Origin of the sequence: Massilia sp. MS-15 (assembly GCF_020176695.1) — a bacterium.
Lineage (GTDB): Bacteria > Pseudomonadota > Gammaproteobacteria > Burkholderiales > Burkholderiaceae_D > Telluria > Telluria hydrophila.
On sequence record NZ_JAIWIA010000036.1, the window covers coordinates 1 to 54,326 of the forward strand.

Genomic DNA, 54,326 nt, shown 5'->3' on the forward strand with positions numbered 1-54,326 from the left:
ATGCCGCCGGCTGGGAATACCGCACCAGCAGCAGTGGCAGCTGGACCGCGGGCAGCGGCAGCAGCTTCACGCTGGCGCCCGGCAGCTATGCCGCCGGACAGGTGCAGGTGCGCCAGATTGACCTGGCCGGCAACACCAGCGTGGCCGCCAGCAACGGCGCCGCGATCAGCATCGACCAGTCGGTCGCCGCGCCTTCCCTGGCGCTGGCCCACGACACCGGATCCAGCGCCAGCGATGGCCTGAGCAGCGACGGCACGGTGAATGTCGGCCTGTCCCTTGATGTCGCCAGCTGGGAATACCGCACCAGCGGCAATGGCAGCTGGACCGCGGGCTCAGGCAGCAGCTTCACGCTGGCACCGGGCAGCTACGCCGCCGGCGAGGTCCAGGTGCGCCAGACCGACCTGGCCGGCAACACCAGCGCGGCTGGCCTGAACGCTGCCGGGCTGGCGATCCTGACGGCGCCCGCGGCGCCCGGCATGGCGCTCGCCAGCGATACCGGCGCCAGCACCAGCGACGGCGTGAGCGCGACCGGCACGGTCGACGTCATGCTCGCGCCCGGCGCGCGCTGGGAATACCGCAGCAGCGCCAGCGGCGCCTGGACCGCGGGCAGCGGCAGCAGCTTCACGCTGGCACCGGGCAGCTACGCCGCCGGGCAGGTCCAGGTGCGCCAGATTGACATCGCGGGCAATACCAGCGCGGTCACCGCGAATGGCACCGCGATCACGATCGACCGCGCGGCGCCCACGGTCGCCACCATCCTGCGTCCGGCCCTGGAAAACCCGGCGTCCAACCAGTCCTTCGTCATCGAGGTCCGCTATGCCGACGCCGGCGCCGGCATCGACGCCGCCAGCATCGGCACGGCGGACCTGCTGATAAGCGCCGTGGGTGCGCCTGCCGCACTGGCGGTCTCCGCCGCCAGCTGGGATGCCGCCAGCGGCATCGCACGCTACACGGTGGACGCGCCGGCCGGCGGCTGGAACGCCAGCCATGGCGGCACCTGGATCGTCAGCCTGCCAGCGGGCGGTGTGCTCGACCTGGCGGGCAACGCACTGTCCAGCACCACTTCGCAGTTCTTCAGCATCGGCTTCAATAGCGCGCCTGTCATCACCAGCAATGGCGGCGGTGACAGTGCCAGCATCGACATCGTCGAAGGCCACAAGGCGGTGACCACGGTGAAGGCGGCCGACACCGACGCCGGCGACACACTCAGCTACAGCATCAGCGGCGCCGACGCCGCACTGTTCACGATCGACGCCGCCAGCGGTGCCCTGTCGCTGCGCGACGCCCGCAACGCCGGCAGCTACCAGGTGGACGTGACCGTGAGCGACATGCGCGGCGCCAGCGACACCCAGTCGCTGACCGTCAACCTGCTGCGCGACGCCGACCGCGACGGCGCCCCCGATGTCGACGACCCCGACCTCGACGGCGACGGCCGCCTGAACTCGGCCGAGGACCCGGTGCCGAGCGCGCACGGCGGCGCGCGCGGCGACGGCAACGGCGACGGCATCGCCGACAGCACCCAGGTCAACGTCGCCTCGCTGGCGACGGTCGGCACGGTCGGCGCCGACAAGCGCTACGCGACCATCGAGGTCGCCGAGGGCCTGAGCCTGACGAACGTCAGCAACAGCGCCGCGCCGGCCGGCCTGCCGCGCAATGCCAAGATGCCGCTCGGCCAGTTCGACTTCGATATCAAGGGACTGGCGGTGGGCGCCACCGTCCAGATCCAGATGTATGTCGACAAGTCGCTCGGGGTCAACGGCTATTACAAGCAAACCGCGAACGGCTGGGTCAACCTGGCGACGGCGAGCATCGTCGGTGACAAGACCATGCTCAGCTTCAGCCTGACCGATGGCGGCGAGTTCGACGCCGACGGCATCGCCAACGGCGTCATCGTCGATCCGGGCGGCGCGGCGATCATCGTGCCGCGCATCGTCAGCGGCGGCGGCGAAGCGCTGGCCACGGTCGCGGTCGAGGAAAACACGCTGGCCGTGACCACGGTGCGGGCCGAGGCGGCGGGCGCGGTAAGCTATGCGATCACCGGCGGCGCCGATGCCGCGCGCTTCACGATCGATGCGGCGACCGGCGCCCTGCGCTTCGTCACCGCCCCGGACTTCGAGCAGCCGCTGGACCTGGGCGACGGCGCGGCCGACAACACCTACCTGGTCGAGGTCAGCGCCGTCGACGCCAGCGGCAGCGCCAGCCAGCTGCTGACGGTACGTGTGCAGGATGTCGACGAGACCCCGAACGATGGCGACGCGGTTCCCGGTGCCGTCGAGCTACTGGTGCCTTCCCTGCCGGGCGCTGGCAGCGCGCGCGGCGACGGCAATGGCGACGGCCGGGCCGACAGTACCCAGGCCAACGTCGGCTCCCTGCCCTTCCTGCTGACCGGCAAGGCGCAGACCGATCCTGGCAACGCCGCGCCGGTGTACCTGTCCCTGGTCGCCGACTCGGTCGAGGGCAAGGCGCCGGCCGGTGCGGCCGCCACCATCTTCACGGAGATCCGGCAGCTCGACGCCCCTACCACCCCGGACGGCCTGACGCTGCCGCTGGGCCAGCTCGGCTTCAAGGCGGCGCTGGCGCAGGCCGGTGCGGCCGGGCACTTCAGCCTCTATCTCGATGGCGCCATTCCGGTGAACGGCTACTGGCAGCGGGACGCCGGCGGCAACTGGGCCAACCTGGCCAGCGCCGCCCACGGCGGCAAGCTGGTGAGCGAAGGCGGACGCACGCGCCTGGACTTCACCATTGTCGATGGCGGCGCCTTCGATGCCGACGGCAAGGCCGACGGCATCATCAGCGGCCTGGCAGCGCCAGGCATGCGCGCCACCCCGCTCGGACCGGACAGCGACGGCGACCAGTTCCCGGATGCGCTCGAAGCGGCGCATGGCCTGAGCGTCGGCGTCAAGGACAACGACGTCTTCGGCAACAACAAGCTGTTCGTGATGGAGCTGTACCGCGACCTGCTGTTCCGCGAAGCGCAGGCCGCCGAGTGGGGCTGGTGGCAGGGGCTGCTCGACAGCGGCATGATGGACAAGGCACAGCTGGTGTCGACCTTCCTCGACTCGGCCGAGTTCCAGGGCGGCACCGCCGCCCTGGCGCGGCTCTACCTCGCCGCCTTCGAGCGCCTGCCGGATGGCGCTGGCCTGGCCTACTGGACGGGGCAGGTTGGCAGTGGCGCATCGCTGGCGACCGTGGCCCAGGACCTGGCGACGAGCGCCGAGTTCATGGCCAGCTATGGCCGTCTGGACGATGCCGGATTCATGCGCCAGCTGTACCAGAATGTCCTCGGGCGCGAGGGCGACAGCGCCGGCCTCGGTTTCTGGACCGCGCAGCTGGCGGGCGGACTGGCGCGGGGCGAAGTGCTGCTGGGCTTTGCCCAGTCGGCCGAGTACCGGGCGGCCACCGACCACGGCGTGACCGCCGCGCTGGGCTACCTGGGCCTGCTCGACCGCGATCCGACCAGCGCCGAGATCGACTACTGGACCGGCAAGCTGGACGCCGGCGTGCCGGAAGTCGTCGTCATCGGACAGTTCCTGTCGGTGCCGGAGTACCACGACCGCTTCCTGCCCTGACAGCGGTCCGACGCGGGGCCCGGCGCTCGCCGGGCCCCGCAGGCAGAAGGCGGGACAGCGCGCGCGCCGTCCCGCCCGGCAGACCTCTCCCGTTTTTTGTATCATTGTCCACTATGGACAGCATCGACCTCGACGTACTCAAGACCTGCAACGCGTGGCTTGCCGCCGGCCGCCGCTGCCAGCTGGTCACCGTGATCAAGACCTGGGGCTCGAGCCCGCGTCCGGTCGGCGCCACGCTCGCCATCTGCGAGGACGGCAGCGTGGCCGGCTCGGTCTCCGGCGGCTGCATCGAGGACGACCTGATCGCGCGCGTGCGCGAGCACGGCATCGCGGCGCGCCTGCCCGAGATCCTGAGCTACGGCATCAGCGCCGACGAGGCGCACCGCTTCGGCCTGCCCTGCGGCGGCACCATCGAGCTGGCGCTCGAGACCTTGACCCCGGACAGCCGCATCGGCGAGCTCCTGGCCCGCCTGCAGGCGGGCGAACTGGTGGAGCGGCGCCTGGCGCTGGCCAGCGGCGCGGTCAGCCTGGCGCGCGCCGCCGCCGGCGCCGTGCAGCGCATCGAGCCGGAACACGGCGGCGTGCTGGCGACCATCCACGGCCCGCGCTGGCGCCTGTTCATCATCGGCGCCGGGCCGCTGTCGCGCTTCCTGGCGCAGGTGGCGAGCGGCATGGACTACCGCGTCACCGTGTGCGACCCGCGCGAGGAATACCGCAGCGGCTGGAACCTGGCGGGCGTGGAACTGGTACACGCCATGCCGGACGACCTGGTGATCGAGGCGCGCCTCGACCCGCGCAGCGCGGTCGTCGCCCTCACCCACGACCCCAAGCTGGACGACCTGGCGCTGATGGAGGCGCTCAAGTCCGACGCCTTCTACGTCGGCGCGATTGGCTCGCGCCTGAACAACGAACGGCGCCGCGAACGCCTCAGGCTGTTCGACCTCGGCGAGGCCGAGCTGGCGCGCCTGCATGCGCCGATCGGCATCTACATCGGCAGCCGCACGCCGGCCGAGATCGCGATTTCCATCATGGCCGAGATGACGGCCGTGAAGAACGGGGTGCCGGCGCGCCTGCTGGTGCCGCATGCCGCCGCCCCGCACGCCGCCAGTACCGCAGCCTGCCCCCTCCCGGTCCAGGGTGCGGCTGCATGCGCCACCTGAATGCCCGCGCAAAAAACGCAGCAAAAAACGGATGGCGCGCCGCGCGCCGCGGCCCCAGCATGCTTACTTTTTCCCTGGCAGTCCCACGATGAACACCATTAACATGCTGCGCCTGGTGGCGCTGGCCGCCATCTGGGGCGGCTCCTTCCTGTTCATGCGCATCGCCGCGCCCGTGCTCGGCCCGGCCGTGCTGATCGAGTACCGGGTGCTGTTCGCGGCCCTGTTCCTGGCCGCCGTCGCCTGGCTCATGCGCCGCCGCAAAGGCGGCGCCGGCGCCGCGCCGCTCGACCTGCGCCAGCACTGGAAGCACTACCTGATGCTGGGCTTCTTCAATTCCGCGCTGCCCTTCCTGCTGTTCGCGTTTGCCGCGCGCACCCTGTCGGCCTCGGTGCTGTCGGTGCTGAACGCCACCGCCCCGATGTTCGGCGCGCTGGTCGGTGCGGTGTGGGCACGCCAGGGGGTGTCGGCGCGCACCGGCCTCGGCCTGGTACTGGGCACGGCCGGCGTGGCCCTGCTGGTCGGCTTCGACCATGTGTCGGAACGCCCGGGCGCGGCCCTCGCGATCGGCGCGGCGCTGGTCGCGGCCTTCTGCTACAGCATCGCCAGCCAGTACGCCAGGTCGGCCGGGGCGGTGCCGCCCTTCGCCAATGCGCACGGCTCGATGTGGGCGGCGACCCTGTTCGTGATCCCGGCCCTGCCCTTCTTTCCGGCGCCGGGCGAGCCAACGGCCGGGATCTGGGCCGCCGTGCTGGCGCTGGGCGTGCTCTGCAGCGGCATCGCCTACATCCTCTATTTCAAGCTGATCGAGGAAGTCGGCACGACGTCGGCGCTCACGGTGACCTTCCTGAACCCGATGTTCGGCATCCTGTGGGGCGCCATCTTCCTGCATGAGGTGATCGGCTGGCACACCCTGCTCGGATCCGGCATCGTGCTGGTCGGGACCGCGCTGGTGACCGGCTTCGTGCCTTCCTTCCTGCGCGCGCCGGCGGCGCGCGCCAAGTAGATGCGGTCCGACCTGGTCCTCGCGCTGCCGCGGGGCTACCGCACCGCGGACGTGCTCGCCTTCCACGGACGGGATGCGGAAGGCATCGCGGAACAGGTGAGCCCGGAGGGCTTGCGCAAGGGCGTGCTGCTGAGCGGCACGCCGGTCGTGCTGGAAGCGCGCTTCGGCGACCAGGCGGCCCGCTGCAGCGTGGACGCGGAGGGCGACGCGGGTCCGGCACTGCTGGCCCAGGCACGCGAAGCCCTGCTGAACATCCTCGGCCTGCGCATCGACCCGGCCGACTTCCTCGCCCTGGTACGCGACGATCCCGTCCTCGGCCCGGTGGCGGCGCGCCACCCCGGCCTGCGCATCGTGCAGTCGGCCACCATCTTCGAAGCGCTGACCTGGGCCATCATCGGCCAGCAGATCAACCTGCCCTTTGCCATCTCCCTGCGCCGCAGCTTCATCGTCCTGGCCGGGCGCCGGCATCCGTGCGGCCTGTGGTGCTACCCGGAGGCGGCCGACGTGGCCCGGCTTGCATTGGAAGATCTGACGAGCAGAAAATTTTCTCGGGCCAAGGCGGACACCCTGCTGCGCCTGGCACGCCTGGTCGCCGACGGCAGCCTGGTGCTCGCGCCCCAGCGCCCGGTGGACGAACTGGTGCGCGAACTGCTGGCCATCAAGGGCATCGGGCCATGGACGGTGAATTACACGCTGCTGCGTGGCTATGGCTATCCGGACTGTTCGCTGGAAGGGGACGTGGCGGTGCGCACGGCCCTGCACCGGCTGCACGGAGGCCCGGCCCGGCCGGACATCCCGACCGCGCAGCGCCTGCTGGCCGCCTATGCGCCGCAGCGCACGATGGCGGCGGCCTACCTGTGGGCCAGCCTGGCCGACGCCTGAGGCATCAGTGCCGGCGCGGCGCGATCCCGAGCTGGCGCGCGCCGTCACCGGAGAAGCGGATCAGTGCCGGCAGCGGCGCGGTGGCCAGGTTGTCGCGCCGGTAGCGCCCGCCGAGCGCGCTGGGAATCCTGAGGCAGTAGCTGCGCCCGTGCGGCAGCGGACCGAGGATGGCTTCGGCCAGGCGCACGACTTCCGGCATGTACCAGTCGTTCAGGAAGGCCTGGTCATAGGCCAGGGCATCGAAGGCGGCGCGGCTGGCGGCCACCGGTTCGCAGCACAGGTCCTGCGGACGCAGGCGCCAGTAAGATCCTCCGTCGTCGCGCAGGATCAGGTTGCCGAAAGGGTTCGCACCCAGGACCTCGACCGCGTACAGGCCGGCCCAGCCCCATGCCTCGTTGATGTAGTCGATGTCGATCATGGATCCGCCCCCATGCCGTGGCTGTGGCTGCGGCTGCGCCGGCCATCATCCCTGGGACCGGCGTGGCGCGGCAGGATTCCATGCGGATGCGGCGGGCTTGCGCTGGCTCGCGCTGGCTCCTTACCGCGCAAACGAAAAAGCCGCTGATCCTGCTGGATCAACGGCTTCGTATTTGGTTGCGGGGACAGGATTTGAACCTGTGACCTTCGGGTTATGAGCCCGACGAGCTGCCAGACTGCTCCACCCCGCGTCTGATGGAATGAATTATACGCGCAAACGCCTCATCAGGCAAATCCAATCCTTCCTGAGCGGGCGATTGCAGAAAGGCCTGGCCCATCGGCGACCGCATGGGGCATGCGCGGCGGACGGCATGGGGCGGGAAATTCAGTGTAAAGTAAGCACAATCTCAATCTGCTGCTGACCTATGAAATTCTGTTCCGAGTGCGCCCATCCGGTCGCCCTGGCGGTTCCCGAAGGCGACAACCGGCCGCGCTACGTCTGCCCGCACTGCCACACCATCCACTACCAGAACCCGAAACTGGTGATCGGCTCGATTCCCGTCTGGGAGCATGACGGCAAGCTGCAGGTGCTGCTGTGCAAGCGCGCGATCGAGCCGCGCCATGGCTACTGGACGCTGCCGGCCGGCTTCATGGAAAACGAGGAAACCACCGAGCAGGCCGCCGTGCGCGAAACGGAAGAAGAAGCCGGCGCCGACGTCGAACTGGGCAAGCTGTTCACCCTGCTGAACGTGGCCCATGTGCACCAGGTTCATTTGTTCTACCTGGCCCGCCTGCGCAGCCTCGACTTCGCCCCGGGCGAGGAAAGCCTGGACGTGCAGCTGTTCACCCAGGACAGCATTCCCTGGGACGAGCTGGCCTTCCCCACCGTGCGCACCACGCTGGAACTGTTCTTCGCCGACCGCGCCAGGGTGCGCGAGGGCGGCAGCTATGGCTTCCATAGCCGCGACATCGTGCGCCCGATGCTGGCGCCGCGCGAACCGGACTGACGCCTACGCCACCATGATTCCCTGGCTCGAGCCGACTTCGCCCTTTCCCGACGTGTCCGAGGCGCTGACGGCCGACGCGCCCGGCCTGCTCGCGGCCGGCGCCGACCTGTCGCCGCAGCGCCTGCTGCTGGCTTACCAGAACGGCATCTTTCCCTGGTTTTCCGAAGGCCAGCCCATCCTGTGGTGGAGCACCGACCCGCGCATGGTGCTCGAGACCGCGCACTTCAAGCTCAGCAACAGCCTGCGCAAGACGCTGCGCCGCGTCGAGCGCAGCCGGCACGAGGGCGGCCCGTGGGAAGTGCGCTTCGACAGCGCCTTCGAGGACGTGATGCGGGCCTGCGCGGCGCCGCGCCGCGATGGGCCGGGCACCTGGATCTCGGAAGACATCATCGCCGGCTACACCGGCCTGCACGCGATGGGCTATGCCCATTCGTCCGAACTGTGGCACGACGGCGAACTGGTGGGCGGCGCCTATGGCGTGTGCATCGGCCGCATGTTCTACGGCGAGTCGATGTTCGCGCGGGTGGCGGACGCATCCAAGGTGGCGCTGGCCTACCTGGTGGCCTTCCTGCGCAGCCATGGGGTACGCATGATCGACTGCCAGCAGGAGACCGGGCACCTGGCATCGCTGGGCGCCGCCCCGATCCCGCGCAGCGCCTTCCTGGCGCACCTGCGCCAGGCCATCCGCGAGCCGGCCATTACCCGTTGGGAACCGGTGGCGCCGCTGGCCTGACACGGTTGGCTGGCTAACGGTGGCGCGCATCCGAATTCGCTAAAATAGGTTCACCACGTCGTCTCGAGAGTCCTTGCATGACGCACTTAAATGACCTGCCCTTCGCAACGCTGCAGTTCTACACGACGGCGCCCTACCCTTGCAGCTACCTCGACGCGCGCCAGGCCAGGTCGCAGGTCGCCACGCCTTCGCACCTGATCAATGCGGACGTGTATTCCGAACTGGTGCGCAGCGGCTTTCGCCGTAGCGGCATCTTCACCTACCGCCCGTATTGCGACGGCTGCCAGGCCTGCATCCCGGTGCGGGTGAAATGCGAGGATTTCGCGCCCAACCGTACCCAGCGCCGCGCCTGGAAGCGCCATGGCAGCCTGGTGGCGATGGTGGCCAACCTGGCCTTCTCGGACGAGCACTACGCGCTCTACCTGCGCTACCAGACCACCCGCCACGTGGGCGGCGGCATGGACCAGGACAGCCGCGACCAGTATGCCCAGTTCCTGCTGCAGAGCCGGGTAAACACCCGCCTGGTCGAGTTCCGCGAACCCGACGGCACCCTGCGCATGGTGTCGATCATCGACGTACTGTCCGACGGCCTGTCCTCGGTCTACACCTTCTTCGACCCGGACCTGCCCGGCGCCTCGTTCGGCACCTACAACGTGATGTGGCAGGTGGGCCAGGCGCGCGAGCTCGGCCTGCAGTACGTCTACCTCGGCTACTGGATCGCGCAGAGCCCGAAGATGGCCTACAAGATCAATTTCCGTCCGCTGGAAGCGCGCATCAAGGGCGTCTGGAGCGTGCTGGAGGCGTGAAGGCCAGGCCGGGGCCCGTCTTCGACTCTGTTGCCCGACCCTGTAGAATGGCGGGAATCACCACCATGAGTCCCCCATGTCCGACATCCTGTATTCCCTTGCCCGTCCGCTGCTGTTCTCGCTCGATGCCGAGCAGGCGCACAACCTGACCCTGCCGCTGCTGCGCCGTGCCGCGGCACTCGGCCTGACCAGACTCGCCGGCAAGCCGGCGCCGGACCCGCGCACGGTCATGGGCATTCGCTTCCCCAACCCGGTCGGCCTGGCCGCCGGCCTGGACAAGGACGGCGCCTATATCGACGGCCTGGCTTCGCTAGGCTTCGGCTCGATCGAGATCGGCACCGTGACCCCGCGCCCGCAGGGCGGCAATCCGAAGCCGCGCATCTTCCGCCTGCCGCAGGCGCAGGGCATCATCAACCGCATGGGTTTCAACAATGGCGGCGTGGACGCGTTTGTGGGCAACGTGCAGGCTTCCCGCTTCTACCAGGAGAAAGCGGGCGTGCTCGGCCTGAACATCGGCAAGAACGCCGACACCCCGATCGAGCGCGCCGCCGACGACTACCTGCACTGCCTGCGCAAGGTCTACCCTTACGCCAGCTACGTGACGGTCAACATCTCCTCGCCCAACACCAAGAACCTGCGCCAGTTGCAGGGCGAATCCGAACTCGATGCCCTGCTGTCGCAGCTGAAGGACGCGCAGCTGCGGCTGGCGGACCAGCACAAGCGCTATGTGCCGGTGGCGCTGAAGATCGCCCCCGACATCGACGCCGAGCAGGTGCGCAACATCGCCGGCGCCCTGCTGCGCCACAAGATCGACGGCGTGATCGCGACCAATACCACGCTCAGCCGCACAGCGGTACAGGGCATGCGCCATGGCGAGGAAGCCGGCGGCCTGTCGGGCGCGCCGGTGTTCGAACTGTCGAACACGGTGATCCGTTTATTGAAGAGCGAGCTGGGCGATGCGCTGCCGATCATCGGCGTGGGCGGCATCATGCGCGGCGAGGATGCGCGTGCCAAGATCGCGGCCGGGGCGCAGCTGGTGCAGCTCTACACCGGCTTCATCTACGCCGGCCCGGCGCTGGTGCGCGACTGCGCGGCCGCGCTGCGGCAAGCCTGAAAACGGGAGAACGGGAGAACGGCATGGAACGCAGGCAGCTGGGACAAACCGACCTGATGGTGTCGCCGATCTGCCTCGGCACCATGACCTTCGGCGAGCAGAACACCGAAGCGCAGGCCCACAGCCAGCTCGACTACGCACTCGAGCGCGGCATCAACTTCGTCGATACCGCCGAGATGTATCCGGTGATGGCGCGTCCCGACACCCAGGGCCTGACCGAGCGCTACATCGGCAGCTGGCTCAGGAAGACCGGACGGCGCCACGACATCGTGCTGGCGACCAAGATCGCGGGACCGAACAAGATGATGCCGTGGATCCGCGGGGCCAACCACAACCTCGACGCGGTGAACATCCGCGCCGCCGTCGAGGACAGCCTGCGCCGCCTGCACACCGACTACATCGACCTGTACCAGGTCCACTGGCCGAGCCGCAACCTGCCCATTTTCGGGGCCAACCGCTTCGATCCGGATGCCGAGCGGCCGGCGGTGCCGATTGCGGAAACCCTGGGCGCGCTGGACGAGCTGGTGCGGGCAGGCACGATCCGCCACATCGGCGTGTCGAACGAAAGCACGTGGGGACTGTGCCAGTACATCAAGCGTTCCGAGCAGCATGGACTGCCGCGCATCGCCACCGTGCAGAACCTGTACAACCTGACGGCGCGCCTGTTCGAGACCAGCCTGATGGACGAGGCTTGCTACCGCGAAGGCATCAGCCTGCTGGCCTACAGCCCGCTGGCCTTCGGCCAGCTCAGCGCCAAGTACCTGGACGACCCGCAGGCACGCGGACGGCTGACGGTCTTTCCGAAGAACTGGAGTCCGCGCTATGTGCGGCCCGCCGTGCTGGCCGCCACCGCCGAGTACGCGGCGCTGGCGCGCGCGCATGGATTGACACCGGCGCAGATGGCGCTGGCCTGGTGCTACGCGCGCCCCTTCGTGGCCTCGACCATCATCGGCGCGACCAGCATGGCGCAGCTGGAGGAAAACATCGACGCCAGCGAGCTGGTGCTGCCGCCTGCCGTACTGGCCGGGATCGACGAGATCCACGCCCGCTACACCAACGTCGGGCAGTGAAGCGCCTTTACTGCTCGGCCTGCAGTGCCCGTTCGATGTCCGCCCGCGTGTAACCCTGAGCGAAGCGCTCGATGAAGTGGTAGGCGTAGGCGCGCAGGTAGGCGCCGCGCCGCACCGCCAGGCGTGTCACGTTGGGCGCGAACAGGTGCGAGGCCTCGATCGCCCGCATGCCCTTGTCGCGGCCGTGGTCGAAGGCCATCGAGGCCACGATGCCCACCCCCATCCCGAGCGCGACGTACTGCTTGATCACGTCCGAGTCCATCGCCGTGAGCACGATGTCGGGTGCCAGCCCCGCCTCCACAAAGGCCGCATCGATGTGGCTGCGCCCCGTGAAGCCGACGTCGTAGGTGATCAGGGGATGCTCGGCCAGGTCGTCCAGGCGCAGCGGCTGGCGTAACGAGAAGATCGGATGCCCTTCCGGTGCCACCACCAGGTGGCTCCAGCGGTAGCAGGGAAAGGACACCAGGTCGGGAAAGGCCGACAGGCCTTCGGTCGCGATGCCGATGTCGGCCCTGCCCGACAAGACCCACTCCGCGATGTGTTCCGGCGCGCTTTGCTGCAGGGCGATGCGCACGCCGGGGAAGGCGTTGCGGAAGGACTGCACCACCTGCGGCAGGGCGTAGCGCGCCTGGGTGTGGGTCACGGCCACCGTGAGCGTGCCGCTGTCCTGGGCCGCGAATTCGGCGCTGGCCTGCTGCAGGTTCTCGGCTTCCACCAGCAGCTTCTCGACGATCCTGAGGATGTCCTTGCCGGGCGGCGTCAGGCCGGTCAGGCGCTTGCCGTTGCGCTCGAAGATCACGACCCCGAGTTCGTCCTCGAGTTCGCGGATCTGGCGCGACACTCCCGGCTGCGAGGTGAACAGGGCGTTGGCCACCTCGGTCAGGCTGAAGTCGCGGCGCGCCGTCTCGCGCACCGAGCGCAGCTGCTGGAAGTTCATATGCCTTCGCCCGCGTCGACGAAGACGTCGATGCGGCGCGGCTTGAGCACCAGGGTGTCGCCTTCGCGGAAACCGTAGCGCGCGAACAGCTCGTTCGGCATCACCGCCTCGACCAGCTGCTGGTTGTCGGCCCGCTCCAGGTCGAGCTGGGCCAGCGGGCCGATCGCATGGGCGCGGCGCAGCCTGGCCACCACGCCGCCCTGCCCGCCCGCACCCGGCACGTAGCGCTCGACGTCGAGCTCGTGCGGACGCACGTAGCCGATGCCTTCGCCGTTGCGCACGCCGCTGTGCTGGGGCGCCTGGAAGCGCACGTCGCCACTGGCCAGCACGCCTTCGTGCACGCGGCCGTGGAACAGGTTGACGTTGCCCAGGAAGCCGTAGACAAACGGCGACGCCGGCTTGTTGTACACCTCGCCTGGCGCGCCGAGCTGCTCGACGCGGCCCTTGTTCATCAGGACCACCTGGTCGGCCACTTCCAGCGCCTCTTCCTGGTCATGGGTGACGAAGATCGAGGTCACGTGCAGCTCGTCGTGCAGGCGGCGCAGCCAGCGCCGCAGTTCCTTGCGCACCTTGGCGTCCAGCGCGCCGAAGGGTTCGTCGAGCAGCAGCACGCGCGGCTCGACGGCCAGCGCGCGCGCCAGGGCGATCCGCTGGCGCTGGCCGCCCGACAGCTGCGGCGGATAGCGGTCGGCGATCCAGTCGAGCTGCACCAGCTCGAGCAGCTGGCGCACCTTGTCGCGGATCTGCTGTTCGGACGGGCGTTCGCGGCGCGGCTTCACGCGCAGGCCGAAGGCCACGTTCTCGAACACGGTCATGTGCTTGAACAGGGCGTAGTGCTGGAACACGAAGCCGACCTGGCGCTCGCGCACGTGGCGGTGCGACGCATCCTCGCCGTCGAGCAGGACGGCGCCCGAATCGGGGTGTTCCAGGCCGGCGATCACGCGCAGCAGGGTGGTCTTGCCGCAGCCGGAAGGTCCCAGCAGCGCGGTCAGCTGGCCGTCGGGGAACTGCAGCGAGACGTCGTCGAGCGCGGTGAACTGGCCGAACTGCTTGCGGATGTGTTGGACTTCGATCGTCATGGTCAGGCTTCCTTCTGTCGTTCTTCGGCGGCCGCCCTGCGTACCTGGTGCAGGCGCCATTCGATCAGGCTCTTCACCGCCAGCGTCACCAGCGCGAGCAGCGCCAGCAGCGATGCGATCGCGAACGCGGCCGTGAAGTTGTATTCGTTATAGAGGATCTCGACCTGCAGCGGCATGGTATTGGTTTCGCCGCGAATATGGCCCGAGACCACCGACACCGCGCCGAACTCGCCCATCGCACGCGCATTGCACAGGATGACGCCGTACAGCAGGCCCCACTTGATGTTCGGGAGCGTCACCCGGAAGAAGGTGGACCAGCCGGACGCGCCCAGCACCAGCGCCGCCTCTTCCTCCTCGGTGCCCTGCTGCTGCATCAGCGGGATCAGCTCGCGCGCCACGAAGGGGAAGGTAATGAAGACGGTGGCCAGCACGATGCCCGGCACGGCGAACAGGATCTTGATGTCGTGCTCGGCGAGCCAGGCGCCGAACCAGCCCTGGGCGCCGAACAGCAGCACGTAGATCAGGCCGGCGATCACGGGCGAGACCGAGAACGGCAGGTCGATCAGGGTCAGCAGGATACTCTTGCCGCGGAACTCGAACTTGGCGATGGCCCAGGCGGCGGCGACGCCGAACACGAGGTTGAGCGGCACCGAGATGCCGGCCGCGATCAGGGTCAGCCTGATGGCGGACAGCGCATCCGGGTCGCGGATCGATTCCAGGTAGGTGTCCCAGCCCTTCTTCAGCGCCTCGGCGAACACGGCCGCCAGCGGCACGAACAGGAACAGGGCCAGGAAGCCGAGCGCGGTCGCGATGAGCAGGTAGCGCACCCAGTCCGGCTCGAGCACATTGGTGCGCGGGCGGCGGGCGGGCGCGGAGGCGCGCGGCGCGGGCTGGATGTGGTCGAGGACGGCGCTCATGCCTTGCGTCCTCCCTTGCCGGCCCGCTTGCGGGTCCAGGCCTGCAGCAGGTTGATGGTCAGCAGCAGGATGAAGGAAATGATCAGCATTACCACCGCGATCGCCGTGGCGCCCGCGTAGTCGTATTGTTCCAGCTTGGTGATGATGAAGAGCGGCGTGATCTCGGACACCATCGGCAGGTTGCCGGCGATGAAGATGACGGAGCCGTATTCGCCGGTCGCGCGCGCGAAGGCCAGCGCGAAGCCGGTCAGGAGGGCCGGCACGATGGCCGGCAGCACCACCCGCCAGAAGGTCTGCAGCGGCGAGGCGCCCAGGCTGGCGGCGGCTTCTTCCAGTTCGCGCTCGGCTTCTTCCAGCACCGGCTGCACCGTGCGCACGACAAAGGGCAGGCCGATGAAGGTCAGGGCCACCAGCACCCCCAGCGGGGTGAAGGCCACCTTGATGCCGAGCTTGGCCAGTTGCTCGCCGATCAGGCCGTTGTGCGAATACAGGGCGGTGAGCGTGATGCCGGCCACCGCCGTGGGCAGGGCGAAGGGCAGGTCGACCAGGGCGTCGACGATGCGCTTGCCGGGGAAGTTGTAGCGCACCAGCACCCAGGCCACGATGCCGCCGAAGATCACGTTGACGAAGGCGGCCAGCAGCGAGGCGCCGAAGCTGAGCTTGTAGGATGCGACCACGCGCTCGGACGTGACGGCGGTCCAGAACGCGTCCCAGCTCATCGTGAAGGTCTTCAGGAAGACCGCCGACAGCGGAATCAGCACGATCAGCGCAAGGTAGAAAATCGTGAAGCCGAGCGAGATCCCGAAACCTGGGATGACGCGGCCGGGAGAGGTCTGCATGGGCGCCCTTATTACAAATTCTTCTAACGGGCTGCCATGTTCTCACGCAGTTCGTATATTACAAACGAAGCATTCCTCATTTGCATAGACACGAACCGCTATTAAGCGGACGCAATCAGAGCACCAGCTTGGCCGCCACCCCGGTCAGCGTGGTGGCCAGCAAGCCCCGCAGCAAGCGCTCCGGCACCTTGCGCGCCGCCATCGCGCCGAGCGTGATGCCGGGCACCGAACCGATGAGCAGGGTCAGCAGCAATGCCGGGTCGATCGAGCCCAGCCACCAGTGGCCCAGCGCGGCGATTGCCGTCAGCGGCACGGCATAGGCGATGTCGGTGCCCGCCACCTCGGCCGCGCTCAGGTGGGGATACAGCAGCACCAGCAGCGTGGCGCCGATCGCGCCGGCCCCGATCGAGGACACCGTGACGAGCAGGCCAAGTACCGCCCCCGCGGCGACGGTGGCGGCGGCAAGCGCCCTGCCCCGCAGCTGGCGCGCCGGATGCGCGCCGATCCAGGCCAGCAGGCGGCCCCGGAACAGCAGCGCGAGCACGGTCAGCATCACGGACACGGCGATCGAATAGCGGATCAGCCCCCCGATCTCCTCGTCCAGGCCGCCGACATACTTCAAGGCCAGCGTTGCCGCCAGCGCGGCTGGCAAGGCGCCCAGGCACAGGCGGCCGACGATCGGCCATTGCACGGTGCGGTTGAAGCGGTGGGTGATGGTACCGGCGCCCTTGGTGATGGAAGCGAAGGCCAGGTCGGTGCCGACCGCCACCGCGGGGGAGACGCCGAACAGCAAGGTCAGCAGCGGCGTCATCAGCGAGCCGCCGCCGACCCCGGTCATGCCGACCAGCAGACCGACCGCGAAACCCGCGAAGATATACGTTGTGGACATGCCCTCCCCCCCTGGTTGATGGCACAGGGTAAGGGGGCTCGGCAGCCAGGCAAACAACCCGTTTCTTATTTGCTTATGCGGATGCCGGAACAGAGCGCGGCTGGACGGCGCAAGCGTCCAGCCGCGGGACGCAAGCCAGGCTTACTTGTTCGGCTGCGGGGTCAGGCGCAGGTAGGGACGCGGGGCCTGGTAGCCCTTCGGGTACTTCTGCGCGATCACGGCCGGGTCCTGCACCGTGAGCGGGATGATGACGTCGTCGCCGTCCTTCCAGTTGCCGGGCGTGGCCACGGTGTAGCCGTCGGTCAGCTGCAGGGCGTCGATCACGCGCAGCACTTCGTCGAAGTTGCGGCCGGTGCTCATCGGGTAGGTGATCATCAGGCGCACCTTCTTGGCCGGGTCGATCACGAACAGCGAGCGCACGGTGGCGGTGGCCGACGCTTCCGGATGGATCATGTCGTACAGCGTGGAGACCGATTTGTCGGCGTCGGCAATGATCGGGAAGCCGACCACGGTCTGCTGGGTTTCCTCGATGTCCTTGATCCATTCACGATGCTGGTCGGCCGGGTCGACCGACAGCGCGATCGCCTTGACATTGCGCTTGTCGAATTCGGGCTTGAGCTTGGCGGTCAGGCCCAGTTCGGTCGTGCAGACCGGGGTGAAGTCGGCCGGGTGCGAGAACAGCACCACCCACGAGTCGCCCGCCCACTCGTGGAAGCGGATCTTGCCGATGCTGGAGTCCTGCTCGAAGTCGGGGGCGGTATCGCCGAGGCGTAAGCTCATTGTCATTTCTCCATGGTGATCGAAAGAAGACATAGTCTACGAGAGAGCGGCGGCCACACCAAGGACAGCTTTGTTATTTACTTCTACAACAATGGCGATGAAGCGTGGCCGTCAAAAGAAACGGTTGTACAGCACCACAGCCCAGGTTGCCAGGGCCAGCAGCAGGCTCAGGGCGACGGCCGCACTGCCCATGTCCTTGGCTACCTTGGACAGCGGATGGCGCTCCAGCGAAATACGGTCGACCACGGCTTCGATCGCGGAATTGACGATCTCCACGATCAGCACCAGCACCAGCACGCCGACCAGGACCAGTTTCTGGAAGCTCGACACCGGCAACAGCAGCGCCACCACCGTGGCGATGGCAATGCCGACGACCTCCTGCCGGAACGCGGCTTCGCTGCGCCAGGCCCAGGCCAGGCCATCACGGGTATTGCGGCAGGCCGCCAGGAGGCGGGCGATGCCGCGCTTGGTCTTGAACTCGCTGATCGGGTCTTGCATGGCATTGGGCGAAATTGAGATAACCAATTATGCCTGTCTGACAAGACCTTGCACACCATAAAACCTTCGGATTGCACGCGCGTTTCACATCATGGTATAAAGATGGAGATACTGCACCGCACCAAACACATCATGAAAATGGAAACCCCAGCATTGGCAGCACCTGCGCCCGCCAAGACCTCGATCCAGGTGATCGAACGCATGATGGCGCTGCTCGACGCCCTGGCCAATTATGCCGATCCGGTCAGCCTGAAGGAATTGTCCAGGGTATCGGGCCTGCATCCGTCCACCGCCCACCGCATCCTGAACGACATGGTGGCCACGCGTTTCGTCGACCGGGTCGAACCGGGCACCTACCGTCTCGGCATGCGCCTGCTGGAACTGGGCAATGTGGTGAAGAGCCGGCTGTCGGTGCGCGAAGCGGCGCTCGACTTCATGCGCGCGCTGCACCGCAAGACCCAGCAGACGGTGAACCTGTCGGTGCGCCAGGGCGACGAGATCGTCTACATCGACCGCGCCTATTCCGAACGTTCGGGGATGCAGGTGGTGCGCGCGATCGGGGGGCGGGCGCCGCTGCACCTGACCTCGACCGGCAAGCTGTTCCTGTCGATCGACGACAGCAAGGCGATCCGCGCCTACGCCACCCGTACCGGCCTGGCCGGCCACAACAAGAATTCGATCACCGACCTGGCGCGCTTCGAGCGCGAGCTGAGCCTGGTGCGCGCGCGCGGCTATGCGCGCGACAACGAAGAGCTGGAACTGGGCGTGCGCTGCATGGCCGCCGGCATCTTCGACGACAGCGGCAAACTGGTGGCCGGCCTGTCGATCTCGGCCCCGGCCGACCGCCTGCAGGAAGAATGGCTGGAAGACCTGGTGCAGACCGCCGCCAGCATCTCGGCGACGCTGGGCTATCGCCCTGCTCCGGCGGCCTGAGCCGCACCGCCGCGGTCAATGCAGCGCAGGCACCGTGGCGCTGGCGCTGTTCAGGGTCGGCAGCTCGCGGGCGCCGACGGAACCCGGCGCCAGCACATCGAACCTGCCCGGCGCGAGCGCTTCGAGGAAGCGGCGCACCCGGCCGGCGTCAGCAGTGCGCGACATCTTCCCTTTTGAATCCAGGAACACCATGATCACGTTGCGGCCGTGGATGGCCGCCTGCATCACGAGGCAGCGCCCCGCTTCGTTGATGAAGCCGGTCTTCTGCAGGCCGATGTTCCAGTCCGGCAGCGCCACCAGGTAGTTGGTGTTCGCATAGCGCATCGGCCGGCCGCTCGCCTTCACCACCGAATTCGGGGTGGTGGAATATTCGCGCAGCAGCGGCTCGCGGTAGGCCACGGCGACCAGGCGCGCCAGGTCGCGCGCGCTCGACACGTTGCGGCTCGACAGGCCGCTCGAATCGACGTAACGGGTATCGCGCATGCCCAGTTCCTGGGCCTTGGCGTTCATCGCGGCGACAAAGGCGCCGATCCCGCCCGGGTAGTTGCGCCCGAGGGCGGATGCCGCGCGGTTTTCCGAACTCATCAGGGCGATGTGCAGCAGTTCGCGCCGCGTCATGCGGGCGCCTACCGGCAGGCGCGAACTCGAATACTTGTGGCGGTCGACATCGGCATCGGTGATGCGCAGGACTTCATCCAGGTCCTGCCCTGCCTGCACGACCACCAGGCCGGTCATGAGCTTGGTGATCGAGGCGATCGGCAGCGGGATGCTGGAATTTTTTTCAAACAGTACTTCAGAGCTGTTCTGGTCGAGCACGAAGGCCACGTTCGAGCGCAGCGACAGCGGATCGGGGGTGCGGCGCAGGCCGGCCACATCGCCCAGGCTGCGCGGATCGGCGAGCGCGGCGGCGGCCGGGGCCGCGCGCCGCACGACCTGGTAGGTGACCTTGCGCTTGCCACGCACGATTTCAACCCGGCGCACGATGCGCTGGCGCTGGTCCCTGGCGCTGGCCTGGTCCTGGCGCTTGGCACGCGCCGCCTTGCGCGCCTTGCCCGGCGTGGCCCGGCGCTGCACCTTCCTGACGGCTTTCTTCTTGCCCGTCTTGGCTTCGGCACCGGCGCCCATGCCTGTACCGGCGCCAGCGCCGGCGCCGGCCGCCGGGGCCGGCGGGAGCGCGAGCGACAGCGCAACGATGGCAGCCAATACAAGTTTGAACATCTGTAAACCCTTCGACGCAAACTGATGAGGTACAGATGCAGTTTAGCGGAACAACGTCTGATGGCAAGCAAAAGTTCGATTCCGTGCGCATCCCCCGTACGGGAAGAAATCCTTGCCAATCAAGTGTTTACTGACCAATTTATTCTCTGAAATACGCGAAATTGCCAACCGGTTCGCGCTCGGTCAGCAGCGTATTCTCGACCTTGCCAGGATCGGCCCAGCCGAGCGCCATGCCGCATACCACCATCTCATTTTCCGGCAATGCAAGCTGGCTCGCAATCACGCGATGGTATTGTGTGAAAGCGGCCTGCGGACAGGTGTCGAGCCCGCGCGCGCGTGCAGCGACCATGATGTTCTGCAGGAACATGCCATAGTCGAGCCAGGAGCCCTGCTCCAGGATGCGGTCGATGGTGAAGATCAGGCCGACCGGCGCATCGAAGAAACGGTAGTTGCGCGCGTGCTGGGCCGCCATGCCGGCCTTGTTCTCGCGCGTCAGGCCCAGCAACGCGTACAGGTCCCAGCCCACCTTGCGGCGCCGGTCGACGAAGGGAGATACCCACTCGCGCGGGTAATACGCGTATTCCTCGGTATGCTGGCGCGCCTGCTCCGGGTCGGCATTCACCGCCAGGATCGCCGCGCTCAGGTCCTCGCGCGCCTGTCCCGTCAGTACATAAACTTTCCACGGCTGGGTATTGGTGCCGGACGGCGCCCGGGCGGCCACCTCGAGGATGCGCTCGATGTCCTCGCGCGCGACCGGCTGTGGCAGGAAAGCACGGATCGAGCGGCGCGACACGATGGCCGCATCGACGGCTTCTTGCTGGGGGCTGGTGATCATGGATTCTCCTTGATGCGTGATGTTTGATCTGGCTTGGCGAAAAGGCAAGCGGCTAGTCTAGCATGGCCGGCTGCTGCTCCCTCCCGCCAAGGGGATACCTGAATTTCTTGCAATCAATGCATTCAAGAAATTTATGCACACTCCATGGTGCATCGCATCAAATTCGCTTGACTCACGCCCGAACTTGGTTGACAATTCGCCCTGTTGCGGTGCACAAAAAAGAGTTTCGTCGAATCGACGCCAGAAATCTGCCTCACCGGTCCAAGCAACATTTATCCACAGTACATTTTGAATTTTGGAGATCCACATGTTTGCAATTCCTGAGCAGTTCTCGAATGCCACCAAAGCCAACCTCGAATCGCAGTTCGCCCTGCTGTCCTCGCTGACCGCGAAGACCTTCGAAAGCATGGAAAAGCTGGTCGAGCTGAACATCAGCACCGCGCGCAGCACCCTGGAAGAGTCGTCGAACGTGGCGCGCCAGCTGCTGAGCGCCAAGGATCCGCAGGAATTCTTCTCGGTGACGGCATCGCAGGCCCAGCCGAGCGCCGAAAAGGCCCTGTCCTATAGCCGCCAGCTGGCCGCCATCGCCACCGGCACCGGCGCCGAGTTCTCGAAGGCCGCCGAAACCCAGATCGTCGACACCAACCGCAAGGTCATCGCCCTGGTCGACGAAGTGAGCAAGAACGCCCCGGCCGGTTCGGAAACCTTCGTTGCCGCCGTCAAGACCGTGATCAGCAACGCCAACGCCGGTTACGAGCAGTTCAGCAAGACCAGCAAGCAGGCTGCCGAAGCGATTGAAAACAACGTCAACGCAGCGGTGAGCCAGTTTTCGGCGACTGCTCGCAAGGCCGCCGCACCGCAGACGGCTGCCGCCTAAGCTGCGACTGGTGACATGAACAAAGCCGGGACGGCGACGTCCCGGCTTTTTATTTTGGCGCGCCTGTGGTGAACCCGGCCGCTCATTCACCCAGGTAAGCGGCCCGCACCCGGGGATCGTCCAGCATTCCGGCCGCATCACCCGTCATGGTAAGACTTCCCGATTCCATCACGTAGGCGCGGTGCGCCGCCTGCAGCGCCAGCTTGGCGTTCTGCTCCACCAGCAGGATCGTGATGCCCTGGCGCGACACGTCGCGGATCACCTCGAAGATCTTCTCGACCATGATCGGCGACAGGCCCATCGAGGGCTCGTCCAGCAGCAGCAGGGTCGGACGGCACATCAGTGCGCGCGCCATCGCGAGCATCTGCTGCTCGCCGCCCGAGAGCGTGCCGGCCAGCTGGCCTGCCCTCTCCTTCAGGCGCGGGAACACCGTGAACCACTGCTCGATGTCTTGCGCGATGCCCGCCTTGTCGGCGCGCGTGTAGGCGCCCATCATGAGGTTCTCGTGGATCGTCATGCGGGTGAACACGCCGCGCCCTTCCGGCACCATGGCCAGCTTGCGCTGCACCATGCGGAATGAGGCCGTGCCCCGTAATGACTGGCCCAGGTAGCGGATCTCGCCCTCCACCTTGCAGGGTGGCAGGGTGCCGGTGATGGCCTTCAGGGTGGTGGTCTTGCCGGCGCCGTTGGCGCCGATCAGGGTCACCAGCTCGCCCCGGTTCACTTCCAGGTCAAGTCCCTTGACGGCCTTGATGCCGCCGTAGGCCACCTTCAGCCCGGCGATGCTCAGGATGTTCTCGCTCATGGCCCCACTCATGCGTGTGCTCCCCCGAGGTAGGCCTTGATCACAGCCGGGTTCTTCTGGATCTCGCCGGGCGTGCCCTCGGCGATCTGCTTGCCGTATTCGAGCACCGTGATGCGGTCGCACAGGCCCATCATCAGCTTGACATCGTGCTCGATCAGCAGCACGGTCTTGCCCTCGGCCTTGATTTTCACGAGCAGCTCGCGCAGGGCCAGCTTCTCGGTGGCGTTCATGCCGGCCGCCGGTTCGTCCAGCGCCAGCAGCAGCGGGTCGGTGGCCAGCGCGCGCGCAATCTCCAGGCGGCGCTGGTCGCCATACGACAGGAACTTCGCCGTGCGCTGGGCATGGGCACCAATGCCGACGAAGTCCAGCAGCTCCTGGGCGCGGCGGCGGATCGCCGCTTCCTCCTCGCGCGCCGCGCGGTGGCGCAGCACGGCGCCGAGCAGGCCCTGGCGGGTGCGCACGTGGCGCCCGACCATCACGTTCTCCAGCGCGCTCATTTCGCCGAACAGGCGGATGTTCTGGAAAGTGCGCGCGATGCCGGCCCTGGCCACCTCGTGCGGCGCCGAGGGCGAATATGGCTTGCCGGCCAGCGCGAAGCTGCCGCTGTCCGGCTGGTACAGGCCCGTGATCACGTTGAAGAAGGTGGTCTTGCCGGCGCCGTTCGGGCCGATCAGCCCATAGATCTGGCCGCGCTCGATGCGGATGCCAACGTCGGTCAGCGCCTGCAGGCCGCCGAAACGCTTGTTCACGCCGGCGATGTTCAGCAGCGTTTCGCTCATGCGCCCGCCCCCTGTTCTTCCTCGCGCGCGATGGCCGCGTTCGGGCGCTCTTCCCGGTTCGGCGAGGGCCACAGGCCGGCCGGGTTGAGCAGCATGATCAGGACCAGGGCCAGGCCGTACAGCAGCTGGCGCAGCACCTCGGCCTCGACCAGCACCGTGCCGAACAGCGCCTGCTGGGCCGGCTCCACCACATGGCGCAGCACTTCCGGCAGCGCCGCCAGCAGCACGCCGCCCAGCACCACGCCGGGGATGTGGCCGATCCCGCCCAGCACCACCATCGCCAGCACCGCGATCGATTCGGTGAGCGAGAACGATTCCGGCGACACGAAGCCCTGGAAGGCGCCGAACATGGCGCCAGCCACGCCACCGAACGAAGCACCGATCGCGAAGGCCAGCAGCTTGACGTTGCGGGTGTTGATGCCCATGGCCTTGGCCGCGATCTCGTCCTCGCGGATCGCGACCCAGGCGCGGCCCAGGCGCGAGTGCTGCAGGCGGCTGGTAATAAAGATGGTGGCGATGGTCAGCAGCAGGAACAGGAAATAATAGGCGTTCACCGAAGGCATGCTGATACCCGCCACCTGCACCGTGGCCTGCGACCCGGCTTCCCCCGCCAGCGACACGCCGAACACGCGGATCGGGTCGATCATGTTGATCCCCTGCGGCCCGTTGGTAAAATTGATCGGGTCGTTCAGGTTGTTCATGAAGATGCGGATGATCTCGCCGAAGCCGAGCGTGACGATGGCGAGGTAGTCGCCGCGCAACTTCAGGGTCGGCGCGCCCAGCAGCGCGCCGCACAGGGCCGCGGCCAGCGCCGCCAGCGGCACGATCGCCCAGACCGACAGGTGGATGCCGTTCTGCTGGATCTCGGGACCGAACAAGGCGACCAGGGCCTCGCCCAGGGCCGGCGAATAATAGATGACCGATTCCAGCAGCGCCGCGAACTGGGGCGAAGAGAACAGGCCGACCAGGTAGGCGCCCACCGCGAAGAAGGCGATGTAGCCCAGGTCGAGCAGGCCAGCAAAGCCAACCACGATGTTCAGGCCCAGCGCCAGCATGATGTAGAGCAGCGCGATATCGATGATGCGCACCCAGGAGTTGCCGAACTGGGACGCGACGAAGGGAAAGACCAGCATCAGGACCAGCACGGCCGCCATGCTGGCGTAGGCCTGGCGCGGCTTGTGCTGGACGTCGAATGTCAGGAGGGCCATGTGCGTATCCCCCGCTCAGGCGCGGTCGGCCACGCGCTCGCCCATGATGCCGGACGGGCGCAGGGTGAGCACCAGGATCAGCACCACGAAGGCGAAGATGTCCTGGTAGTGGCTGCCGAGGAAACCGCCGGTGAGGTCGCCGATGTAGCCGGCACCGAGCGCCTCGATGATCCCCAGCAGCAGGCCGCCGATCATGGCGCCGTAGATGTTGCCGATTCCGCCCAGCACGGCGGCGCAGAAGGCCTTCAGGCCCGGCAGCACGCCCATGGTGAAGGTGACGGAGGCGTAGTTCGCGCCCCACATGACGCCGGCCACCGCGGCCAGCGCGGCGCCGATGGCGAAGGTGGCGACGATCACGCGGTTCGCGTCCACGCCCATCAGGCCGGCCACGCGCGGGTTCTCCGCCACGGCCCGCATCGCGCGGCCCATGCGGGTACGCTCGACCAGCAGCACCAGCGCGCCCATCGCCAGCGCCGCCAGCACCAGCAGCAGGATCTGGGTGGGCGAGATCAGCGCGCCCATGAACTCCACCGGCTCGGGAGAGAGCAGCTGCGGGAAAGGCAGCGGGCTGCGGCCCCAGATCATCATGGCGAAGGTCTGCAGCAGGATCGAGACGCCGATCGCCGTGATCAGGGGCGCCAGGCGCGGCGCATTGCGCAGGCGGCGGTAGGCCACCCGCTCGATCAGGATGTTGACCAGCACCGTGACGGGAATCGCCCCGAGGATGGCCAGCGCCAGCGCCAGGTACCCGGGCAGGCCGGGAGCATAGGCTTCGAGCAGCTTGACGATGGTGAGGCCGGCCATCGCGCCGATCATCAGGACGTCGCCATGCGCGAAGTTGATCAGGTTGAGCACCCCGTACACCATCGTGTAGCCGAGCGCGACCAGTGCGTACATGCTGCCCAGCACCAGGCCGTTGAGGAGTTGTTGGAGGAAGGTTTCCATCGTGCGCTTGTATGGTTTCCAAGCAAAACGGCACTCCGGGTCGCCCCGCAGTGCCGTTCCGGCCTGGCGTTCATGTTCCGATTGCCGCCATCATAACTTGGCAATTGGAAAAGATGCACAGGATTTTGTACCCGTCACCTGCCGGGCGCCGCGCTTCAAGCTGCTTCAGGCCGCTTTCGCGCCGTCCAGCCCTTTCGGCAGCGGGAACACGACGTTCTCTTCCACGCCTTCGAGCGCGCGCACGCTGGCCGCGCCGAGTTGCTTGAGGCGGTCGATCACGGCCTGCACCAGCACTTCCGGCGCCGAGGCGCCGGCGGTCACGCCGATCCGCTTCTTGCCCTCGATCCACTGCGGATCGATCTTGCCGGCATCGTCGACCATGTAGGCCGGGGTGCCCATCTTGTCCGCCACTTCGCGCAGGCGGTTCGAGTTCGAGCTGTTTGGACTGCCGACCACGATCACCACTTCCACCTGCGGCGCCAGGAACTTGACGGCTTCCTGGCGGTTGGTGGTGGCGTAGCAGATGTCGCCCTTCTTCGGCTCGATGATGTTCGGGAAGCGCGCCTTCAGCGCGGCGATGATGTCGGCGGTGTCGTCCACCGACAGCGTGGTCTGCGACACATAGGCCAGCAGGTCCGGGTTATTGACCTGCAGGGTCGCCACGTCTTCCACCGTCTCGACCAGGTGCATGCCTTCCTCGGCCTGGCCCATCGTGCCTTCGACTTCCGGGTGTCCCTGGTGGCCGATCATGATGATCTCGCAGCCCTGCTTGCGCATCTTGGCCACTTCCACGTGCACCTTGGTCACCAGCGGGCAGGTGGCATCGAAAATGGTCAGGCCGCGCGCCTCGGCGTCGGCGCGGACCGCCTTCGACACGCCATGGGCCGAGAACACCAGGGTATTACCCGGCGGGACGTCCTCGAGTTCCTCGATGAAGATCGCGCCCTTGCTGCGCAGGTCTTGCACCACGTACGCGTTGTGCACGATTTCGTGGCGCACGTAGATCGGGGCGCCGAACTGGCGCAGGGCGCGTTCGACGATCTCGATGGCGCGGTCCACGCCGGCGCAGAAGCCGCGCGGCTGGGCAAGCAGAATCTCGTTTTCCATGAAGGTTTCCTGTTTACAGAACCGAAATCAGTTTCACTTCGAACTGCAGGGCCTGGCCGGCCAGCGGGTGGTTGAAATCAAACAGCGCGGTGGTCTCGCGCATTTCCAGCAGCACGCCGGCGAAGCGGCCGCCCTTCGGCGCGTTGAACTCGATCAGTTCGCCCACCTTGTAATCGGCGTCCGGCACCGAGTTCTCTTCCAGGGTTGCCTTCGACACGGGCTGGATCAGGTCGGGATTGCGTTCGCCGAAGGCTTCGAGCGCGCTCAGCTGGAAAGTCTGGTGCGCGCCTTCGGGCAGGCCCAGCAGGCGCTGCTCGAGGAAGGGCGCCAGCTGGCCCTGGCCCAGCAGCAAGGTGGCGGGCGTGCCATTGAAGGTAGTGATGAGATCAGTACCGTCCGCCGTGGCAAGCCGATAATGCAGGGTCAGGTAGGAAGATGGGTTGACGACGTTCGACATGTTCGTTGTGGTGACAGGCAGGCCCGTTGCAGGCAAACCGCTATTGTAAGCCACGGCAGGCCCGCGCGCCTGCCGCGCAGTTTTTCATACGCCCTTTTCATCGCAAGGATCAGACAATGAGAATCACGGAATGGCCGGAGGAACAACGTCCGCGCGAGCGCCTGCTGCGCGGCGGACCCGCGGTGCTGTCGGACACCGAGCTGCTGGCGATCTTCCTGCGCGTGGGCGTGGCGGGCAAGAGCGCGGTGGCGCTGGCGCGCGACCTGCTCGACCATTTCGGCTCGCTGCACCGGCTGCTGCACGCCGGCCCGCGCGAGTTCGGCGCCCTGCACGGCCTGGGCCCGGCCAAGTATGCCCAGTTGCAGGCGGCGGTGGAACTGACGCGCCGCGCCGTGGTCGAGGAATTCGAACGCGCCGCCCTGTGCTCGCCGGACGCGGTGCGCGCCTACCTGCGCCACCAGTTCGCGCTGCAGGCGCATGAATCCTTTGTCGTGCTCTTCCTCGACGTCAAGAATCGCCTGATCACCTCCCGCGAAATGTTCAGGGGCACGCTGACCCACACCAGCGTGTATCCGCGCGAAATCGTCAAGGCCGCCCTGCAGGCGAATGCCGCGGCGCTGATCCTGGCCCATAACCACCCGTCCGGCGTGGCCGAACCGAGCGAGGCCGACCTGCGCCTGACGGCGGCCCTGGTGCAGGCGCTGGCCCTGGTCGATATCCGCGTGCTCGACCATTTCGTGGTGGCCGGGACACAGGTGCATTCCTTCGCAGAACACGGCCAGTTGTGAGGCATCCTGCCCTGCCGACGCGCTCATCCACAATTGTTAAATTTTCTGAATATAAAAAGACACAATTGTTTTTCGCAAGTGATTGATTTGCCTTCGCTTTTCACGCTATACTCTCGTTTTTCCAATTCTGGATATTCTTAAGGAGTGCACTATGGCACGTGTCTGCCAAGTTACCGGCAAGGGAGTGATGGTTGGCAACAACGTCTCCCACGCTAACAACAAAACCAAGCGTCGTTTCCTGCCGAACCTGCAGAACCGCCGCATCTTCGTCGAATCGGAAAACCGCTGGGTCTCCCTGCGTCTGTCCAACGCCGGTCTGCGCGTGATCGACAAGCTCGGCATCGATGCCGTGCTGGCCGACATGCGTGCCCGTGGCGAAAAAGTTTAATTAGGGAGCTATCATGGCAAAAACTGGCCGCGACAAAATCAAGCTGGAATCGACCGCAGGTACTGGTCACTTCTACACCACCACCAAGAACAAGCGCACCATGCCGGCGAAGATGGAAATCACCAAATTCGACCCGAAGGCACGCAAGCACGTGATCTACAAGGAAACCAAGATCAAGTAATCGATCTTGTTCCAGCAAAAGGCCGCCCGTTACGACTGGCGGCTTTTTTTATGCGCAGCGCCAGGCTTGAGATCGCGCAGCGACGTTTGGGCGCAGGCTTGCCATCCCTGCCCGGCCGTGGAAGCATATTCTTGTCGCCGACTCTTCCACCAACAGCATGCCGCCGCCGCCCACGCTCCTGGTCTTGCCTGTGCTGGCGGCCTGCCTGCTGTACGCCACGCCGGCGCGCGCCCGGCCGTCCGCAGACATCCCGACGGTGGAAGTCAAGGCCACCCAGGCCCGCCTGCTGCCCTACCGCGAGCTGTTCTACCCGCTGGCCAAGGCGGTCCAGCAGCGCCTGGCGGGCCGGGCGGTCCTGGCCATGCAGCTGCGTCCGGTACGGGCCGGCGTGCGCACCGACGACCTGCGCCTGTGGCTCGAAGGCGGCGGCGAAGCGCTGCCGCTGCCGCCGGGCGAGCACGGGCTGTTCATCGTTCCCGTGGCCGAGCGCATCGCCGCGCACGACGGCAGCTTCGCCATCAACAAGCATCCGGCCGACCTGCGCGCCAACCTGGTGCTGGTTCCCACCCTGGCACCGGATGCCTGGACCATGGGCGAAGTACGGCGCCTGCTGCAGGACGTGCACGCCACCATCGCCCCGCTCATGCCCTGGCACCACCGGCTGCTGATGTGGGCCGCGGCGCGGCGCCTTGGCGTGGCCGTGTGCAGCCTGTCTCCCAGCGCCCAGGTCGCCGTCACCGACGGCGGGCAGGTGCTGGCGCGCTACCCCACCAGCGAGCCGCTGCGCAACCATGCGAACGCGCCGGTCTATTGCCACCGCTTCAGCGGCCACGAAGACTTCGACGCCGGCGCGCGCCTGGTCCTGCCGGACGATGCGCAGGTGCTGCTGATCTGAACAAGGGACGAAAAAAAACGGCTTCCGAAGAAGCCGTTTGATCGGGGCGGATACCGCTTACGCGTAGCTGCGCAGGCGCAGCGAAAAGTCCTGCAGGGACTTGATGCCCGAGGCTTCGGCGCGCGCGCACCAGTCCTGCAGCTGGTGCAGCAACTGGTCGCGGGTCGCGTGCGAACGTTCCCAGATCGCGCCCAGCTCCACCCGCATCTGGTGCATGGTTTCCAGCGCCTTGCTGTGCTGGAACAGCTCGACCAGCTGCTGCTTGTGCGAGGCTTCCAGCTTGGCCGGTTCGCGCTGCATCAGCTTGCGCGAGCTCTTCAGGAAACGGGTTTCCAGCTCGGCCTTGTGCTTCAGGTGCGCGAATTCCTCCTGGAAGGCGTGGCGCACCGACTTCGCATACTTGGCCATCACGTCGTAGCGGTTGGCGATCACCGACTGCAGGGTGTCCAGGTCGGCCACCAGCTTGTCCTTGGCGAATTCCGGCTTCGGCGCCACCTTCTTCACTTTCGCCATTCCCAGGGTTTCCAGGATGCGGATATAGCCCCAGCCCAGGTCGAACTCGTACCACTTGCTCGACAGCTTGGCCGAGGTGGCGAAGGTATGATGGTTGTTGTGCAGTTCCTCGCCACCGATCAGGATGCCGAAAGGAATGATGTTGGTGGCCGCGTCGCTGCAGTCGTAGTTGCGGTAGCCCCAGTAGTGGCCGATGCCGTTGATGATGCCGGCCGCGGTGATCGGGATCCACATCATCTGCACCGCCCATACGGAAATGCCGACGATGCCGAACAGCGCGAAGTCGATCAGGAGCATCAGCACCACGCCCATGGCGCTATGCTTCGTGTAGACATTGCGTTCGATCCAGTCGTCCGGCGTACCGTGGCCATACTTCTCCATGGTTTCCTTGACCTTGCTCTCGGCGCGGTACAGCTCGGCGCCCTCGAACAGCACCTTGCGGATACCGCGCGTCTGCGGGCTGTGCGGGTCTTCCTCGGTATCGCACTTGGCGTGGTGCTTGCGGTGGATCGAGGCCCATTCCTTGGTCACCTGGCCGGTGGTCAGCCACAGCCAGAAGCGGAAGAAATGGCTCGGGATGGCGTGCAGGTCCAGGGCGCGGTGCGCCTGGTGGCGGTGCAGGTAGATCGTCACGGCGGCGATCGTGATGTGCGTCAGCACCAGCGTCGCGATCACGATCTGCCAGGCGCCGAGGTCGAGCAGGCCGGTGGACAGGAAAGTCAGCACGGCTTGCGCGGGTTCGCTGCTAAAGAAATTCATTCAGTCTCCATATATATTGCCTTGACGCGCCAGCCGGCGCGCCCGCAACCCGATATTTTACGCGGTTCCAGTGATGCACGGCACGATTAAAAGCCGTGGGACACAGCTTATTTCAGGATGCGTCCGGGTGGCGCGCGACAAGCGATGTCAGGTGTGCATCGAGCAGGCGCCGCTCCATGGCCGGATTGGCAAGCTTGATATCGCCGGACTGGACCAGCGCATAGATCTTGCGGTTGACATCGGAGATCGGGCCGCCCTGCCCGTTTTCCGGATCGCCCAGCCAGAAGCCGACTTCCAGCTCGTAGCCATCGGGGCCGAAGGCATTGAGCAGCACGTTCGGGGCCGGCGTGTCGAGTACCCGCGGCACGCCCTGCGGCTGGGCTTCCAGCAGCGGCATGACGCGCGACAGGTCGCTGTCGTAGGCCACGGTGAGCTTGGTCACCGCGCGCTGGTTGCGGTTGGTGGACGACTGGTTCAGCACCACCCCGGTGATCAGCATTTCGTTCGGCAGCAGGGTCTGGGTGCCGTCGGTGCCGCGCAGCACGGTGTAGCGGGTATTGATGCGCGCCACCTTGCCGGAATACTTGTCGAGCGTGATCGGGTCGCCGATGGTCAGGCTGCGCTCGAGCAGGATGATGAAGCCGGACACATAGTTACTGGCAATGCGCTGCATGCCCAGGCCAAGGCCGACGCCGAGCGCGCCGCCGAACACGGACAGCACGGTCAGGTCCAAGCCCGCCAGCGACAGGCTGAACAGCACTGCCACCAGGATCAGCACCGCCCGGCTCATGCGCGCCAGCACGACGCGGATCGACGTGTGCATGCGCTCGACATGCATCAGGCGCTCTTCCAGCGCCGCGCCGGCCCACAGCGCCAGCATCATCAGGACCACGATCGACACGGTGCCTTCGACCAGGTCGGCCAGGGACAGCCTGTGCTTGCCGATCGGCAGCTCGGTCTTCTCGAAGTAGTGGATCACGTCCGGCAGCACGCCCAGGATGTGCAGGGCGACACCAAGCCAGACCAGCAGCGCGAACACCTTCTCGAAGGTCTGCAGCGCGTCGCCGAGCGGGCCGCGGCGCGCGAACACCCGCCGCAGCAGGTAGAACACGGTACGGATCACGGCGAACGAGGACGCCAGCGGCACCGCCAGCGCGAACAGGTGCACGCTCTGGTAGTGCTGCAGGACCGTGCGCGTCACCAGCAGCAGCCCGAGGATCAGGAGCGGCGGCAGCACGCGGCTGAAGCTGGCCATTCCCAGGCCGAGCAGGCCGGCATGCTGGTCCTGGTGGCTGGCCAGCCAGGACCGGTGCATGAGCCGCGCCAGGCCCCAGCCACCCACGATGCACAGGACGATCGCCAGCAGCTGCCACAGGATGGCAGGCTGGTTGAAGGCGCCGAGCAGGTCGGCCAGGGCTTCCTGGAGCGGCATGCGGCCTTATGCCTCTTCGCCGGCGTCGCCCTCCGCCGCATCAGCCGGGGCGGCCGAGGTGGCCGAAGCAGGCTTGGCCTTGGCCTTGCGCTCCAGTACGGCGGCGAAGAAGCCGTCGGTCTGGTGCTTGTGCGGCAGCATTTTGAGGTACTTGTCCATCTCGAGCGGGATCTTCTGCTCGGCCAGCACGGCGCTGGCCGGCACCAGTTCGAAGTCCGGATGCGAGGCCAGGAACTGCTCGACGATGAAGTCGTTCTCTTCGTTCAGCAGGCTGCAGGTGGCGTACACCAGGCGCCCGCCGTTCTTGACCAGGCGCGCCGCGCCATCCAGGATCGCGGCCTGCTTTTCCTGCATCTCGCCGATCGCTTCCGGGCGCTGGCGCCACTTGACGTCGGGGTTGCGGCGCAGGGTGCCCAGGCCCGAGCAGGGAGCGTCGACCAGCACGCGGTCGATCTTGCCGGCCAGGCGCTTGATCTTGGCATCGCGCTCGTGCGCGATCAGCACCGGATGCACGTTCGACAGCCCGCTGCGCGCCAGGCGCGGCTTGAGCTTGGACAGGCGCTTTTCCGACACGTCGAAGGCGTACAGGCGGCCGGTATTGCGCATGGTCGCGCCCAGGGCCAGGGTCTTGCCGCCGGCGCCGGCGCAGAAATCGACCACCATCTCGCCGCGGCGCGCGCCAAGCAGCTGGGCCAGCACCTGGCTGCCCTCGTCCTGCACCTCGATCGCGCCTTCCTTGAACAACGGCAGGTTCTGCAGTGCAGGCTTCTTGAGCACGCGCAGGCCCAGCGGAGCGTAGGGCATCGGCTCGGCGGCGATCGGCGCCTTGGCCAGCTCGGCGATGACCTCGTCGCGGTTGGCCTTGATGGAGTTCACACGCAGGTCCAGCGGCGCCGGCGTGTTCAGCACTTCGGCCAGCTCCAGCGCTTCGGCTTCGCCGAACTGGGCCACCAGCTTCTCGTACAGCCAGGTCGGCAGGTTGGCGCGCATCTGGGGCGGCAGCAGCTTGCGGTCGACTTCCTGGATGCGGGTGAGGAACTGGGTTTCGTCCTCGCTCAGTCCGCCGAGGGCGTCGATGCCCACGGTCTCGGACAGGCCCAGCAGGGCCAGCTTGCGCATCGAGGGCATGTTGCCGGCGCCGGCGTAATCGGTGAAGAAGGACTTGTTGCGCAGGACGGCATACACCGCCTCGGCGATGACGCCGCGCTCGCGGCCGCCGAAACGCGGGTGGTCCTTGAAGTAGCGCGACAGGGTGACGTCGGCCGGCGACGTAAAGCGCAGTACCTCGCGCAATACCTCTTCCGTATTGCCGAGGATCGCTGGTGGCAATCTCATGGTGTTCCTTGGTTTAAATGCTGATGGGTGCGGCGGCGGCATCGAGGATGCGCACTTCGCCCTTGTCGATCCTGAGGCGGTCCTGGACGAACAGGCGCACCGCATACGGGTAGAGCCTGTGTTCCTCGACCAGCACGCGCGCGGCCAGGCTGTCTTCGGTGTCGTCCGCCAGCACCGGTACCCGGGCCTGAGCCACCACCGGGCCGTGATCGAGCTCGGCGGTCACGAAATGGACGGTGGCGCCATGCTCGCGTTCGCCGGCGTCGAGCGCCTGCTGGTGCGTGCCCAGTCCCGGGAACAGCGGCAGCAGCGAAGGGTGGATGTTCAGCATGCGGCCGGCGTAGTGCTCGACGAAGGGCGCGGTCAGGATGCGCATGAAGCCGGCCAGCACCACCAGGTCGGGGGCGTAGCGGTCGATCGTTTCCTGCAGCGCCGCATCGAACTCGGCACGGGTGGCGTAGTCCTTGTTCGCGACCACGGCGGTCGGGATGCCGCGGCTGCGGGCAAACTCCAGGCCCTTCGCTTCCGGCTTGTTGCTGATCACGGCCGCGACGCGGGCCGGCCAGCGCTCCGTTTCCAGGGCGCGCACGACCGCTTCCATGTTGCTGCCACGGCCAGAAATCAGGATCACGATGTTTTTCATAGCCGGCATTGTACCGTATCGCCGCCCGGCAACCGCCGCCGGACGGGGCTGGGGGCGCATCAACAACAGTGCAGGCAGGGGTCGGGCCGGAGCGGGCCCGAAGTCAGGCAAAGCTCGGACAAACCTCAGGCAACGATCGCGAACGAATAGAATACCCGGAACGGCACCTTCTTCTCGGCCCAGAACTCGGCCGCATCGCGAAACACGTCGAGCAGGTTCTCGCGCGCTTCCTTGTCGAACTTTTGCGCACTCGGCAACTGTTCGAGGACGACCAGGAAACCGGGCTGGGGACCGGCCTCGGCAATGGTTTCGGTGAGGCACTTGCGCAAGGCATCGAAGTTCTTGCTGCAAGCTTTGGGGAAATAGAATTTTTCGCCGATGCGGGCGCAGACCTGCTGCTTGGTCAGGGTATTCGCACAATGCGCATACAGGAAATGCTGACCCAGGCGCGCGGCCTCCTGCTGCAGTTCGGCGACGCGGAAAGCGCGGATCGACTGCACAAGATTGGGCGGCACTCTCATCAACAAACTCATTTTTTCCTCAGATTGACCAGGTCGGTGTGGTGTGACACCGGAGCGCCACGGGTCGCGACGGTTGGCGTCCGCCACGTTCTGTTCTCCCCTATCATTTCCACGCGCCAATAAAACCCTCATTTGTGTAAGGGTAACGTTTTGTGGTATTGGAAGCAACCCAAATGTGATTCAGCGAATCGCATTTGTAAGCATTGTTTATTCATATATGCACACCCGCGACGGCCATTCCAGCCCTTCACCATTCTGGAGGGGCGCCGCACAGGCTTGCAACGCTGTTACATTTTGTTGCCATGGGGATCAGACCGGCCCGACGGATCGGATTTACCATAGGAGCCATGGAAGTCGAATGCTCACTACGAGGTAGAACATGAATACTCAAGCCAAACTGATCGTTGCAGCAATGGGTCTTGCCGCACTGCCGCTGGCCCAGGCCCAGGCCCAGGATTTCGAGGATTTCGGCCGCGTGCTGCGCGTCCAGCCGCGCGTGGAACAGATCCGCATGCCGCGCCAGGAATGCCGCACCGATTACGTGCAGGCGCCGGTGCAGCAGCAGCGCGGCGTGGGCGGCGGCATCATCGGCGGTGTCGTCGGCGGCCTGCTCGGCAACCAGGTCGGTAGCGGCAGCGGCCGCGTGGCGGCCACCGCGGCCGGCGCGATCGCCGGCGCCATGGTCGGCGACCGCGCGGAAAACAACAACCGTCCGCAGGGCGTGCAGGAACAGGCGGTGCGCCAGTGCCGCACCGTCGAGGCCTACGAAACGCGCACCAACGGCTATGACGTGACCTACGAATACCGTGGCCAGACCTACAACACCCTGATGAACCGCGATCCGGGCAACCGCGTCCGCCTACGAGTGTCGGTGCAGCCGGTCGACGGCTACTGATCGTTTTCGCAGCAATCCCGCAGCGCGGGCACGCGCATCTGCTTGCGCTGCGGGAACCCCTCCCCCGATAATAGGGCGATTCAACCAGGTCGCCCTATGCTCATCAAACGCAAATCCATCGAACAGGCCGAGTCGTCGCGCCGTCCCGCGCGCAAGCCGAAGTTCGCTCCCGTTACCCTGTCTGAACAGGACGGCGTGCGTTACCTCCATTTCGGCACCGAGTGGGTCCAGGGCGCCATGCGCATCCGCAAGCCGGACTGGCCGGAGCTGGAATATGCGCAGCAGATGATGTCCTGGATGCTGTTCATCGACGCACCGCGCGCCATCGCCCAGCTGGGCCTGGGCGCCGGCACCCTCACCAAGTTCTGCTACCGCCAGTTTCCGCAAGCGCAGGTCACCGCCGTCGAACTGAACGAAGCCGTGATCGGCATCTGCGCCTCGATGTTCAAGCTGCCGCCCGAGGATGCGCGCCTGCGGGTGCTGCAGATGGACGCGCTCGATTTCGTGTGTGACCCGGCCAATCACGGCGCCTACGACGTGCTGCAATGCGACCTGTACGACGCCACCGCGCGCGGCCCGGTGCTCGACACCCCGGAGTTCTACCGGGCCTGCAATGACTGCCTGGCCGAGAACGGCATCATGACGGTCAACCTGTTCGGCGACCACCCGAGCTTCGCCAAGAACCTGAAGGCCATGAAGTTCGCGTTCGCGCACGTCATCTGCCTGCCGGAGGTCCATGAAGGCAACGTGGTCGCGCTGTGCTTCCGCGACCGTCCGCAGCTGGACAAGGACAGCCTGCAGGCACGCGCCGCACAGATCGTGGCCGCGACGAAGCTGCCGGCGAAGGCCTGGGTCAAGGGCCTGCTTGCCGCCAGCTGACACACCTACCACAGGGAGCCGCATGACCACGCCCGCCGTCCAGAACGTCCCCTCACCGGCTCCCAGGGCGCCGCGCCTGCGCGCGCTCGACCTGCAGTCGATCTTTTCCTGGCTGCTGGCGGACGGCATCGTGCGCAAGGAAAACGTCAAGGCGCAGTTCGCCCAGGCCCAGGCCATCCTGAAGAACGCGGCCGGGTCGATGCATCCCCTGACCGCGGTGGCCCAGTGCAAGCTGGTCTCGGAACAGCCGCCGCAGCGCCTCCTGACCCTCGATGTGCTGACCGAATGGTGCGCCACCAAGGTCGGCCTGCCCTTCATCCGCATCGACCCGCTGAAGATCGACTTCACCAAGGTGGCGGACGTGATGTCGGCCAGCTATGCGGCCCGCTTCAACATCCTGCCGGTGGACATGAATGCCTCGACCCTGGTGGTGGCGACGGCCGACCCGGCCAACGTCGAGTGGGAAGCGGAGATCGCCAAGGTGGCGCGCCGCAGGATCGAACTGGTGCTGGCCAACCCGCTCGACATCGCCCAGTACATCTCGCAGTTCTTCAGCCTGGCCAAGTCGATCCGCGACGCCAACCGCCACACGGGGCAGGACCTGGCGATGCGCAGCAACTTCGAGCAGCTGGTCGAACTGGGCAAGTCGAACAAGCAGTTCGACGCCAACGACCAGCACATCGTCAACATCGTCGACTGGCTGTGGAGCTATGCGTTCGAGCAGCGCGCTTCCGACATCCACCTGGAACCGAAGCGCGAGTTCGCCACCATCCGCTTCCGCATCGACGGCGTGCTGCACCAGGTCTACCAGGTGCCGGCGGTGGTGATGATCGCGATGACGGCGCGCATCAAGCTGCTGGGACGGATGGACGTCATCGAAAAGCGCCGCCCGCAGGATGGCCGCATCAAGACCCGCACCGCCGGCGGCCAGGAGGTCGAGCTGCGCCTGTCGACGCTGCCGACCGCCTTCGGCGAAAAGCTGGTGATGCGCATCTTCGACCCGGAGGTGGTGGTCAAGACCCTGCCCGAGCTGGGCTTCCCGCCGGACGACGCGGCGCGCTGGGACGCGCTGACCCGGCGCCCGCACGGCATCATCCTCGTTACCGGCCCGACCGGCTCGGGCAAGACCACCACCCTGTACACGACCCTGAAGGCGCTCGCCACCAGCGAGGTGAACGTGTGCACGGTGGAAGATCCGATCGAGATGGTCGAAGCCTCCTTCAACCAGATGCAGGTGCAGCCGGGGATCGACCTGTCCTTCGCCGACGGCGTGCGCGCGCTGATGCGCCAGGACCCGGACATCATCATGGTCGGCGAGATTCGCGACCTGCAGACGGCAGAGATGGCGATCCAGGCGGCACTCACCGGCCACCTGGTGTTCTCGACCCTGCACACCAACGACGCCCCGGCTGCCGTGGTGCGCCTGCTGGAACTGGGCGTGCCGGACTACCTGCTGGAAGCGACCCTGATCGGCGTGATGGCGCAGCGCCTGGTGCGCACGCTCTGCCCCGACTGCAAGGCCGCAGGGGGCGAGTTGAGCGACGAGGTCTGGCAAGGCATCGGCGGCGCCTGGAACATCCCGAAGCCGGCCACGGTCTACCGTCCGATCGGCTGCCCGGAATGCCGCCAGACGGGCTTTCGCGGCCGCACCGGCATCTATGAGCTGCTGACGGTGAGCGAAGGCTTCGCCCGCATCGTGCGCACCTCAGGCGACATCCAGCAGCTGCGCCAGCAGAGCGTGCTAGATGGCATGAAGCCGCTGCGCATCGCCGGCGCGATGAAGGTGGTCGAAGGCGTGACCACGGCGGACGAGGTGCTGAAGGTGAGCGCGGCGCTGGCCTGACGCGGACCGTGCACGGTTGACACTAGCGCAAACCGCAAGGCCCGGCTATAATGCGGCCTCTTTCGGGTCGTTAGCTCAGTTGGTAGAGCAGCGGACTTTTAATCCGTTGGTCGCTGGTTCGAGCCCAGCACGGCCTACCACGAATACACAGGAAGCCCACGAATTTCGGTTCGTGGGCTTTTTGCGTTCTTCGACCGGATGCGATGACATTCGTTTTTTTTGGTGGCGCGGTCTGGCGCAAGGTGCTGCTCGCCCGGCGGGAAACGGTCCTTTCCTCCTTTCCGCCCCGAGCGGCGTGAGCTGCAAGCGCCAACTCTTCAGGCACTTCCGGGTTGAAGGCAAACCGCAGCCTAAAGGCGTGCGAGGGGTGCCCCCCTGATCCGGACGACCACCGTCGCGAGCCTTTTGCTTCCTCTAATCCCACTCGGTGCCTGCCCCTCCCTACAGCTCTCTTTTCAGAAGAACATGAGGAGTTCTTCCGTTGCCAATCACCTGTGACGGCAGCCCCACAGTATATTTACAAAATATTTGCAGCGGCCTAGAGTGACCAAGTGCCATAGAAAATGGTTTTTTCGAACGCGAGTAAGGGCCTGCAGCATGCCCGAAGGCTTCCCGCGTTCGGTTAAACCGATGAATATTTGCAAGGGGTTGGTATGGTCACGCGTCCCTTCACTGTCCATTTCAGTCTAGCCCAGGTCCTGCAGACGAGAACACATTCATTCAGCTAGCATTCAAGGAGAACAGCATGGGTAATCCTGTCGTACTGGCATCTGAAGCACGCAAGGTATGCAATTTGAGCGGCCTGGAGCAAAAGCGCCTGGAGGGCAAGCTACTGAAGCTGCAGGACCTGGAAGCGACACTCGATATCGCCTTGAAGGATGTTGCGCAAGCCGCCGACGATGAACAATTCTGGCGAAAAATGGAACTGTGCGCCAAGCTTGTCCAGGTTATATGCGACTTGACCATTGCCGGTCTCGAGGAAGCCGCAGAAAAGACTGGTGCTGGCCCTGCAGCAAAAACCGTGTCCATCCTGTACGACGTATCGAAGATCCTGGTCGATGCACTGAATGGCGGATTCACCGTCAAGAAAGGTGTCGTATTTAGCACCAACGCCAAGGTGGATGGCATCGCTGCAGCGCTCGAGGATGGCGGAGGCAATTCTGGGAAAGTCCTCAGCAGGATGAAGGTTTTAGCCAATCTGGTCGATGACCTGCACGATTACTGGTCCGAGCGAGGAACGGAACTGAGAAGCCCCAGCGGCCTAGTCGGCGCGCGTAATACGGCGCATCATCAGCTTCTGCGCATCAGGCAGGAAATCAGGGAGATTCGTGAATTGCTCTCCTGTTCGCCAGCACTTCATCAAATGCTTCACTGAGCGATAGCGAGGCTAGCACCCACCGTTCGTTTTTCTACGAAAGCATGAGTGAGGTGCTAGCCGTTAGCCCGCCCCGTCTAGACAATGCATCACATCGCAGCGCCACATGACTACGTGCGTGCAGCCGCATGCCCAATTGGCATGGGCCACTCCAGGCCAAGATATGACGCCGCCTCCTGCCAAGACGCCAAACGAACACACGGCCAGATAGAGTTAAAATAAAAACAATTATTCTTGTCAGGCTCATCGTGAAACTCATCCAGAACGTCTTCCTCCTCGGCTACATGCTGATCGTTGGCCTGTTCTTCATCTGCGGCGTGGGCCTGATCGTGCTCGCCGGGGCGGAGACCTGGGATGCGCTCAATCCCGGCACCGGGCTGGAAGTGCGCAAGCGCTTCGAACTGATCCTGGAATGCGTGGGTCTGCTGACGATCGCGGTGGCCTCGCTGGAACTGGGGCAGACCGTGCTGGAAGAAGAGGTGCAGCGCTCGGTCAACATCAGCTCGCCGACCCGGGTGCGGCGCTTCCTGTCGCGCTTCCTGATCGTGGTGGTGGTCTCGCTCTCGATCGAATGCCTGATCGGCGTCTTCCAGTTCATGCATGGCCGTCCGGAATACCTGCTGCACTCGGCCGCCATCGGCGTGGCCGCCGCCGCCATCCTGGCGACCTGGGGCCTGTTCGTGCGCATGAATGTCGAAGCGGAAAAGCTCGAGCCGCATTCCATGAGAGAAGTCGTTGCCGAGGACAAGGAAGTCGAGGGTTAAGCCTCGCTCCCCTGCCGCGGCCGATGTGCGCGCCTGCCCGAGCTCAGCGCCCGAACAGGCCACGCACCACCGAGTCGAGCACGCCTCTGGTCACCGACTCCTTCGCGGCTTCCTTCGCCGTCCCTGCTACCGAGCCAGGCGCCTGGCGCTGCTCAGGCTCGCCATCCTGGCCCGCCATCGCCGCCTGCATCGCCCCGTCCATGCCCGGCATCAGCGAGGCGACCGACTTCAGGCGCAGCTTCAGGTCCCATTGCGGTTCCCAGGCGATCTTCGGGTCCTGCGGCCGCGGTGGATAGGCCATGTTCAGTTCCTCGCCATACGCGATCACGCGCGACATCGACATCGCACTCACCGCTTCCTTCGGCGCCACGCATTCGGTGGCCGAGGCCGGCAGCAGTACTTTTTCCTTCTGCCACTTGGCAATCGAACCGTTGGGCTGGTAGTTCACCAGGCCCATGCCCATGTCCGGCAGCTCGCTCGAGCTCCAGTACACCATTTCCATCTCGCCGCCCTTGCTGGTGTCGCGCATGCCCATGGCCTGCACGAACCAGGCGCTGGCCTGCTGCATCGGCTTCCACCTGAACAGCACGCCGCCGCCGGCCTCGCTGCGGCTGGCCTCGACGGCAGGCATCAGGTCGTGCCGGGCGTCGATGTTGAACCTGAAGCCATCCACCACGCCGTCGCCGGCAAACGCATGCTCGCCGACCAGCGAGGCGCCGTCCGGCAGGCGCCGCGCATCGGTCTTGTTCGGCCAGGCGGGGCGGCCGGGCGCCGGTCCTGGCACGCGGGTGGTGGCGCTGCGGTTCTGGAAGAATTTGCCGAACCGCGAGGAATCCATGTTCGCCAGGTCGATCACCAGCGGCTGGCCCTTGCGCACCTCGGCGCCGCAGCCCCAGTACAGGTACATTTTCCCTTTCGGCATCTCGAATTTCACCGGTTGCGGCGTGTCGTCGGGAATGGGCTCGACCGGTCCCTGCTCGGGCGCCAGCAGGTTCAGCACCGGGCCCATCCTGGCGCCGGCCGGCACGCTCTGGGTCGCGGTCCTGAGCTTGCCGTTGTTGCGGGTCAGGAGCGTCACATCCATCCAGCGCCCCGGGCTCTGGGACTGGGTCATGCCGAAGCTGTTCTCGTTGTTCCTGGCGCCCGGCAGGCTCCCCATCATGCCGGCGGCGCCGGGCGGCATCGGCATCCCGCCAGAGAAGGTCGCGAGATCGATATAGGCCTGGCTGACAGGCGGCTTGACCTTCTGCGCCGGCGGCGCGGCCAGGGCGGAAGGCAGGATGAACAGGCCCGACACGGCAAGGGCGAGACGGCTTGGCGAGGACATGGAACCCCCTATCGGTATGGTCAGTGGATGCGGTACGGACTGGCTGTACGTCGAGCGGCCATTGTGCGGCGATGGCGCCGTCCATCCCATCCCCTTCGAAGGGGGGACTTGGCGCCGCAGGCGGGAATTGGCCGTATTGGAAACAATTGACACGAAGCACTTGGATATTCACGCAAACGCCGCTATAATGTCGGCTTCTTCGGGTCGTTAGCTCAGTTGGTAGAGCAGCGGACTTTTAATCCGTTGGTCGCTGGTTCGAGCCCAGCACGGCCTACCAAAGATTCAGCAAGGAAGGCGTCATGAGCGATCGTGACGCCTTTTTTGTTTTCCTTTCGCTCGGCGCCATGCCCTACACCCTCGCTGCTCCCGTCCAGTTCGAACTCGTCATCAAGAAGAGCCGCTTCCTCGCCTGCGTCCAGCCGATGCCGGACCGCGCCGGCGCCCAGCAGGTCGTGGCCAGCCTGCGCGCCGCCCACCCAGGCGCCGCCCACGTGTGCTGGGCCCTGCTGGCCGGTGGCCAGTCGGCGGCGGTCGACGACGGCGAACCGAGCGGCACCGCCGGGCGTCCGATGCTCGACGTGCTGCGCCACCAGGACCTGGAAGGCGTGCTGGCCACGGTGGTGCGCTACTTCGGCGGGGTCAAGCTGGGGGCGGGCGGCCTGGTGCGCGCGTATACCGACAGCGTGGCCCAGGCCCTGCTCCAGGCAAGCAAGGTGCCGATCATCAAGCGCCAGGAATTGTGCTGCACCGCCCCGTACGCGCTCGAAGGCCTGGTGCGGCGCGAACTCGAGGCGGCCGGCGCGCGCCTGCTCGCGGTCGCGCACGGCGACGATGTCCGCTTCGATTTCAGCCTGCCGGTCCAGGACGCGGGCGCGCTGCGCGCCCGCCTCGACGATGCCGGCCACGGGCGCATCGCCTGGCCGCGCATGGAGTCCGGCGCGCCATAGCGCAAGCCCATACCTGTCATCACCAGAGGAAAGCGGACTGCGCGCCGGCCAGGCGCTATAGTGCCGCTCCACCCGCCACTTCGCTTCCCACCTTGATCAAGAAGAGTCTCCTCCCCCTCGCCCTGGGCGGCTTCGGCATTGGCATGACCGAATTCGTCATCATGGGCATCCTGCCCGACGTCGCCGCCGGCCTGCACATCACGATCCCGCAGGCGGGCCACCTGATTACCGCCTATGCGCTGGGCGTCGTGGTCGGCGCGCCGACCCTGGTCAGCCTGCTCGCCCACCGTCCGCCACGCAGCGTACTGATGTGGTTCATGGCGCTGTTTACGCTGTTTAACGCGATGTCGGCCTTTGCGCCGAACTACGAAGTCATGCTGCTGTCGCGCTTCATGGCCGGGCTGCCGCATGGCGCCTTCTTCGGCGTCGGCGCGGTGGTGGCGCGCCAGCTGGCCGACGAAGGCAAGGTGGCGGCCGCGCTGGCCACCATGTTCACCGGCCTGACCCTGGCCAACGTGTTCGGGGTGCCGGCCGGCACCTGGCTCGGGCACAACCTGAGCTGGCGCGCGGTGTTCCTGGTGGTGGCCGCGATCGGCCTGCTGACCGTGTTCGCCCTGCGCCGACTGGTGCCGCCGATCGCGGCGAACGCGCGCACCAGCCTGCGCCAGGACCTGCGCATCTTCCGCAGCCGCGCACTGTGGCTGGCCCTGGCGATCACCTCGATCGGCACCGGCGGCTTCTTCGCCTTCTTCAGCTATATCGCGCCCTTGCTGACCGAGGTCACGCACCTCCAGCCTGCGCGCCTCCCGATGGTGATGACGGTGGTTGGCGTCGGCATGACGGTGGGCGTGCTGCTGGGCGGCAGGCTGGCGGACCGGGTACCGCCGCTGCAGGCGATCCTGCTCCTGCTGGCCGGCATGAGCACCCTGCTGCTGTGCAACGGCCTGTTCGCCGCATCGCAGCCGGCCATGCTGCTGCTGGCCTTCGCCACCGGGGCCAACGCGCTGGCACTGGGTCCGCCGATCCAGATGCTGTTGATCGAGCATTCGCGTGACGCCGAAATGCTGGGTTCCTCGCTGGGCCAGTCGGGCTTCAATATCGGCAACGCCCTGGGGGCCTTCCTCGGCGGGATCCCGCTGAGCCTTGGCTATTCGTCCGCGGCGCCGCAGTGGGTCGCGGCCGGACTCGCGCTGGCCGGCGTGGTACTGGCTGCGACGATGCTGGCGCAGGGCCGCGTTCAGGCGCGCGCCGCCGTGTGACACCCCATGCCTGCCAGCAGCTCCTGCGCGCCCAGCACGGTGGCGAATTCCCCATGCAGGCTGGCCAGGGCCGTGCCGTGCATCTGCTCGGCCGTGTAATGCCGGCCATCCGGACCGGTACGTTCGAAGGTCGCGGTGGCATCCGCCACGAAATACGTGTCGAAGCCGAGGTTGCCGGCCATCCGCGCCGTCGTCGACACGCAGTGGTCGGTGCTCAAGCCGACGATCACCAGGGTCCCGATGCCGGCCGCGCGCAGGCGCGCCTCCAGGTCGGTGCCGATGAAGGCACTGTTGACGCCCTTGACCACCACCGGCTCGCCTGCCAGCGGCTGCGCCTCGGGTTTGTGCTCGTAGCCCGGGGTCCCCGGACGGAACAGCCCGCTTGGTGACGCCGAGCGGTGCTGGATATGGAAGACCGGCCGGCCGGTCGCGCGCCAGGCCGCCAGCAGCGTGGCGATCTTGTGCTCGGCATCGGGGTTGTTGCGCCGGCCCCAGCTGGGGTCGTTGAAGGCCTGCTGCACGTCGATGCTGATCAGGGCTGCGTTCGAGGGTAATGGCTTCATTGATTGGTTTCACCGAGTGAGTCGAAGCGCCATCCTGCGCTCCTCGCCAGGAAGGCACAACCGAAATGGCGGATAATGGCCGGCTTGACATGAAGGATTTCGATGGCATGAAGCTGAACCAACTAAAGATGCTGGTTGCGGTGGCCGAGCACGGCAGTTTCAGCGCCGCCGCCGCGGAGCTGGGCTGTACGCAGTCGCGCATCAGCCATGCGATCGCCGGACTCGAAGGCGAACTGGGCGTCAGCCTGCTGGCACGCGGCCGCGACGGCGCGAGGCCGACCGAGGCTGGACAACGGGTGCTGGCCAAGGCGCGCCAGATGCTGCGCCTGGAAGCCGGGCTGCGCGAGGCGGCCCTACCCGGCGGCGGCGTCGATGGCGTCGTGCGCATCGCGTGTTTCCGCAGCGTCGGCACCCATCTGCTCCCCCACGTGGTGGAAGCGCTGGCGCAGACCCATCCGGGGCTGCGGGTGGACATCGACGACAGCTGCGAGCAGCGCGCCGACGTCACTGGCGCCCTGCAGGACGGGCTGGCCGAGATCGGCATTGCCCAGCTGCCGCTGGCGGGGCCGCTGGCCTCGCACCCTTACCTGCACGACGATTACGTGCTGGTGGTCCCCGGCAGCCTGCAGCTGCCGCCCGAGAGCAGCTCGGGCTGGCCCGCTTTCGGTACCCTTCCCTTCATCGGCCTGAGCTGCAGCGGCGCGGCGGACATCCTGGCGCGCTGCCGCGCGGCGGGCTTTGCTGCCGAACCGGGCCGCCTGCTGGCCAACGACACCAGCATTGCCGCCATGGTCGGCCGCGGCATGGGCTATTCGATCCTGCCGCGCCTGGCCACCTTCCCGGAGCCGGCCGATGTGAAAATCCTGCCCTTGCCGATTCCGGCGCGGCGCCAGTTCGCGATCGCGGCGCTGCCGGACCTGATGCGCACGCCCCGGGTGCGGGCCGTCGTGCGCGCACTGCGCGACCGGAAGCTGGCCGCCCTCACGCAGGCCAGCCGCGCCGGCATCGTCGGCTGGGAGTAGCAGGATTCAAACGAGCGCCGCGGCGCCCAGCGCCTGGGCGGTCTCGGCAGCCTCGCTGCGCAGGACCTGCAGCGTGGCTGCGTCCAGCAGGCCGGGCGCGGTGTCGTCCGGCCTGGCACCCGGGCCGCCCAGCGGCGAGTCGACCAGCGCGTAGCGGTTGGCCAGCAGCAGGGTGTCAAGCAAAGTGTGCGGCTCCGGGTTCAGGACGCCGTCGCGCAAGGCGCCAATGGCCTGCGCCACCGCTTCCGGGATCGCCAGCTTGCGCATGATCTCCAGGCTGGCCACGTCCTCCACCAGCATGCTCCAGTGCTCGGTATCGTCCTCGAGCAGGCCGGGAAACTCGTCGGCGCGCGACAGCAGGTAGAAGCCGCCGACCTCGTGCACGATGCCGGCGAACAGGGCGGTGTCGGGATCGGTTCGCGTGACGTGGCGCGCCAGCGCCTGCGCCAGCGCCGCCGCTTCGGCGCTATGGGTCCACAGCTGTTCGGCCTTGGCACGCAGCACCCGGTCGGCAATGCGATGGCCGAACTGGCGCACCATCAGCGCCGCCACCAGCCCGCGCAGGCGGCGGTAGCCGATGCGCAGCACGGCGGCGCGCACATTGGTGACCTGCATGCCGCCCTGGCCGAAGGCGGCCGTGTTGGCCAGCGCCACCGTGCGCGCGGCCAGCTGCGGCTCGGACAGCACCAGCCGGATCGCCTCGTCCACGTGGCAATCCGGATCGTCCAGGGCCAGCTGCAGGCGCAGCACGGCGTTCACGCTGGTGGGGAAACTGATCTCTCCCCGCGCGGCCTGGGCGGCAATGTAGCCGAAGGCTTCGAGTTTGTTCACCCGGGAATTATACCTGCGCAGGCGGACGGGCCCGCCCGCTGCGGCCGGGGCGGCGCGGGAGGCGTAAAAAAGCCCGCGCCAGGGCGCGGGCTGCCAGCGCTGCCTGCGCTGCAGGCAGGCCTTACTTGACCTTCAGCGTGTTCTTCACCTTGCTCACGCCTTCGACGCCCTTGGCTACCTTCTCGGCGCGTTCGGCTTCCGCCTTCGACTCGACGAAACCGCTCAGCATCACGACGCCCTTCTCGGTCTCGACCTTGATCGCCAGCGCGCTGGTATCCGGCTGCGCGGCCAGTCCGGCCTTGACCTTGGCGGTGATCGCGGTATCCGACATCGCGCCCGCGCTGCGGCTGCCGGCACGTTCGGTCTTGTCGACCGCGGTCGCGGCGGCGCCGCCGGCGGTCATCTCACGGGTCTTGTCGGCCACGCTGTGCGCCGCATTTTTCGTCTTGTCAACGACGGCCGCCGCGGCGTTGCGGGTCTTCTCGCCGGCGCGCTCCAGCGCGGTATCCGGCGCGTCCTTGTTCTCGACCAGGCAGGCGGTCTTGCTGCCCTTCTCCGCGCACTTCTCGACCGCGGCGGCCTTCACCGGATCCCTGGTGTCGGTGCTCGCGACCAGGCCGGCGCTGCCGGCCGCCGTGGCCGCGGTGGCGCCGCTGCCGCCGGTACGGCTGTCGGCGCCGCCGCGGAGCTCGGCCAGTGCCGCGGTACGCACCGACTTGGCATTGTTCATGCAGCTGTCCTTGGCGTCGCCCTTCATGACGTCGCACTTCTCTTCGGCCAGCTCGTATTCGGCCTCGGCCAGCTTGCGGCGCGCGGCGTCGCGCCGGGCCGCGGTGTTGTCGTGCTTGGTGACCGCATCGAGTTCCGCGCGGGCGCGGGCCACGTCGGCCTGCTCTTCGCAGATGTCTTCATCCTTGAGCGCGTCGCATTTCTGTTTGGCGGCCTTGTGGTCGGCCTCGATCTTCTGCATGGCCTTGCGGTAGCCGGCAGCATCGTTCTGGGCCGCGGCAGGGGCTGCGGCGATGGTGGCGCCGACGGCACTGGCCAGCAGGGTAGCGAGGAGCTTGTTCATGATTGGTCCCTTTGTTCAGTTGTTGTGATGGCGTCCATTAGACGCTTCACCGCCGCCGGCATCTGTGCGACACCGAACAATGTATGGACATGTTGCTAACAAGCCCTAGTCGGCGCGCAGCAGGCCTTCCCGCCACAGGCCGACCGCATCGTCGAAGGGAGCGGCGGCCGCGCCGAAGGCGGCGCCATCGCCTGCCAGGCGCACCCAGGCACGGGTATCGTGGCCGCTGCGCGGCACCGCCACCCGCTCGCGCACGCCGGACAGCCAGCGGTAGACGCGCGCATAGTCGTCCGGATTGCTGCGCCGGGTCCAGGCCAGGGCGGCCAGGTCGGCAAAACCTTCCTCGCGCCGCGTTTCACGCATCGCGCGCGATGCGGCCAGCAGCGCGGCATCGGCCGCACGCTCGTCGCCCACTTCGACGAAACCGGCCGGTAGCGCATGCCAGGCCCCGCGGGCGTAGCGCCAGCAATGCGCGATCTCGTGCGCCGCCATGGCTTCGATCAGCACGGCCTGCTCGGCTTCGGGAATCCCGGCCAACACGGTTTCGGCATCGGGATTGTTGCGCAGGGACATCACGAGCTTGCAGCGTCCCTGGTCGAAGCCCATCGCCAGCGGTACGTCGCCCGGACGCGGCCGGGGCTGCACGGTAATGTCGAGCGGCAGCTTGAGCTGCTGGGAATAGGCCAGCACCGGCCCGGCGGCGGCCAGCCAGCGCTGCTCGAGCGCGGTGAGCTCGGCGGCATGGAGCGCGGGAACGGAAAGCGCCAGGCCGAGGGCAAGCAGCAGGGGCTTGAACATGAGAGTTTCTCCAAGGACAGTGAAATGCCTATCGGCAATTCTAGCCCGCGCTGAAGCGAAATCGCCCTCGCCCTTGGGGAAAATATTTCTCCGTTTTTAGAACGGCAATCTTGTCAGTTCTGTCCGGCCGCGCGTGCGGCGGCGCTGGCGCCCTGCAGCGCCGGGGCGACCATGGCCACCAGGCGCTGCGCCTCGGCTTCCATGGCGGCGGCCGCGGTGGATGCCTGCAACAAGGCCGTGGTGCGCAATGCGGACTCGGTGGGCGGCTCCGGCTGGCCCGCCTCCTGTCCAATCGAGGAAGTCACCGCCGTCACGCGCGCCACGGCGTTCGCGATGGCCTGTAGCGCGCCCGCGTCTTCTATGTGCGCCACCGGGCTGCCGACCAGGTCGCGGATGTCCTTCACCACGGCGTTCGAGCGCAGCGCCAGCGCCTGCAGTTCCTGCACCACGGCCTTGCGGCCCTCATCGGGCTCGCCGGTGCGCAGCGCCTGCACGGCGGCGTCGAGCGCCAGGATGTTGGCGCGGAAGGCCAGGCCGTCGATCGCGCCGACGATGTCGTCGACCCGCTTGGGCGGAGCCGTCGCCGCGGGCGCTGCGGCGGCCGGCGCGGCGCCCGCGGGCGCGGATGGCAGGGGCAGCCGGCGCACCACGTACCAGGTTCCCATCACGGCCGCCGCCACCGCGCCCGCGCACAGCAGCACGATCCATTGGGCGAAGCCGGAGGCCAGCGTGCGCGCCGCTGCCATGTCGTCGTCCGCCAGTTTCTTTTCGAGTTCGATGAAGCGCGTCGTGCTGGCCAGCCAGTCGACATAGGCCGGTGCCACCTGCTGCGCCAGCAGGGCGGCGGCCTCGGGCAGCTGGCCGGCCGCGTGCAGCGCGATCACGCGTTCGACCAGCGGGCGGGTGCGCCTTTCCTGCTCCTTGATGGCGGCCAGCGCGTCGCGCTCTGCGGGCAGGATGCCGGGCAGTTCGTGGAACAGCGCGTCCAGCGGCGACGCCGCGCGCGCATAGGCGTCATCCAGGGTCTTGCTGCGCGCGATCGGGGCGGCGGCGGCCACGGGGTCCGCGGCGAGCACGATGTCGCGCACCGCGATCGCGCGGTCGCGCACGCTGCTGCGCATCTCGGCCGCGTAGCGCTGCTTGATGCCGCTGATCTCGTCGATGCGAAACAGCAGTTGCTCGATCTGCCCCGCGCGCCCCGCGGCCAGCACCGCCAGGGCAGTCATCAGGAGGAGCACGGCGCCGTAGCCGATGGCCAGCCGCGCGCCAGTGGAAAGGGGCTTCGTCGTCATGTTCTCGTCGTTGGAGGCCGGGGACCGCACGGGAGCGGCTCTCGATAATTTCCCCTAAGCAATGCATTGACTATAACATGCGTGCCGAGTGGACCGAGAGGGCTTTCCGCCCAAGTGGGGCAAAACGCGGGAACACTGTTGCGTCCATACCAATCGGCCTGGCGGCGGGGCGGGGCCGCCCTCCCCGCCCTCCCGGCCGAGCCTATTTGGCCAGCGCTTCCGCCGTCACGAAGCGCGGACGGATATCGTTCGGCACGCGCGAGCTCAGGCGGTCGAGCGCCTTCTGCACTTCCGGACGGATCACCACGTACTTCGCCATCATCGCCTTCGCGCGCGCATAGTCGCCGGTGGCCTCGATGGTCAGGAATTCGCGGTCCAGGTCGGCCACCGCCGCCTTGATCTTCTTGAAGTCCACCGAGAAGCTGCCGTCGCCATTGGCCACGAAGGCGCCCTTGTCGAGCAGGTAATTCATCTGGATCGCCATGCCGCGCGCGTGCGAAGAGGTCAGGCCGAAGTGCAGGGTGCGGAATGCCGAGGCCAGGAAGGTGTTGTACAGCTTGCGCTCGGCCTGCGCGCCCTGCCCCAGGGTGTCCTTCAGCAGGCCCTTGTCCATCATGTAGCCGAGCGCCCACAGGCCGGTGATGTCGGCCTTGGCTTCCTCGATGGTCGAGTAGGCGTCCTTCAGGTCCTGGCGCGGCGTGGAATCCTTGCCGTCCTTCTTCGTGTGGTGCGGGCCGAGGCCGTGCATGATCTCGTGCGCCAGGATGTGGGTGAAGAAGGAATCGAAGTCGAGGTCCTTCTGGTCCTGGGCTCGCAATACCAGCTTCGAGATCGGCATCAGGGTCGAGGCGAACTTGGCTTCCTGTACGTTCTTCAGCATCACCCGCTTGGAGCCGCGCTCGCGGATCACGCGCTCGTCGTTCGGCAGGTTGTAGGCGGCGGTCTGCACGCCCATGTTGCCGTCGCCGGCGCCAACTACCTGGTTGACCACCACCATCGGAGCGATCGCGCCGACCTTCGGGTTGCGGTACTGCTTGTCCAGCGGCAGGTTGTCTTCCAGCTCCTGCAGGTGCTTGCCGAAGAAGGCCAGCTTCTGCGTTTCCTTCTGGTCGCGGATGCTGACATAGGCCTCGAACGCGGCCTTGTAGCCGAATAGTTCGTCGTTATAGGTCTCGTACGGTCCGATGGTGACGTCGACCGGCGAATCCAGGTCCATCCAGGCGAAGTCCGAGGCCAGGTAGTCGTTCGACAGGAAGGCGTCGGCGCGCAGGCCCAGGAATTTCTTGAGCGAGGCATTGTCGGTGGCGGCCGCGGCTTCGCGCAGCAGGCTGGCCAGCCGTTCCAGGTCCGCCCGGTATTCGTCCGAATACTTCACGGTGCGGAACTTGCCGTCCGGGCCACTGCGGATCACCGTGAAGAACCATTGGGCATCGGCTTTCTGCGCGGCCGGCAGGCCGTTCATCCAGCTTTCCAGCGCTTCCTTGCTCGCGTTCTCGGGATAGAAATTGGCGCCCAGCGGCTTCTTGGCCGGGATCCGGATGCCGGCATATTCGGCCGGCATGAAGGAGCGGTTGTCGTCCAGGCCCGACCACGGGCCCTTGTTCAGCCAGAACGCGTCCTGGCGCGCGCGGCCGAGCGCCGAGCCGTCCTTGCGCAGCGCGGCCCACAGGGCTTCGTTGCCGGACCAGCGCTGGCGCAGCTGCAGGGTGTCGATGATCTTCGCCGCTTCGATCAGCTTGGCCATGGCGGCGCGGTCGCCTTTCGACAGCGCCGACAGGTCGGCCTTCAGCTCGACCGGTGCGAAGCGCTTGCCCATGGCTTGCAGCTGGGCTGCGCTGGCGGCACCGGCGGCACCGGCGGCATCGGCGGCAAGGGCAGGGGCACTGGCGGCGCCGATCGCGGCGGCCAGGACGAGGGGGGCGAACAGCTTGTTCATGGTGTCTCCTGTCAGGTTATTGTTGGGGCGATTCCGATCCGATCCTGCTTCCATCCGCGTTCACTGCCGGGATGCCGGGCGGTCGAGCGCCGGTCCCGCGTACTTCATCAAGAGGCCCTTCGGGCCGACCGCCCAGCCCTGGGCCGGGCCGGAAAAGCCGACCGTGTTCAGCGGCGTACGGTCGAATTCGGTCCAGCTGCGGCCGGCGTCCAGCGAGTAGCCCGATCCGGCCAGCCCGGCGGCCACCAGCGCGCGCGGCGCGCCCGGCACCGGCACCACCACCGACAGGTAGCCGGCGGGAGCCACCTGCACCGGCATCCAGCTGGCGCCGCCGTCGATGGTATATGCGCCATTGGTACCGGCCAGGCGGGTTTCCTTGTAGTCGCCGCCGGCGGCGAAGCCTTCCTTCTGATTCAGGAAGGCGACCGAGAAGACGCCGCGCGCCGCGGCGCCGGCCGGAACCGGAGTGGAGGATGCGCGCCAGGTCTGGCCGCGGTCACGCGAGTGGAACACGCGCGCGCTGCCGCCGCCGCCGGTGGCGATCCAGGCGTCGTGGGTGCCGGCCACGGTGAGGCAGGTGCCGCTGGCGGCGAAGGCGCCCTCGCCCGGCATCGCCTCGAGGCCCTTGCCGTCGGCCTGCCGCCACGAGCGGCCGCCATCCCTGGTCGTATACACCTGGAAGCTGCCCTTGACCGGGTCGCCGAACAGGATGCCGTGGTCCTTGTCCCAGAACGCCATCGCGTCCCAGAAGCCCTCGGCCACGGCATTGGTGGCGACCAGGCGCCAGCTGGCGCCGCCGTCCTCGGTACGGTACACGCGCGAGGCCGCGCCCGGCCCCGCGCCCATCGCCACGGCGGTGTCGGCATCGAAGGCCTGGATGTCGCGCAGGTCGATCGCTTCGGCGTCGGGAATGCGCATGGCTTGCCAGGCCTGGCCGTCCACGGTGCGCAGCACGGTGCCCTTGGTGCCGCTGGCCCAGGCTACGCTGGCGCTGACCACGGACAGGCCGCGCAGCTCGGCCCCGGTGGGGCTGGGAACCGTTTGCCAGGACTGGGCCAGGGCCCCGCTGGACGTGAACAGGGCGGCGATGAACAGGGCGGGTGCGCGCAAGAGCATGGTGATCCTAGACGGTTGGATGATCACGCATTGTAGCCGCATGGATGGCCGCCCCGCCTGCCCGGCGGGCAGCCTGGCCTACGGTGCCTTGGCGACCGTGGCCAGCGCTGCGCGCTGGGTCCAGCCGCCGCCCAGTGCGCGTGCGACCGCCACGCTGGCCAGCAGGCGCTGGGTGCGGATCTGGCTGGCCGTGCGGTCGGCCGCGAGCGAGCTGCGCTGGGCCTCGGTCACGTCCAGGTAGGTGGACAGGCCGCGCTCGTAGCGCGCCTGCGACAGCGCCAGGTTGGCGCGATTGCGGCCGCCGTCGAATACCGGCAGCGACAGCGCCAGCGGCCCGAAGGAGAACTGGCGCGCGCCGCCGCTGGCCAGGTCGCGCAGGTGTTCGGAGGCGAAGCCGAAGTTCGAGGTCAGCGTCAGCGAAGGATAGAAGGCGCCCTCGGCCACGCCGACCTGGGCGTTGGCCGCGCGCAGCTGGGCGACGCTGGCCGCCAGGTCGGGACGCTGGCCGAGCAGGCTGGCCGGCAGGCCGACCGGGATGGCCGGCGGCAGCGGCAGCGCGGCCGCGGCGGCGCCCTGCGCGGCCGGCAGCAGCGGCCGGCTGGGCGATGCCCCCACCAGCTATTTTGCCCGGCCCGAGGTACGCGCCCAGTTGCGCCCCGGCCTGCCGCGGGCCCAGCTGCCGTCCTGCCTGATCGCGTGCATCCATGGCGACCCGGTGCTGCGCTTCCTGTTTCCGGGCAGCGAACCGGCGCCGGAAGAAGCGCGCCGTTTGCTTGCCGAAAGGCTAGAACTCTTTTACCGCAGCATATTTTGACCATATGGTCAAAACAGGGTCTGTGCGTCATCGCACCGACCTGGAGCGGGCAGGCGTGATAGCCTGACACCCTTAACACAGGAGGATGTCATGGACAAAAAAACGACAGCGGCTGTTGGCCGCGAGGAGGCGGCATGAGCAAGTCTTCCCGATACGAATGGCGCGACCAGCAAGCCGCGCTGCAGGAGCGCATGAAGGGCTTCCTGAAGAATCCCGACAACGAGCAGCTCGAGGCTGTCGTTGCGGAGATGCGCGCCTATGCGGCCGCGGCCAAGGCGGGCACGATCGATATTCCGGAGCGCTTCATCGCCTTCACCTGAGACCATGCGAGGACCGCCACGGCGGTCCGGACAAAGCACGCCGCTCCGCGCAAGCCGGGCGGCGTTTTGTTGTCGCGGCCTCGCGTGGCCGGGGCGGGACTTCAGCCGGCGACGGCCGCGGCCGGATCGCCCTGGGGCGCGAGCTCGAAATCGAACAGCCTGGTCAGGCAATAGACCTTGCGCGGCGCCCGGTGGCGCTCGTGGATCTCGCGGGTCATCACTTCGACCCGGCGCGGCTGCAGGGCGACCTGGCGCGGATCGATGGCCTGCGCCGCACCCTCGGTGAAGCGGGCCGCCAGCTGCTGTGAAATCGTGCCATGCACGATGGCCGGCTCGCCCTGGACCGTGGTCTTCAGTTCGAAACAGCGGGTTTCGGGCAGCACGAACACCGTGCCGACATATTCATTGCCATATTCGTACATGACATCCTCCCTGTCGTTCCTGCGACCGGCGGCAAGGTGGGCTTGCCGCCACGCCCCCATCATAGCAAGTCGACGCACGACGCCGCGCCGGCACGATTGAAGCGACGCTTCGCGCCGTACCACTGCCACTGGCGCCGCCTGCGCGCGGCTTCGTCGCAAGCGCGGCCGCCGCGTCCGCAGGCTTGCCAGAATGCTCTCCATCGACCATCCACTGGAGACCTGCCATGCCCTTGTTCCGCCACGCCATCCTCCTCGCCGGCCTTGCCTGTAGCGGCGCCAGCGCCGCCGACCTGAACCTGCGTGTCCAGGACGTTCCTTCGGCCCAGGGCCGGATCCTGGTCGCCGTCTACGATTCCGCCGGCAGCTTCCTGAAACGCCCGGCCAGGGCGGTCCAGGTCCCCGCCACTGCCGGCAGCCTGGACGTCGTCATCAAGGACTTGCCGCCCGGCGAATACGGCATTGCCCTGTTCCACGACGCCAACGGCAACGGCAAGATGGACATGAATGCGATGGGCATTCCCGCCGAGGACCA

Annotated in this window: 56 protein-coding genes and 3 tRNA genes (1 of these 59 running past the window's edge); 27 read left to right on the plus strand and 32 right to left on the minus strand. The window is 67.0% G+C overall.

Annotation, left to right across the window (positions count from 1 at the left end; genetic code table 11):
• The 4 genes from LCI23_RS14490 to LCI23_RS14505 form a co-directional block, all read left to right on the plus strand.
• On the plus strand, window positions 1–3,569 hold a 3,569-nt coding region (locus tag LCI23_RS14490), incomplete at its 5' end, for a DUF4214 domain-containing protein (protein WP_224947161.1).
• 113 nt (window positions 3,570–3,682) lie between these two features.
• On the plus strand, window positions 3,683–4,729 hold the full coding sequence (locus LCI23_RS14495; RefSeq protein WP_224947162.1) for an XdhC family protein: 1,047 nt from the start codon (window positions 3,683–3,685) through the stop codon (window positions 4,727–4,729).
• Between the two features lie 88 nt (window positions 4,730–4,817).
• Complete coding sequence (locus LCI23_RS14500) at window positions 4,818–5,732, plus strand: DMT family transporter (RefSeq protein WP_224947163.1); 915 nt, start codon at window positions 4,818–4,820, stop codon at window positions 5,730–5,732.
• Window positions 5,733–6,614 (plus strand): DNA-3-methyladenine glycosylase, encoded by an 882-nt coding sequence (locus tag LCI23_RS14505; RefSeq protein WP_224947164.1) that lies wholly within the window; start codon window positions 5,733–5,735, stop codon window positions 6,612–6,614.
• A gap of 4 nt (window positions 6,615–6,618) precedes the next feature.
• Here the strand turns inward: LCI23_RS14505 and LCI23_RS14510 are convergent, their stop codons facing one another.
• Together LCI23_RS14510 and LCI23_RS14515 are read right to left on the minus strand one after the other, a co-directional pair.
• A complete protein-coding gene (locus LCI23_RS14510) occupies window positions 6,619–7,032 on the minus strand; it encodes a T6SS immunity protein Tdi1 domain-containing protein (RefSeq protein ID WP_224947165.1) in 414 nt (137 codons plus the stop codon).
• Between the two features lie 173 nt (window positions 7,033–7,205).
• Window positions 7,206–7,282: transfer RNA gene (locus LCI23_RS14515), tRNA-Met, on the minus strand.
• A gap of 174 nt (window positions 7,283–7,456) precedes the next feature.
• Here LCI23_RS14515 and LCI23_RS14520 point away from each other — a divergent pair.
• The 5 genes from LCI23_RS14520 (at window position 7,457) to LCI23_RS14540 (ending at window position 11,761) form a co-directional block, all read left to right on the plus strand.
• Entirely contained in the window at window positions 7,457–8,038 is a 582-nt protein-coding gene (locus tag LCI23_RS14520) for an NUDIX hydrolase (protein WP_224947166.1), read from the plus strand.
• Window positions 8,039–8,051: 13 nt separating this feature from the next.
• Window positions 8,052–8,771, plus strand: coding sequence for a leucyl/phenylalanyl-tRNA--protein transferase (gene aat, locus LCI23_RS14525; RefSeq protein ID WP_224947167.1), 720 nt, complete (start codon window positions 8,052–8,054; stop codon window positions 8,769–8,771).
• A gap of 77 nt (window positions 8,772–8,848) precedes the next feature.
• Complete coding sequence (locus LCI23_RS14530; RefSeq protein ID WP_224947168.1) at window positions 8,849–9,577, plus strand: arginyltransferase; 729 nt, start codon at window positions 8,849–8,851, stop codon at window positions 9,575–9,577.
• Between the two features lie 76 nt (window positions 9,578–9,653).
• Window positions 9,654–10,691, plus strand: a complete 1,038-nt coding sequence (locus tag LCI23_RS14535; RefSeq protein ID WP_224947169.1) for a quinone-dependent dihydroorotate dehydrogenase — start codon at window positions 9,654–9,656, stop codon at window positions 10,689–10,691.
• 23 nt (window positions 10,692–10,714) lie between these two features.
• Complete coding sequence (locus LCI23_RS14540) at window positions 10,715–11,761, plus strand: aldo/keto reductase (RefSeq protein WP_224947170.1); 1,047 nt, start codon at window positions 10,715–10,717, stop codon at window positions 11,759–11,761.
• 7 nt (window positions 11,762–11,768) lie between these two features.
• Here LCI23_RS14540 and LCI23_RS14545 read toward each other — a convergent pair whose 3' ends face one another.
• The 7 genes from LCI23_RS14545 to LCI23_RS14575 all read right to left on the minus strand — a co-directional run bounded on the left by LCI23_RS14545 (window position 11,769) and on the right by LCI23_RS14575 (window position 17,700).
• Window positions 11,769–12,698 carry a CysB family HTH-type transcriptional regulator gene (locus LCI23_RS14545; RefSeq protein WP_224947171.1) on the minus strand — a complete coding sequence of 310 codons (930 nt, stop codon included), beginning with the start codon at window positions 12,696–12,698 and terminating at the stop codon, window positions 11,769–11,771.
• Complete coding sequence (locus tag LCI23_RS14550) at window positions 12,695–13,777, minus strand: sulfate/molybdate ABC transporter ATP-binding protein (RefSeq protein WP_224947172.1); 1,083 nt, start codon at window positions 13,775–13,777, stop codon at window positions 12,695–12,697. The genes LCI23_RS14545 and LCI23_RS14550 overlap by 4 nt, the downstream gene beginning before the upstream one ends.
• Window positions 13,778–13,779: 2 nt before the next feature.
• Window positions 13,780–14,694: a sulfate ABC transporter permease subunit CysW gene (gene cysW / locus LCI23_RS14555; protein WP_224947173.1), complete on the minus strand. Its 915-nt coding sequence runs from the start codon at window positions 14,692–14,694 to the stop codon at window positions 13,780–13,782.
• Entirely contained in the window at window positions 14,691–15,533 is an 843-nt protein-coding gene (gene cysT, locus LCI23_RS14560) for a sulfate ABC transporter permease subunit CysT (protein WP_224947174.1), read from the minus strand. The genes cysW and cysT overlap by 4 nt, the downstream gene beginning before the upstream one ends.
• Window positions 15,534–15,648: 115 nt before the next feature.
• Window positions 15,649–16,422, minus strand: a complete 774-nt coding sequence (locus LCI23_RS14565; protein WP_224947175.1) for a sulfite exporter TauE/SafE family protein — start codon at window positions 16,420–16,422, stop codon at window positions 15,649–15,651.
• 141 nt (window positions 16,423–16,563) lie between these two features.
• Window positions 16,564–17,202: a peroxiredoxin gene (locus LCI23_RS14570; RefSeq protein ID WP_224947176.1), complete on the minus strand. Its 639-nt coding sequence runs from the start codon at window positions 17,200–17,202 to the stop codon at window positions 16,564–16,566.
• Window positions 17,203–17,313: 111 nt separating this feature from the next.
• Entirely contained in the window at window positions 17,314–17,700 is a 387-nt protein-coding gene (locus LCI23_RS14575) for a diacylglycerol kinase (protein ID WP_224947177.1), read from the minus strand.
• Between the two features lie 132 nt (window positions 17,701–17,832).
• On the opposite strand from LCI23_RS14575, the gene LCI23_RS14580 reads away from it, so the two are divergent.
• Window positions 17,833–18,633, plus strand: coding sequence for an IclR family transcriptional regulator (locus LCI23_RS14580; RefSeq protein WP_224947178.1), 801 nt, complete (start codon window positions 17,833–17,835; stop codon window positions 18,631–18,633).
• 15 nt (window positions 18,634–18,648) lie between these two features.
• Here LCI23_RS14580 and LCI23_RS14585 read toward each other — a convergent pair whose 3' ends face one another.
• Window positions 18,649–19,851 carry a serine hydrolase gene (locus LCI23_RS14585; RefSeq protein WP_224947179.1) on the minus strand — a complete coding sequence of 401 codons (1,203 nt, stop codon included), beginning with the start codon at window positions 19,849–19,851 and terminating at the stop codon, window positions 18,649–18,651.
• Between the two features lie 139 nt (window positions 19,852–19,990).
• Window positions 19,991–20,686, minus strand: a complete 696-nt coding sequence (locus LCI23_RS14590) for a nitroreductase (protein WP_224947180.1) — start codon at window positions 20,684–20,686, stop codon at window positions 19,991–19,993.
• A 307-nt stretch (window positions 20,687–20,993) separates the two neighbouring features.
• On the opposite strand from LCI23_RS14590, the gene phaP reads away from it, so the two are divergent.
• Window positions 20,994–21,563: a TIGR01841 family phasin gene (gene phaP / locus LCI23_RS14595; protein ID WP_224947181.1), complete on the plus strand. Its 570-nt coding sequence runs from the start codon at window positions 20,994–20,996 to the stop codon at window positions 21,561–21,563.
• 82 nt (window positions 21,564–21,645) lie between these two features.
• Here phaP and LCI23_RS14600 read toward each other — a convergent pair whose 3' ends face one another.
• The 6 genes from LCI23_RS14600 to LCI23_RS14625 all read right to left on the minus strand — a co-directional run bounded on the left by LCI23_RS14600 (window position 21,646) and on the right by LCI23_RS14625 (window position 26,864).
• The gene (locus LCI23_RS14600; RefSeq protein WP_224947182.1) at window positions 21,646–22,368 is read right to left on the minus strand and encodes an ABC transporter ATP-binding protein; all 723 of its coding nucleotides are present in this window, start codon (window positions 22,366–22,368) and stop codon (window positions 21,646–21,648) included.
• Between the two features lie 8 nt (window positions 22,369–22,376).
• A complete protein-coding gene (locus tag LCI23_RS14605) occupies window positions 22,377–23,147 on the minus strand; it encodes an ABC transporter ATP-binding protein (RefSeq protein WP_224947183.1) in 771 nt (256 codons plus the stop codon).
• On the minus strand, window positions 23,144–24,355 hold the full coding sequence (locus LCI23_RS14610; protein ID WP_224947184.1) for an ABC transporter ATP-binding protein: 1,212 nt from the start codon (window positions 24,353–24,355) through the stop codon (window positions 23,144–23,146). The genes LCI23_RS14605 and LCI23_RS14610 overlap by 4 nt, the downstream gene beginning before the upstream one ends.
• A 15-nt stretch (window positions 24,356–24,370) precedes the next feature.
• Window positions 24,371–25,300, minus strand: coding sequence for a branched-chain amino acid ABC transporter permease (locus LCI23_RS14615; RefSeq protein ID WP_224947185.1), 930 nt, complete (start codon window positions 25,298–25,300; stop codon window positions 24,371–24,373).
• Between the two features lie 165 nt (window positions 25,301–25,465).
• Window positions 25,466–26,407: a 4-hydroxy-3-methylbut-2-enyl diphosphate reductase gene (ispH, locus tag LCI23_RS14620; protein WP_224947186.1), complete on the minus strand. Its 942-nt coding sequence runs from the start codon at window positions 26,405–26,407 to the stop codon at window positions 25,466–25,468.
• 13 nt (window positions 26,408–26,420) lie between these two features.
• On the minus strand, window positions 26,421–26,864 hold the full coding sequence (locus LCI23_RS14625) for a peptidylprolyl isomerase (protein ID WP_224947187.1): 444 nt from the start codon (window positions 26,862–26,864) through the stop codon (window positions 26,421–26,423).
• A 116-nt stretch (window positions 26,865–26,980) separates the two neighbouring features.
• On the opposite strand from LCI23_RS14625, the gene radC reads away from it, so the two are divergent.
• From radC to LCI23_RS14645, 4 genes are all read left to right on the plus strand, one after another.
• Window positions 26,981–27,652: a DNA repair protein RadC gene (radC, locus tag LCI23_RS14630; RefSeq protein ID WP_224947188.1), complete on the plus strand. Its 672-nt coding sequence runs from the start codon at window positions 26,981–26,983 to the stop codon at window positions 27,650–27,652.
• A 151-nt stretch (window positions 27,653–27,803) separates the two neighbouring features.
• On the plus strand, window positions 27,804–28,040 hold the full coding sequence (rpmB, locus tag LCI23_RS14635; RefSeq protein ID WP_026354825.1) for a 50S ribosomal protein L28: 237 nt from the start codon (window positions 27,804–27,806) through the stop codon (window positions 28,038–28,040).
• Window positions 28,041–28,053: 13 nt separating this feature from the next.
• Window positions 28,054–28,221 (plus strand): 50S ribosomal protein L33, encoded by a 168-nt coding sequence (gene rpmG, locus LCI23_RS14640; protein WP_005665735.1) that lies wholly within the window; start codon window positions 28,054–28,056, stop codon window positions 28,219–28,221.
• Window positions 28,222–28,378: 157 nt separating this feature from the next.
• On the plus strand, window positions 28,379–29,116 hold the full coding sequence (locus LCI23_RS14645) for a hypothetical protein (protein WP_224947189.1): 738 nt from the start codon (window positions 28,379–28,381) through the stop codon (window positions 29,114–29,116).
• A 57-nt stretch (window positions 29,117–29,173) separates the two neighbouring features.
• Here the strand turns inward: LCI23_RS14645 and LCI23_RS14650 are convergent, their stop codons facing one another.
• The 5 genes from LCI23_RS14650 to LCI23_RS14670 all read right to left on the minus strand — a co-directional run bounded on the left by LCI23_RS14650 (window position 29,174) and on the right by LCI23_RS14670 (window position 34,331).
• Window positions 29,174–30,388: a fatty acid desaturase gene (locus LCI23_RS14650; protein ID WP_224947190.1), complete on the minus strand. Its 1,215-nt coding sequence runs from the start codon at window positions 30,386–30,388 to the stop codon at window positions 29,174–29,176.
• Between the two features lie 112 nt (window positions 30,389–30,500).
• Window positions 30,501–31,820, minus strand: coding sequence for a mechanosensitive ion channel family protein (locus tag LCI23_RS14655; protein ID WP_224947191.1), 1,320 nt, complete (start codon window positions 31,818–31,820; stop codon window positions 30,501–30,503).
• A 6-nt stretch (window positions 31,821–31,826) separates the two neighbouring features.
• Complete coding sequence (locus LCI23_RS14660) at window positions 31,827–33,155, minus strand: RsmB/NOP family class I SAM-dependent RNA methyltransferase (protein ID WP_224947192.1); 1,329 nt, start codon at window positions 33,153–33,155, stop codon at window positions 31,827–31,829.
• A 13-nt stretch (window positions 33,156–33,168) separates the two neighbouring features.
• The gene (gene purN, locus LCI23_RS14665) at window positions 33,169–33,798 is read right to left on the minus strand and encodes a phosphoribosylglycinamide formyltransferase (protein ID WP_224947291.1); all 630 of its coding nucleotides are present in this window, start codon (window positions 33,796–33,798) and stop codon (window positions 33,169–33,171) included.
• A 125-nt stretch (window positions 33,799–33,923) separates the two neighbouring features.
• Window positions 33,924–34,331 (minus strand): barstar family protein, encoded by a 408-nt coding sequence (locus LCI23_RS14670; RefSeq protein WP_224947292.1) that lies wholly within the window; start codon window positions 34,329–34,331, stop codon window positions 33,924–33,926.
• Window positions 34,332–34,698: 367 nt separating this feature from the next.
• Here LCI23_RS14670 and LCI23_RS14675 point away from each other — a divergent pair, with 367 nt between their 5' ends.
• The 6 genes from LCI23_RS14675 (at window position 34,699) to LCI23_RS14700 (ending at window position 40,075) form a co-directional block, all read left to right on the plus strand.
• On the plus strand, window positions 34,699–35,214 hold the full coding sequence (locus tag LCI23_RS14675) for a glycine zipper 2TM domain-containing protein (RefSeq protein ID WP_224947193.1): 516 nt from the start codon (window positions 34,699–34,701) through the stop codon (window positions 35,212–35,214).
• A gap of 96 nt (window positions 35,215–35,310) precedes the next feature.
• Window positions 35,311–36,093 carry a spermidine synthase gene (locus LCI23_RS14680; protein ID WP_224947194.1) on the plus strand — a complete coding sequence of 261 codons (783 nt, stop codon included), beginning with the start codon at window positions 35,311–35,313 and terminating at the stop codon, window positions 36,091–36,093.
• Between the two features lie 22 nt (window positions 36,094–36,115).
• On the plus strand, window positions 36,116–37,936 hold the full coding sequence (locus LCI23_RS14685; RefSeq protein ID WP_224947195.1) for a GspE/PulE family protein: 1,821 nt from the start codon (window positions 36,116–36,118) through the stop codon (window positions 37,934–37,936).
• A 64-nt stretch (window positions 37,937–38,000) separates the two neighbouring features.
• A tRNA-Lys gene (locus tag LCI23_RS14690) sits at window positions 38,001–38,076 on the plus strand.
• 605 nt (window positions 38,077–38,681) lie between these two features.
• On the plus strand, window positions 38,682–39,311 hold the full coding sequence (locus tag LCI23_RS14695; protein WP_224947196.1) for a hypothetical protein: 630 nt from the start codon (window positions 38,682–38,684) through the stop codon (window positions 39,309–39,311).
• A gap of 248 nt (window positions 39,312–39,559) precedes the next feature.
• On the plus strand, window positions 39,560–40,075 hold the full coding sequence (locus tag LCI23_RS14700; protein ID WP_224947197.1) for a hypothetical protein: 516 nt from the start codon (window positions 39,560–39,562) through the stop codon (window positions 40,073–40,075).
• Between the two features lie 43 nt (window positions 40,076–40,118).
• On the opposite strand, the gene LCI23_RS14705 is transcribed toward LCI23_RS14700, so the two are convergent.
• Entirely contained in the window at window positions 40,119–41,402 is a 1,284-nt protein-coding gene (locus LCI23_RS14705) for a hypothetical protein (RefSeq protein WP_224947198.1), read from the minus strand.
• A 201-nt stretch (window positions 41,403–41,603) separates the two neighbouring features.
• Between LCI23_RS14705 and LCI23_RS14710 the strand changes: the two genes are divergently transcribed.
• The 3 genes from LCI23_RS14710 (at window position 41,604) to LCI23_RS14720 (ending at window position 43,608) form a co-directional block, all read left to right on the plus strand.
• Window positions 41,604–41,679, plus strand: a tRNA-Lys gene (locus LCI23_RS14710).
• 67 nt (window positions 41,680–41,746) lie between these two features.
• Window positions 41,747–42,349, plus strand: a complete 603-nt coding sequence (locus LCI23_RS14715; protein ID WP_224947293.1) for a YigZ family protein — start codon at window positions 41,747–41,749, stop codon at window positions 42,347–42,349.
• A 92-nt stretch (window positions 42,350–42,441) separates the two neighbouring features.
• Window positions 42,442–43,608: an MFS transporter gene (locus tag LCI23_RS14720; protein ID WP_224947199.1), complete on the plus strand. Its 1,167-nt coding sequence runs from the start codon at window positions 42,442–42,444 to the stop codon at window positions 43,606–43,608.
• Here LCI23_RS14720 and LCI23_RS14725 read toward each other — a convergent pair.
• Window positions 43,587–44,171, minus strand: coding sequence for a cysteine hydrolase family protein (locus tag LCI23_RS14725; RefSeq protein ID WP_224947200.1), 585 nt, complete (start codon window positions 44,169–44,171; stop codon window positions 43,587–43,589). The genes LCI23_RS14720 and LCI23_RS14725 overlap by 22 nt on opposite strands.
• Window positions 44,172–44,260: 89 nt before the next feature.
• Between LCI23_RS14725 and LCI23_RS14730 the strand changes: the two genes are divergently transcribed.
• Complete coding sequence (locus LCI23_RS14730; protein ID WP_224947201.1) at window positions 44,261–45,193, plus strand: LysR family transcriptional regulator; 933 nt, start codon at window positions 44,261–44,263, stop codon at window positions 45,191–45,193.
• Window positions 45,194–45,199: 6 nt separating this feature from the next.
• Here the strand turns inward: LCI23_RS14730 and LCI23_RS14735 are convergent, their stop codons facing one another.
• From LCI23_RS14735 to LCI23_RS14765, 7 genes are all read right to left on the minus strand, one after another.
• On the minus strand, window positions 45,200–46,024 hold the full coding sequence (locus tag LCI23_RS14735) for an HDOD domain-containing protein (RefSeq protein ID WP_224947202.1): 825 nt from the start codon (window positions 46,022–46,024) through the stop codon (window positions 45,200–45,202).
• Between the two features lie 121 nt (window positions 46,025–46,145).
• Window positions 46,146–47,096 (minus strand): BON domain-containing protein, encoded by a 951-nt coding sequence (locus LCI23_RS14740; RefSeq protein WP_224947203.1) that lies wholly within the window; start codon window positions 47,094–47,096, stop codon window positions 46,146–46,148.
• Between the two features lie 105 nt (window positions 47,097–47,201).
• A complete protein-coding gene (locus tag LCI23_RS14745) occupies window positions 47,202–47,894 on the minus strand; it encodes a hypothetical protein (RefSeq protein WP_224947204.1) in 693 nt (230 codons plus the stop codon).
• A 113-nt stretch (window positions 47,895–48,007) separates the two neighbouring features.
• Complete coding sequence (locus LCI23_RS14750) at window positions 48,008–49,186, minus strand: methyl-accepting chemotaxis protein (protein ID WP_224947205.1); 1,179 nt, start codon at window positions 49,184–49,186, stop codon at window positions 48,008–48,010.
• A gap of 202 nt (window positions 49,187–49,388) precedes the next feature.
• The gene (locus LCI23_RS14755; protein WP_224947206.1) at window positions 49,389–51,122 is read right to left on the minus strand and encodes a hypothetical protein; all 1,734 of its coding nucleotides are present in this window, start codon (window positions 51,120–51,122) and stop codon (window positions 49,389–49,391) included.
• Between the two features lie 60 nt (window positions 51,123–51,182).
• Window positions 51,183–52,238, minus strand: a complete 1,056-nt coding sequence (locus LCI23_RS14760; RefSeq protein ID WP_224947207.1) for a hypothetical protein — start codon at window positions 52,236–52,238, stop codon at window positions 51,183–51,185.
• A gap of 78 nt (window positions 52,239–52,316) precedes the next feature.
• Entirely contained in the window at window positions 52,317–52,853 is a 537-nt protein-coding gene (locus LCI23_RS14765; RefSeq protein WP_374041178.1) for a TolC family protein, read from the minus strand.
• Between the two features lie 333 nt (window positions 52,854–53,186).
• Here LCI23_RS14765 and LCI23_RS14770 point away from each other — a divergent pair, with 333 nt between their 5' ends.
• Window positions 53,187–53,372 carry a hypothetical protein gene (locus tag LCI23_RS14770; protein ID WP_224947208.1) on the plus strand — a complete coding sequence of 62 codons (186 nt, stop codon included), beginning with the start codon at window positions 53,187–53,189 and terminating at the stop codon, window positions 53,370–53,372.
• Window positions 53,373–53,473: 101 nt separating this feature from the next.
• Here the strand turns inward: LCI23_RS14770 and LCI23_RS14775 are convergent, their stop codons facing one another.
• Complete coding sequence (locus LCI23_RS14775) at window positions 53,474–53,794, minus strand: hypothetical protein (RefSeq protein ID WP_224947209.1); 321 nt, start codon at window positions 53,792–53,794, stop codon at window positions 53,474–53,476.
• A 224-nt stretch (window positions 53,795–54,018) separates the two neighbouring features.
• On the opposite strand from LCI23_RS14775, the gene LCI23_RS14780 reads away from it, so the two are divergent.
• On the plus strand, window positions 54,019–54,326 hold the 5' portion of the coding sequence (locus LCI23_RS14780) for a DUF2141 domain-containing protein (RefSeq protein WP_224947210.1). It continues 106 nt past the right edge of the window; 308 of the gene's 414 nt are visible here — the first part of the coding sequence; its start codon is at window positions 54,019–54,021; its stop codon lies beyond the right edge, outside the window.

Excerpts from the sequence above, each read along its gene's own strand:
- LCI23_RS14495 (WP_224947162.1), top strand. The coding sequence starts at position 3,683 with ATGGACAGCATCGACCTCGACGTACTCAAGACCTGCAACGCGTGGCTT.
- LCI23_RS14500 (WP_224947163.1), top strand. The coding sequence starts at position 4,818 with ATGAACACCATTAACATGCTGCGCCTGGTGGCGCTGGCCGCCATCTGG.
- LCI23_RS14505 (WP_224947164.1), top strand. The coding sequence starts at position 5,733 with ATGCGGTCCGACCTGGTCCTCGCGCTGCCGCGGGGCTACCGCACCGCG.
- LCI23_RS14510 (WP_224947165.1), bottom strand. The coding sequence starts at position 7,032 with ATGATCGACATCGACTACATCAACGAGGCATGGGGCTGGGCCGGCCTG.
- LCI23_RS14520 (WP_224947166.1), top strand. The coding sequence starts at position 7,457 with ATGAAATTCTGTTCCGAGTGCGCCCATCCGGTCGCCCTGGCGGTTCCC.
- aat (WP_224947167.1), top strand. The coding sequence starts at position 8,052 with ATGATTCCCTGGCTCGAGCCGACTTCGCCCTTTCCCGACGTGTCCGAG.
- LCI23_RS14530 (WP_224947168.1), top strand. The coding sequence starts at position 8,849 with ATGACGCACTTAAATGACCTGCCCTTCGCAACGCTGCAGTTCTACACG.
- LCI23_RS14535 (WP_224947169.1), top strand. The coding sequence starts at position 9,654 with ATGTCCGACATCCTGTATTCCCTTGCCCGTCCGCTGCTGTTCTCGCTC.
- LCI23_RS14540 (WP_224947170.1), top strand. The coding sequence starts at position 10,715 with ATGGAACGCAGGCAGCTGGGACAAACCGACCTGATGGTGTCGCCGATC.
- LCI23_RS14545 (WP_224947171.1), bottom strand. The coding sequence starts at position 12,698 with ATGAACTTCCAGCAGCTGCGCTCGGTGCGCGAGACGGCGCGCCGCGAC.
- LCI23_RS14550 (WP_224947172.1), bottom strand. The coding sequence starts at position 13,777 with ATGACGATCGAAGTCCAACACATCCGCAAGCAGTTCGGCCAGTTCACC.
- cysW (WP_224947173.1), bottom strand. The coding sequence starts at position 14,694 with ATGAGCGCCGTCCTCGACCACATCCAGCCCGCGCCGCGCGCCTCCGCG.
- cysT (WP_224947174.1), bottom strand. The coding sequence starts at position 15,533 with ATGCAGACCTCTCCCGGCCGCGTCATCCCAGGTTTCGGGATCTCGCTC.
- LCI23_RS14565 (WP_224947175.1), bottom strand. The coding sequence starts at position 16,422 with ATGTCCACAACGTATATCTTCGCGGGTTTCGCGGTCGGTCTGCTGGTC.
- LCI23_RS14570 (WP_224947176.1), bottom strand. The coding sequence starts at position 17,202 with ATGAGCTTACGCCTCGGCGATACCGCCCCCGACTTCGAGCAGGACTCC.
- LCI23_RS14575 (WP_224947177.1), bottom strand. The coding sequence starts at position 17,700 with ATGCAAGACCCGATCAGCGAGTTCAAGACCAAGCGCGGCATCGCCCGC.
- LCI23_RS14580 (WP_224947178.1), top strand. The coding sequence starts at position 17,833 with ATGAAAATGGAAACCCCAGCATTGGCAGCACCTGCGCCCGCCAAGACC.
- LCI23_RS14585 (WP_224947179.1), bottom strand. The coding sequence starts at position 19,851 with ATGTTCAAACTTGTATTGGCTGCCATCGTTGCGCTGTCGCTCGCGCTC.
- LCI23_RS14590 (WP_224947180.1), bottom strand. The coding sequence starts at position 20,686 with ATGATCACCAGCCCCCAGCAAGAAGCCGTCGATGCGGCCATCGTGTCG.
- phaP (WP_224947181.1), top strand. The coding sequence starts at position 20,994 with ATGTTTGCAATTCCTGAGCAGTTCTCGAATGCCACCAAAGCCAACCTC.
- LCI23_RS14600 (WP_224947182.1), bottom strand. The coding sequence starts at position 22,368 with ATGAGCGAGAACATCCTGAGCATCGCCGGGCTGAAGGTGGCCTACGGC.
- LCI23_RS14605 (WP_224947183.1), bottom strand. The coding sequence starts at position 23,147 with ATGAGCGAAACGCTGCTGAACATCGCCGGCGTGAACAAGCGTTTCGGC.
- LCI23_RS14610 (WP_224947184.1), bottom strand. The coding sequence starts at position 24,355 with ATGGCCCTCCTGACATTCGACGTCCAGCACAAGCCGCGCCAGGCCTAC.
- LCI23_RS14615 (WP_224947185.1), bottom strand. The coding sequence starts at position 25,300 with ATGGAAACCTTCCTCCAACAACTCCTCAACGGCCTGGTGCTGGGCAGC.
- ispH (WP_224947186.1), bottom strand. The coding sequence starts at position 26,407 with ATGGAAAACGAGATTCTGCTTGCCCAGCCGCGCGGCTTCTGCGCCGGC.
- LCI23_RS14625 (WP_224947187.1), bottom strand. The coding sequence starts at position 26,864 with ATGTCGAACGTCGTCAACCCATCTTCCTACCTGACCCTGCATTATCGG.
- radC (WP_224947188.1), top strand. The coding sequence starts at position 26,981 with ATGAGAATCACGGAATGGCCGGAGGAACAACGTCCGCGCGAGCGCCTG.
- rpmB (WP_026354825.1), top strand. The coding sequence starts at position 27,804 with ATGGCACGTGTCTGCCAAGTTACCGGCAAGGGAGTGATGGTTGGCAAC.
- rpmG (WP_005665735.1), top strand. The coding sequence starts at position 28,054 with ATGGCAAAAACTGGCCGCGACAAAATCAAGCTGGAATCGACCGCAGGT.
- LCI23_RS14645 (WP_224947189.1), top strand. The coding sequence starts at position 28,379 with ATGCCGCCGCCGCCCACGCTCCTGGTCTTGCCTGTGCTGGCGGCCTGC.
- LCI23_RS14650 (WP_224947190.1), bottom strand. The coding sequence starts at position 30,388 with ATGAATTTCTTTAGCAGCGAACCCGCGCAAGCCGTGCTGACTTTCCTG.
- LCI23_RS14655 (WP_224947191.1), bottom strand. The coding sequence starts at position 31,820 with ATGCCGCTCCAGGAAGCCCTGGCCGACCTGCTCGGCGCCTTCAACCAG.
- LCI23_RS14660 (WP_224947192.1), bottom strand. The coding sequence starts at position 33,155 with ATGAGATTGCCACCAGCGATCCTCGGCAATACGGAAGAGGTATTGCGC.
- purN (WP_224947291.1), bottom strand. The coding sequence starts at position 33,798 with ATGAAAAACATCGTGATCCTGATTTCTGGCCGTGGCAGCAACATGGAA.
- LCI23_RS14670 (WP_224947292.1), bottom strand. The coding sequence starts at position 34,331 with ATGAGTTTGTTGATGAGAGTGCCGCCCAATCTTGTGCAGTCGATCCGC.
- LCI23_RS14675 (WP_224947193.1), top strand. The coding sequence starts at position 34,699 with ATGAATACTCAAGCCAAACTGATCGTTGCAGCAATGGGTCTTGCCGCA.
- LCI23_RS14680 (WP_224947194.1), top strand. The coding sequence starts at position 35,311 with ATGCTCATCAAACGCAAATCCATCGAACAGGCCGAGTCGTCGCGCCGT.
- LCI23_RS14685 (WP_224947195.1), top strand. The coding sequence starts at position 36,116 with ATGACCACGCCCGCCGTCCAGAACGTCCCCTCACCGGCTCCCAGGGCG.
- LCI23_RS14695 (WP_224947196.1), top strand. The coding sequence starts at position 38,682 with ATGGGTAATCCTGTCGTACTGGCATCTGAAGCACGCAAGGTATGCAAT.
- LCI23_RS14705 (WP_224947198.1), bottom strand. The coding sequence starts at position 41,402 with ATGTCCTCGCCAAGCCGTCTCGCCCTTGCCGTGTCGGGCCTGTTCATC.
- LCI23_RS14715 (WP_224947293.1), top strand. The coding sequence starts at position 41,747 with ATGCCCTACACCCTCGCTGCTCCCGTCCAGTTCGAACTCGTCATCAAG.
- LCI23_RS14725 (WP_224947200.1), bottom strand. The coding sequence starts at position 44,171 with ATGAAGCCATTACCCTCGAACGCAGCCCTGATCAGCATCGACGTGCAG.
- LCI23_RS14730 (WP_224947201.1), top strand. The coding sequence starts at position 44,261 with ATGAAGGATTTCGATGGCATGAAGCTGAACCAACTAAAGATGCTGGTT.
- LCI23_RS14740 (WP_224947203.1), bottom strand. The coding sequence starts at position 47,096 with ATGAACAAGCTCCTCGCTACCCTGCTGGCCAGTGCCGTCGGCGCCACC.
- LCI23_RS14745 (WP_224947204.1), bottom strand. The coding sequence starts at position 47,894 with ATGTTCAAGCCCCTGCTGCTTGCCCTCGGCCTGGCGCTTTCCGTTCCC.
- LCI23_RS14750 (WP_224947205.1), bottom strand. The coding sequence starts at position 49,186 with ATGACGACGAAGCCCCTTTCCACTGGCGCGCGGCTGGCCATCGGCTAC.
- LCI23_RS14755 (WP_224947206.1), bottom strand. The coding sequence starts at position 51,122 with ATGAACAAGCTGTTCGCCCCCCTCGTCCTGGCCGCCGCGATCGGCGCC.
- LCI23_RS14760 (WP_224947207.1), bottom strand. The coding sequence starts at position 52,238 with ATGCTCTTGCGCGCACCCGCCCTGTTCATCGCCGCCCTGTTCACGTCC.
- LCI23_RS14770 (WP_224947208.1), top strand. The coding sequence starts at position 53,187 with ATGAGCAAGTCTTCCCGATACGAATGGCGCGACCAGCAAGCCGCGCTG.
- LCI23_RS14775 (WP_224947209.1), bottom strand. The coding sequence starts at position 53,794 with ATGTACGAATATGGCAATGAATATGTCGGCACGGTGTTCGTGCTGCCC.